Below are 56,861 nucleotides of genomic sequence, written 5' to 3'. Positions count from 1 at the left end.
AGCCGCAGAGCAGCCTCTTCAGCCGGCGCTGCGCGTGGCCGCCCGGCAGAAACAGAAAGTCAAATCGAACTATCGCCAGGTTTCATACCAGCGCCCGACAGCCAACCCGGCCAATACTGTGCGAAAGCGCCAGTTCGATGCCGCCTATCTGCCGCAGATGGTTTCTTATTCCGGCAACGAAAAACCCGGAACCATCGTCATCGATACAGGCAAGCGCTTTCTCTATCTTGTTCAATCCGGCGGCAAGGCCATGCGCTATGGGGTCGGCGTCGGTAAACAGGGTTTCAGCTGGAAAGGCTCGCAGCGCATCAGCCGCAAGGCCGAATGGCCGACCTGGACGCCACCGAAGACGATGATTGCCCGCGAGCGCAAAAAGGGCCGCATCCTGCCAGCGCGCATGGAAGGCGGCATCAATAATCCTCTTGGTGCGCGGGCGCTCTATCTGGGTTCGACGCTTTATCGCATCCATGGAACCAATCAGCCCTGGACCATCGGCAAGGCAATGTCATCCGGCTGTATTCGCATGCGCAATGAAGACGTCACCGATCTTTATGAGCGTGTTCCGATCGGTACGAAAGTCGTCGTTCGCTAAATCAAAACCATTTTTCAAGCTTTTGCGACCGCCTTTTCCCGAGGGCGGTCGTATTGTTTTCACAAATCTGAAAAGATCAAATTTTCTGCACAGAAAGAATGATCGCAGACACGCAAACATGATTGAAAGGGCTTTTCCTTTTCTGCCGAACACCCATATGCTGCCCATGGCAAAGTCCAATGAGAGATGAAAGAACTGCCGGATGGCGGTTCGTGCCGGAGAAGAAACCGGCATGCAGGTCAATAGCATTTTGGGCGCGTTGGGAATCTGCCCTGCGCCGAATGCTTCGGAGGGAAAGGATAAATCATGACCGTACCGACGGTTAAACTGAACGACGGCAATCACATTCCGCAGCTCGGTTACGGTGTCTGGCAAGTGGGTAACGACGAAGCGGTCGCCGCTGTCAGTGAAGCGTTGCAGACGGGATATCGCCATATCGATACGGCTGCCATTTATGGCAATGAAGAGGGCGTCGGCAAGGCGATCAGGAATTCCGGCATCAAGCGCGGCGACATATTTCTTACCACGAAATTGTGGAACAGCGAACAGGGCTATGAATCGACACTGAAAGCATTCGATACCAGCCTGAAAAAGCTTGGTACGGATTATGTGGATCTTTATCTCATCCACTGGCCGATCCCGTCGAAGGACCTGTTCATGGAAACCTGGCGCGCTTTTCTCAAACTGAAAGAAGAAGGCCGCGCCAAATCCATCGGCGTATCGAACTTCCGCACAGTCGATCTTGAGCGTGTCATCAACGAAAGCGGCGTCACACCGGTTCTCAACCAGATCGAACTCCACCCACAATTCCAGCAGGACGAGCTGCGTCTGTTCCACGGCAAGCATAACATAGCGACGGAAGCCTGGAGCCCGCTTGGTCAGGGTAAGATTCTGGAAGACCCGACGCTGAAGGCTATCGCGGAAAAGCATGGCAAGTCGGTTGCACAGATCATCCTGCGCTGGCACATCGAAACGGGCAATATTGTCATCCCGAAGTCCGTTACGCCCGCCCGCATCAAGGAAAATTTCGATATTTTCGATTTCCGTCTCAACGGAACCGATCATGATGCGATTACGAAACTGGACAAGGCCGATGGCCGCCTAGGCCCGAATCCGAGTATATTTTCGGCCGGTTGAACAGGCATCGAAGACAAACCGGGCAATTGCCCGGTTTGTCTATGCAGCAATTTGCGACAATCCTTGCGGCTTCGGTCCACCATAAGCCCAATCGATCAGTTCCACCGTGTGGACGATGGGCAGCTTGCTGCCGCTGGCGATCTGCGTCATGCAGCCGATATTGCCGGTTGCGATCAGATCGGCACCGGTCGCCTCGATATTCTTCACCTTGCGGTCGCGTAATCTGGTCGCGATCTCGGGCTGCATGATGTTGTAGGTACCTGCCGATCCACAGCACAGATGTCCTTCCAACGGCTCCTTCACCTTGAACCCTGCCTTTGCCAGCAGATCTTTCGGTTGGCGCACGATTTTCTGCCCATGCTGCATGGAGCAGGCGGAGTGGTAGGCAACAGTCAGGACTTTTGGCGCATCCGGCTCCGGCAGTTCAATACTGGCGAGATATTCGGTAACGTCCTTGGCAAGCGATGATACCCGTGCCGCCTTGTCCTTATAGGCAGGATCGAGGCGCAGCATGTAGCCATAATCCTTGATGGTCGTCCCGCAACCCGACGCCGTAACGATGATGGCATCGAGGCCGCCCGCTTCAATCTCGCGCGTCCAGACATCGACATTGTGCCGTGCCTGTTCGAGCGCCTGTTCTTCCCGGCCCATGTGATGGACCAGCGAACCGCAACAGCCCTCGCCTTTCGGTGTGACAACTTCAATGCCGAAGCGGTTCAGGAGGCGCAGCGTCGCAGCATTGATGCCGGGATTGAGCACAGGCTGCGCGCAGCCATTGAGGACTGCCACACGGCCACGCTTTTCGCCTTTGGCGGCGCTGACGGTTTCGATAGGGACAGCCGCTGGCAAATTCTGCGGCGCAAGATCGAGCATGGCTGCGATCGGACGCAAGGCCTGGCTGTTGCGGAAGAGCGATGCAAACGGCTTGCCAAATCTTGCAAGTTTCAACGCCGCACGGAAGCGGGCCGGATAAGGCAGAACCTGCGCCAGCACCCCGCGCAGAAAGCGGTTCATGAACGGGCGCTTGTAAGTCTTTTCGATATGCGCGCGCGCATGATCGACCAGATGCATGTAGTTGACGCCGGACGGGCAGGTCGTCATGCAGGAGAGGCACGACAGGCAGCGGTCGACATGGCGCACGATTTCCTCATCCGCCGGGCGCCCGTTTTCCAGCATGTCCTTGATGAGATAGATTCGCCCACGCGGGCTGTCGAGTTCATTGCCAAGCGTCACATAGGTTGGGCATGTGGCGGTGCAGAAGCCGCAATGCACGCATTTGCGCAGGATTTTTTCGGCTTCGTTGACGCCGGGAATGCGCAGTTGGTCAGGACTGAAATGAGTCTGCATGGTTTCAAGCTCCAGCTTGACGGGGATGCATACGCCCCGGATTGAGAATGTTTTCCGGATCGAACTGCTGCTTCAACCGTTGCGACAATGCCGCAAGCGGTGCCGGTTGCGGCTGGAATATCTCGACACCGGCACGAACATGTTCCGGAGCACGGACGAGTGTCGCATGACCGCCGCCATATTTCGCGATGAGCCTGCGCAAGACCTGCGCTTCCGGGTCGGCCTCCATCCGCATCCAGATCAACCCGCCCTGCCAGTCGTAATAGGCATCGACACCGGCATGCCTGCGGAATTCATCCACCATTTGCCAGCCCTGCATCGGCGTCATCGAAACGCGCCACACCACGCGATTATCGCCTGCATTGGCATAAGGCAGAACGTCGCGCACTTCACGCCAGAGCTGCGCTGACTGCATTCCGTCAAGCAGCTCCACGTCACCAGACTGACCAAGAAGCGCCTGCAATTGACGGCTGCGATGCTCGACCGAAGGTGCAAAACCCTCAAGCCGCAGCACGGTTGCCGCCTCCCAGCCGAGCTTGCCGCCCAGAAAGCGGTTGGCAACCGTCGGCGGCAGATGCGCTGCGGAAGCGACTTCCTCGCGCGATCCCATCGCCATGGCCATCACCCGCGCGGCCTGCTCGTCGGTCAAACCCCGCACGGCAAGCGTTGCTGCTGTTTCCGGCTTTGGAAGAACCTTGAACGTCACCTCGGTGGCAATGCCCAGCGTGCCCCAGGAATTGGCCATGCCCTTCGACAGATCGTAGCCCGTCACGTTCTTGACCACACGGCCACCGGACTTGAACACTTCGCCACGCCCGGACACCACGCGCACGCCCAGCACATGGTCGCGGGCAGCACCCGCCTTGAGACGGCGCGGACCCGACAGATTGGCGGCAAGCGCGCCGCCGATTGTGCCGCGCCCACTTTCGCTCGAAAGCAACGGACCGTAATCCATCGGTTCGAAATGGAAGCACTGATTATGCTCAGCCAGAAGCCTTTCGATCTCGGCCATCGGTGTTCCAGCCTTTGCGGAAAGCACCAGTTCGTCCGGCTCGTACAGAGTCACGCCCGATAGTCCCGATACGTCCAGCACACGGGCTGCATCGACGCGGTGCCCGATGCCCCGTTTCGAGCCGTGACCGATGATTTCCAGCGGCGTGGAATTTGCCAGCGCCTCTTGCACTGCATCCAGAACGCCCGCCTCGTCATGCGGCTTTAAAATATCTGCATCACTCATGATCAAAACCACAACTCAGAATCGGGGAATATCCGGGAAGGCCAGCGCGCCGCGATGCACATGCATGCGGCCAAGCTCGGCGCAGCGACGCAATTGCGGAAAGACCTTGCCGGGATTGAGCAGATGCTTGGCATCGAAAGCACATTTGACACGCATCTGCTGGTCGAGATCGATCTCGTTGAACATTTCCGGCATCAGATCGCGCTTTTCGATGCCCACCCCATGTTCACCGGTGAGCACGCCGCCAACCTTCACGCAAAGCCGCAAGATGTCGGCGCCAAAATCTTCCGCAGCTTCCAGTTCGCCCGGAATATTCGCATCATAGAGGATCAGCGGGTGCAGATTGCCGTCGCCCGCATGGAAAACATTGGCAACGCGCAACCCGTATTTCTCGGACAAATCGCGCATACCGGAGAGAACGCGCGGCAGCTCCTTGCGTGGAATGGTACCATCCATGCATAGATAGTCGGGCGAAATGCGTCCTACTGCCGGGAACGCTGCCTTGCGCCCTGCCCAGAAAGCCAGACGCTGCTCTTCGGACTGTGACAGGATGCAGGTCGTTGAACCGTTTTCAAGCGCCAGCGCCTCGACCCGGCCGATCAGATAATCCACCTCGACCGGCGGTCCATCCAGTTCGACGATCAAAAGCGCCTCGACATCAAGCGGATAGCCCACACGCACGAAATCTTCCGCGGCCTTGATGGCCGGCCTGTCCATCATTTCCATGCCGCCGGGAATGATGCCTGCGCCGATGATGTCGGCGACACACTGGCCCGCCTGTTCGCTGGATGGAAACCCCACCATGACGGCGCGCGCCGTTTCCGGCTTTTGCAGGATGCGCACGGTGATCTCCGTCACGACGCCGAGCAGCCCTTCCGAACCCGTCATCAGACCGAGAAGATCATATCCCTCGCTGTCGAGATGCTTGCCGCCGAGGCGGATAACCTCGCCGGTAATCAGCACCATCTCTATGCCGAGCACATTGTTGGCGGTCAGGCCATATTTGAGGCAATGCACACCGCCGGCATTTTCGGCAACATTGCCGCCAATGGAGCAGGCAATCTGCGACGACGGATCGGGGGCGTAATAAAAGCCCTCATGTTCAACGGCCTTGGTGATGCCGAGATTGGTCACGCCAGGCTGCACCACTGCGACGCGGTTGGGATAGTCAATCTCCAGAATGCGATTAAAGCGCGACAGGCCGAGCAGAACGGCATCCTGCAAGGGCATAGAGCCACCGGACAGCGACGTGCCTGCGCCGCGCGGCACGACGCGGATGTTGTTATCGTGACAATAGCGCAGAACCTGCGAAACCTGAGCAACCGTTTCCGGCAGCACAACGACCAGCGGCAGCGAGCGGTGTGCCGTCAAACCATCACTCTCGAAAACACGCATCGCATTGACTGCGTCAATGACGCCTTCGCCCGGAACGATGCCACGCAGATCGGCGACAATTTCCTCGCGTCGCTGCATGACAGACGCATCCGGCTCCGGCATAATCAGTCCGCTCATATTCTCCTCCACCACTCACGCGGCCAAAGTGCACCCCGCACTGATTTCGTCAAGTGGTAAATCATTTTTACCACTTTGGCGCCGGTTTAAACAGTTTTCACGCTGCGGCATAATTGCTTGCCTAGGATCATATCGCTCGGCTAGATGCTTTGAAACCCAACGCTTTGGCAAAGCAGGCAGGGAATGGGATAACCGAACATGATGAGCAGTCTGGCAGATATGGAAATCTTTGCCCGTGTTGTGGCAACGGGCAGCATGTCGGCGGCTGCGCGGGATCTTGGCCTTTCGCCTGCGGTGGTTTCCAAACGGCTCGGACGGCTGGAAGAACGGCTCGGGACCCGACTGCTTCAACGCACGACCCGCCAGATTGCGCTGACCGAAGCCGGTCAGGGCTATCATGAGCGGGTTCTGGCCATTCTCTCCAATATCGAAGAAGCGGAAGCCTTTGTCGCCCGTCGCTCTGCCGATGCGCGCGGCACGCTCAAGATTTCCGCTCCCACCACGTATGGACGCATGCATATCGCGCCTTATCTCGTGCCGTTCATGCGCGCCAACACCGATCTCACCGTCAATATGCAGCTCACCGATGACATGGTCGATATTGTGGGCGACGGATACGATCTTGCTATTCGCATCGCGGAACTGTCCGATTCCACCCTCGTCGCGCGCCGCCTCGCCCCTGTCCGCCGCATCCTCGTCGCCTCTCCGGGCTACATAGCAGAACGCGGCACACCACAGACGATCGAGGCCCTGCAAGATCACATCTGTCTGGCGCCGCACAATAATGACCCCTGGCGGCTGGAAGGGCCGAAAGGCCCCATCGTCATACGCCCGGTAGGCCCGCTGCAAACCAATTCCAGCGAAATGGTGCGTGAGGCAGTTCTGGCAGGCCTCGGCATCGCGCAACGCTCGACCTGGGATATCGGCCCGGAACTCGCGGCAGGCAAGCTGGTCCAGGTGCTGCCCGAATATGCCGCCTCGCGCAATGTTGCAATCCATGCCGTCTATCCGTCCAAACAGTTCCTTCCGGCAAAGGTCAGACTGTTCATCGACTATCTGGCCGACCTTTATGGGCCGGTTCCTTACTGGGAGACCGGCACATCTCCCTATGAAATGTCTAAAAAATAGACTGGATTCCATTGCCTGCAAAATGCTGAGTACTTCCTCGATCCGTTATTCAAGCGAATCGGATGATTTTCTTTTCTCTTGTCCCGATCTCCAGGAAAAATGATGAACACACCTGTACGCCTCATTCTTGCAATCATCGTTGCGGTTATCGTCGGTTGCGGTTTCATGTTTTATGACAAATCGCGCGGTGCCGAATGGGTTGTTTCCCCGCAGCAGATCGAACAGGCGAAAGCCGAGGGCAAGCCGGGCGTCGAGAGCCGTCCCGGCACTGTGACGGTGCTTCCAATCCGCAGCGAAACTGCTGACGCACTCCCCTTCAAATGGGCCATGTACGGCGTCGTTGCAGGTCTTTTCGTGCTTGTCGCAACACGCAAACGTAAAAAAGCCTGATCTTTTTTCGATCATAGACCTTGAGAGCCCGGCTGCACCATCGACCGGGCTCTCATTATCGATATATCCCGTTGCCGGGCATCTGGCTAAAGGCTACCTTGCCGCCATTATCGAGAGGGCTTCAGACGGCATGGCCGAAACGATTTTTTCCCGCATTCAGGCAAGTCGCACGGCAGACGACGTCGTGCACCAGATCGAAACGCTTATTCTCGAAGGTGTTCTGCGCGGCGGCGACCGCCTGCCCGGCGAACGGGAACTGGCACGTCAGTTCGATATTTCCCGCCCCATATTGCGCGACGCTCTGAAAAGGCTTGAAACAGCCGAACTCCTGATCTCCCGTCATGGTGGCGGCACATTTGTTGCCGATGTCATCGGACAGGTGTTCAGCGCTCCTGTGGTGAAGCTTTTTGCCGATCACCGCAAGGCGACCGCCGACTATCTCGAATATCGCCGTGAAATCGAAAGCATCGCTGCGGAATATGCCGCACTTCGGGCGACGCCTGCCGACAAGGCGCTTCTGACCGAGATCATGAATGCAATGGAAAAGGCGCATGGCGCCAGCGACTTCGACACCGAAGCACGCCTCGACGTGGAACTGCACAATGCCATTGGCGAAGCCGCCCATAACATCGTGCTGCTGCATACCTTGCGGTCCTGCTATCAATTGCTGAAGGATGGCGTCTTTTATAATCGTAGCCTTATCTACAGTTATCCCGGCGTCGCCGACATGTTCCTCGCGCAACATCGCGCCATTTACGATGCCGTCATGGCCGGCAATCCGCAGGCGGCCCGCGAAGCGGTTCAAAAGCACATTCGCTTCGTGGAACAGGCCACCCATGATCGTGAGCTTCATGAAGAACGGGAACGTGTTTCGCGCCTGCGCTACCGGCAGCGGGCCGGCGTGAAGACGGGCAAAGACGCGAAGGAAGATGGCGGCGCATGAAGAGCGTGGTTTTCAAGGATGCGAAAGGACCCCACGATATCCGCCTGTATGCCATCGGCGATGTACATGGCCGTCTCGACCTGTTGCAGGACATGCATGGGCTGATCCGCGCCGACCTCGACCAGCGCCCTGCGCATGACTGGCGCATCATTCATCTTGGCGACTACATAGATCGTGGTCCAAGCTCCCGGCAAGTGCTCGATTTCCTGATTGATGCGACAGATCGGGATGAACGCATCATTCCACTGCTTGGCAACCACGACGACGGCTTTCTCACCTATCTCGCAACGGGTGACGTCGCAGGCATATTCGCACTGCATGGCGGCGCGGATACCGCCCGCTCCTATGGCGTGAACATCGACTTTGCTGACGCGGGCTCAGCCCGTCACGGTCATGCCGCACTGGTGAAAATCGTCCCGCAGGGCCATATTGACTTCATTCGCGCCATGCCGCGTTCGGTCACTTTTGGCGACTTTTTCTTCTGCCACGCCGGCATCAACCCTTCAGTGCCGCTGGATGCGCAGGACCCTGAAGAACTGATCTGGATACGCACAGCCTTCCTGAAGTGGACCGCCCCTTTTGAGAAGGTCGTTGTCCACGGGCACACGCCGCAAAGCGCCATCGATATTCAACCCAACCGGGTCAACCTCGATACATATGCATGGAAAAGCGGCCAGCTTTCGGCCATCGTGATCGACGGCCGTGAAAAGCGTTTTATTGAAGCGCGATAATAGGCTTAATGTGCGCTGGAAATGCCGTAACCGTCGGTAGAGGCTACGCTGTTGCCCGCATCGACGGTGAATATGCCGACCGCCATGAACACAATCGCGGAAACCATCAGAACGGTAAGAAGAGCGGCATGCTTGGCAGTCATATTCGGAAACTCTTTCGACAGTGGCCGGACGAAATTCGTTGGACGAGCCGCCACTTGGGAGCCTGGCGATCAGCCCTGCCCATTCGTTTGCTGCCCGGGGAGACGGCGTTCAGTTACACCTGAAAAAAGTTACCCGCAACTGAACGGCTCCCGCCAGATCACCGCTTTTTTCCTCAAAAATCCTATTGGCTGCGGCCTGTGGCAAAGCCGCAACGCAAAACTTCGACTTAAGGTTAAGGCGCGGTTATGAAGCCTCCTGAACCGTTCCAGTCAGCGCGAGGTTACCGGTAACAGCAACGCGCGGATGGGGACTCCATTCGGATGATGCGCCGGATCAATTCACAACCGAAACGCTGACCGTTCGGCCTGCGACGAGGTGAACGCTATCTGGCACGTCTTCAAGTTTTATACGCACCGGCACACGCTGCGCCAGACGCACCCAGTTGAAAGTCGGCGAAATATTGGCGAGCAGGCTGGGGGAATCGCTGCGCTCACGATCCTCGATCCCTCCGGCAATACCTTCAACCTTTCCCTTGAGCTGGACTTTGCTGCCCATGATATCGACCACCACCGGATCGCCGATCTGGATACGCTCAAGCTTGTTTTCTTCAAAATAGCCGGAAACGTAGAATGAATCCGTATCCACCAGGGCAGTCACTGCGGAACCGGCGGAAACATAATCGCCCGGCTGAAGCGAGAAGTTGGTAATCACGCCGTTGACAGGTGCCCTTACCGATGATCGATCCAGATTGAGTGCCGCAAGATCGCGATCCAGTTGTGCCTGTCGATAGGAAGCCTCCGCCTGCTGGGCCGTTGTTTCGATCTGCTCCAGTTTCTGACGTGTCACCGTGGTGTCGTTGAGCTGGCGATAACGGACCAGATCACGATTGGCCATGTCGAGCGCCGCCTTGCTGCTATCCACCCTTGCTTCTGCTGTTTGCAGGGCGAGTTTGTACCGGGCCTGATCGATACGGAAAATCACATCGCCCTGATGGACAGTCTCATTATCGTGGACAAGGACTTCGCCAACGAGGCCGGAGACGTCCGGGGCAAGGCGCACGACATCCGCACGAATCTTGCCATCGCGTGTCCATGGCGCGTTCATGTAATAATCCCACAGATGCCCGCCAAGAAGCCCCGCCATCGTGACCATGACGACGGTTACAAAGACGCGGCCTGAATGTGCGAAGAGCTTTTTCATAGCGGTATTCCATTGAGAGTTACGGCCGCAATGCCGAGGATACAAAAATACATGGCTGCATCGAACAGGGGCCGATGCCACACGAAACGATAAAAGCGCACGCGCGCCAGAAGGCGCTGCATGACCGTGTTTGCAAAATAGGCGCCAAGCGCCAACACGCCGAGGGTCGGAATATAAATTCCGTAGATGTCGAGTTCAGGTTGCATCACAAATCACATTGTTTTCTTAAGCCGCTTGCGGGAGCTCCATCGGCGGACAGGGCGGCAGGACGAAAGGTGGGGCCTTCGGAAAAAGATTGAAGCGAAGCGCGACCAGCGCCATTCTGGTGCGCTTGGCGATTGCCGGCGAACCGCTCTCGATGATGGCGGTAATCGCAGCGTCGATGGCGGCGAGCAGGTTTTGGTCGACATCGCCGCCCCCCAGCTGCCCGTTGGCCAGAGCGCGGTAATGCGCGCCGACACCATCCAGAACCCCATCGACGGCCGACCGGCAGTTTTCCGGCAGTTTGGAGCGATATTGCTGGAGATCGATCGTGTTCATGCCGTTACGCAAATCACGCAACAGATCGACTTTCGCGATATCGCCCGCTGGAACAAGCGCCAGACGTGGCGTCATCATGCCGATGCGGTCTATCATGCGCAGCAAGAGGCGATTCATGTGCTGACGGCGATGGCGCCCCGGACGGCGTTCGGCGGCGAGCGCTATATCGTTCCAGCCTGCCCTTATCAGGCGGCGCACGCTCCATTCCGCGCCCACAGAACGCACGATCGATGTTACCGCCGCTGCTATGACGATGCCCATAACCGTACCAAGATTGGCATTGGCGAAACTGACGAAATCATGCGTCAAATGCCCCTGCAGCATGAGCATGTTGGGCAGGTTCACACACAAAACCATGCCCAGCAGGAACTGCGACGGGATTGCAAGGAGCAGCCCAGCCGGAATGAGGAAAAGGCCCAGCACCAGTACCAGCGGAAAGAAGCCATCCACAAGCGGCAGTAACGCGAATTCGAAAACGAAAGCGGCAGCGATCACAATCAGGAGCAGCCAGTTGAATTTCCGCATGACCGGCACCGGATCGTCCATGGTCGCGAAGATGCAGCAGAAGATGCCAGCCATCATGGCAGCGGCGCTTCCTTGCGTCCAACCGCTTGCGATCCAGAACGCCGTAGCGACACAGGTTGCCAGAAAGGCGGAAAAACCTGACAGGAGCGCCATGCCATAGTCGCGGTGCATGGGGCGGCCTTTCAGATGCGCATCATAGCGGCGCCAGCGCAAGGAATGTCTGGAGCCCGACACAATGTCCTGACGCAGCGTGATGCAATCGCTCCAAATCTGGACCAGATCGCGGACACGCGCCGCCACGTTGAACGGCAGCAGTTCGCCCCAGCTCCTCGCATCCTGTCCATGCCGGTCGATTTCTTCAATCAACCGCAACAGAACTGCACGGCGCTCCTCAGTCAGGTTTTCGCCACTTTCGATCCAGTTACAAGCCTCGTCCAAAAGCTTTTGTACAGCCGGGTGCCAGGACTTTTCATCCTCACCGGGTTTCAGTGCCAGCACATCGTGCAAGCTCGATATGATCGGAAGAACGGCCACCATGCGCTGCTGCAGCACCTGCAGCAATGTCCCGACATTCCTGATCGATGACGTGTCATAGGCGACATGCGTGGTCAGATTGCGCAATTCAAGCGCGTCGGCTGCAAGTCGCTGACGATCCCGAAGGAATTCGGGTGTAGCACCTTCCCCCCGCAAGCTTGCCAGTGCGAGTTTTGAGCCGTCACGCAACCAATTATCAATGCGGCTGACGAGCACCGGACCGCTGTGGCGCGGAAAAACAAGACGGTTGACAACAGCGGCGCAAATAATGCCGATCGCGATCTCTTCCACGCGACCGACTGCATAGTCGAACGTCGTTTCCGGTACGGAGACAACCGCGAAACTTGCGATTGCCACCGTATAACCGGCCAGCATGAAGAGATAGCTGCGCGGCGTGCCATCCAGCAGACTGATCGCCAGACATAACCCCATCCAGAGGCCAATCGCCAATGTCAGAATTTCAGGAGAATTGACCAGATGCGGCACGAACAGAATGGTCACAGCCCCGCCGATAATCGTACCGATCAGACGATAGAAGCCTTTTGAAGTCGTCGCGCCCGACAGCGGATGCGCAACGATATAGACCGCCGCAATCGACCAGTAGGGATTGGGCAGGTTGGCCATCAAACCAATCCACAGGGCAAGCATGGCCGCCGCGAAAGTCTTTAATGAAAAGACGACGTCCCAGAACTTCGGAGTGGTTTCGGCTGATTTCGTCATGGCTCATGGGGGTACTGGTTGAATGCATTGCATCTTTCCGGTCAGAAAGCCGATCAGAAAGACTGTGTTTGAAACTTCTCATTCAGCCTGCGCAATACATCCATGGCCATATCGACCGCATCGGAATCGAAATCGCCGAGAAAAACAGCACGAAGACGGGCGGCAGACTTTTCCACCTTGGCGGCAAGAGTGCGACCGTCCTCTGTCAGTTGAATGAGCTTGACGCGACGATCAGCATCATCGGCAACGCGCTGGATCAGGCCGTCCTTTTCCAGCTCGTCGACAACCCGGACAATGGTTGCCCCCTCAATGCCGACCCGCTCGGCCAGCACACCTTGGGGAACGCGATCTCCGTGCCGCAACAGGATCATGAGCGGTATGGCTTTCGCATCGGAAAGACCATGTTCCGCCATCGCTGCATCAAAAGCTTTCCGCCATCCTCTGGCCGTACTTGCAAGAAGCGGTGCGAACTCGACCCACGCTTGTTTCATCACATCAGTTCCAATCAAATAGATAGCTTCATATCTATATGGATACAATCTAGTTAAATGCAACTGCCATGATATTTCCCATCAATTGTTTGTGTAGCAATGCTAATCAATTGCTTCTTGATGCATTGCCAAACCGCTTGACCTCCGCCCCCACCCTCTGCCATCGATGCTGACATGCGCGCAAACTACAAAATGCAAAGACTTTACGTTGAAGACGATCTGGGCGGGAACCGAATAGAGCTCGCCTCGCAGGCCGCACATTACCTCACCCATGTCCTGCGCTTGAAGGATGGCGACGAAATTCTCGCCTTCAACGGACGCGACGGCGAATGGAAATCACGGCTGGAGCCGGAAGGTAAAAAGCGGCTTTTCATCACCCCCTTCGAACAGACCCGTCCGCAACCGCAACCCGGCGATCTTGTCTATTGCTTCGCCCCGCTGAAACAGGGACGGCTGGACTATATGGTCCAGAAAGCTGTCGAGATGGGGGCGGCCATTCTACAGCCGGTCATCACACAGCACACGCAGGTACAAAAAATTGGAACCGACCGCGTCAGGGCCAATGCAATAGAAGCCGCAGAACAGTGCGGCATTCTTTCGATCCCCGAATGCCGCGAGGCCATCCGCTTCGACCGCTTCATCGAACAGTGGGACCAATCTCGACACCTGATCTTTTGCGATGAAGGCCACGAATCGGACGATCCCCTGACCATCTTGACAACCATGACGCCTGGTCCTGCCGCATTGCTGATCGGGCCGGAAGGCGGCTTTTCAGAAGACGAACGACAAATGCTTCGAAATCTGCCCTTCGTGACGGCCATTCCGCTCGGTCCGCGCATCCTGCGTGCAGATACAGCTGCTGTCGCCGCGATGGCTCTGGTACAATCCGTACTCGGTGACTGGCGCAATGCGGGATGACGTTCTCGAAATCTGATGTTCAATGGAATTGACTTGCGTGATTTGACAAATTTGTCCAATCACGCTGAAAAAGTGAAATTTGACCAGGGATAGGCTGCATGGCGCGCGATACGACTGATGAAACGGCACTGACGGGCGTTGAACAACTGGCGGACTATCTGGCAGGTGGGTGCAAGCCGAAGGATGCATGGCGCATCGGCACCGAGCATGAGAAATTTCCGTTCTATACGGTCGATAACAGCCCCGTCCCCTATGAGGGGCTACGTGGCATCAAGGCCATACTGGAAGGCATGCAGGCGGCGCTCGGCTGGGAGCCGATTATCGATGAAGGCAATATCATCGGCCTGGTGGAACCAACCGGACAAGGAGCAATTTCGCTGGAGCCCGGCGGTCAGTTCGAGCTTTCCGGCGCACCGCTTTCCACGATTCACCAGACATGCCGTGAAGTGAATGCGCATCTGTCCCAGGTTCGCGAAATCGCAGAACCTCTGGGCATTCGTTTTCTGGGCGTCGGCGGCAGTCCCAAATGGACCCTGGCTGAAACACCTGTCATGCCGAAATCGCGCTACAAGATCATGACCAACTATATGCCCAAGGTCGGGCACGAAGGTCTGGACATGATGTACCGCACCTCGACCATTCAGGTTAATCTGGACTTCAGTTCAGAACGTGACATGCGCCGCAAGATGCAGGTTTCGATGAAACTGCAATCCGTGGCGACAGCACTTTTTGCAAGTTCCCCGTTTACCGAAGGCAAGCCGAACCGCCTTCTGTCGTGGCGCTCGAACATCTGGCGCGACACCGACAACCAGCGTTCGGGCGTCCTGCCGTTCATCTTCTCGGAAAACTTCGGTTTTGCCGATTATGTCGAATGGGCGCTCGACGTGCCGATGTATTTCATCCTGCGCGATGGTCATTATCACGACTGTACGCATGTCACCTTCCGCCAGTTTATGAACGGTGCGCTTAAAGGGGAAGTCAGCGATCCGGTTCCCAATATGGGCGACTGGACCAATCACCTTTCCACGCTTTTCCCCGAGGTACGGCTGAAGCGTTTCCTGGAGATGCGCGGCGCCGATGGCGGCCCGTGGCGCCGAATTTGCGCCCTTCCTGCCTATTGGGTCGGCCTGCTCTATGACGAAGAAGCCCTGACAGCCGCCGAGCTTCTGACCAAGGACTGGACCTATGAAGAAGTGCTTGCACTTCGCAATGACGTTCCCGCCAAGGCATTGAACACGACCTTCCGCGGCAAACCGCTGGAACAGATCGCCCGCGAGACTTTGAAAATATCCCGCCTGGGCCTTTTGAACCGCAACAAGCTCAACAGCGACGGTTATGACGAAACGCATTTCCTGGCGCCACTTGAGGAAATCGTCGCCGCAGGCGTGACTGATGCCGAGCGCATGCTGAAGGCGTATAATAGCGTCTGGGCAGGTTCTGTCGATCCAATTTTTCTGGAATATGCCTATTGAGCATTGAGCCGCAAACACATCCGTTAAAAGGGCGCGTAACTCGCGCCCTCAGCCTGCTGACAAACCTCCGGCACGGTCAAAATGGCCTCAGATTCACGGAACGTCACAGATTCAAAACGTGAACAGATCGGAATCAAAGCCCCTCGTTTTTGACAGCGGCCAAAAATCGAGGGGTTTGTCATCAATCTGAGGGCGCGTAACTCGCGCCCTTTTTATTTCGGTCAACTTGCGACCTGCTGCCCCTTCGTCGGATCGGGGATCACGACAATTGTGCTGCCATCGCGCACATTATTATAAAGATCAATGACGTCCTGATTGAGCATGCGGATGCATCCTGACGACACAGCCTTGCCGATGCTCCAGGCTTCCGGCGATCCATGGATGCGGTAGAGCGTATCGCGCCCATCCTTGTGGATATACATCGCTCTTGCGCCAAGCGGATTCTTCAGCCCCGGAGGCATCCCGCCATTGGCAATGCTGTAAGGCTCCAGCGATGGCTGGCGAGCGACCATTTCGTCCGGCGGCGTCCAGCGCGGCCATTGGCGCTTATAGGCAATCTTCGCGCGCCCGGCCCATGAAAAACCATCGCGCCCGACACCGATGCCATAGCGCATGGCGCGGCCATCGCCGAGCACATGATAAAGATATTTGTTCGGCGTATCGACAATGACGGTACCCTTGACCTCGCTTGTCGGATAATCGACCTCCTGCCGCCAGAATTTGGGATCGACCTTGCTCGTATCGACAGCCGGAATGGGGAACTGTTCTTCCGGCAAGGCCTGGTACATCAGCGGCACGGGCCGCGACGGTGCGGGCGGCGGCGACTTCCTGACGGGCTGAGGAGGCTGCGCTGTCGAAACACAGCCAGACAACGCAACCGCGCTGACGCCTATAAGAAAACCGCGCCGGCTGAAAGCAGCATTTGCAAAGCAGCTTGTGAGGTCGTCCTGGGATTTTTTACGCAACATCCTGAATCTCTAGCAATGACAGATGTGCGAGAGAAAGATGCCCAAACTTAAGCCAGCCTTAAGGCCAGTCAAACACGGCAGAAAGCGGGAAACACCATGACTGATTGTTGCTAAAATAACGATCCCTGATTGCCGGAGCCGGGGGACTTGACCTTCCTTGTTTGTGCGAGCTTTGCCGGCCCGCTCCCGTCTTCCTCATCCGCAACGACGGCCACGTCGCCATCGCGAAACCGGATAGACAGTGCGTCCCCGCCCGACACGGATGCGGCCTGCTTCACAGGCTTTCCCTCAGCATCGAAAACAACCGCGAAACCGCGATCGAGAACGCTTTCATAAGAAAGCGTGCGCATGAGACGTTCCAGCTCCTGGCCGCGCCTTTTTGCCCTTTCGATGAGAAGTCGCACGGCCTGGTCGCGACGGCGATCAAGCTGTTCTATCGCGGTCGCCGTAAGCTTCGTTCGCCGCAATAGGGGTTCGGCGGAAAGTCGATTTGCCCGATGAATCAAAACCGTCCGGCGTTCACGCAGGAACGATTCGAGCGCCCGAGGCAATCTTTGCCCAAGGACCGAAATTCCGCGCTCCAGCTCCGCAAACCGGCGCTGCAGAAGACGCGGCGATAGCTGTCGCGCATGACCTTCAAAGTGAACGCGCTTCTTTTGTGTATGGACAAACAGTGCCCGCGTCAGGCGCGAGGCCGCTTCATCGAAGCGCCGACGCGGCAGAGCCAGCAACTGGTCAGCCGACGGAAGCGCACGGGATGCCGAGCGATGTGCTTGCCGCTTCAGATCGATAAAGCGGGACATCGCCGACGCGAGCCGCGCGGACTGGCCCGCCAACGCTGCCAGCAGATCCGCCTTTACCGGCACCGCCATTTCCGCAGCACCTGTCGGCGTGGGAGCCCGGACATCGGCTGCGAGATCGATCAAGGTCCAGTCGGTTTCATGGCCAACGGCTGAAATCACCGGTATATGCGATGCAGAAACGGCGCGAACGACGATTTCGTCATTGAAGCCCCACAGGTCTTCCAGACTGCCGCCGCCGCGCGCCACGATCAACACATCCGGTCTCGGAATGGGCCCGTCTTCAGGCAAAGCGTTGAAACCATCCACGGCGGCCGCCACCTCAGCCCCGCTTGTCTCGCCCTGCACACGCACGGGCCACACGATGACATGCAGCGGGTAGCGGTCTGCGATCCGGTGAACAATATCGCGAATGACGGCCCCGGTTGGGGAGGTCACAACCCCGATCACTTGCGGCATAAAAGGCAGAAGCTGCTTGACGGCGGGATCGAACAGGCCTTCCGCGGCCAGCCGTCGCTTGCGCTCTTCCAGAAGCGCCATCAGTGCGCCCGCACCGGCAGGCTCCATCTGCTCGATGACGATCTGGTATTTCGACGAGCCCGGATAGGTCGTCAGTTTGCCGGTGGCAATAACCTCCATCCCCTCTTCGGGGCGAAAGCGCAGGCGGCTCATTGAGCCGCGCCAGATCACGGCCTCAAGACGTGCGCGATCATCTTTCAATGCGAAATACGCATGCCCCGACGAATGCGGACCACGATAGCCGGAAATTTCACCGCGCACGCGCACGTGCCCGAACGTATCCTCCACCGTGCGCTTCAACGCGCCGGAAATCTCGGAAACGCTGTACTCGGCGACGTTGGACGATGCGCCGGTAAAACTCGAATCGGAAGCCATGCTCATCCCATCATTGGCAACCAGGGAGCATGGCCGGTCAAGAAGCCATGCGGCGATTTTACTGTTTCATCACCAGCCTGGCAGCAATTCGTTGGCTCGCACTCTCCTCGTGCGAACTGCCGGAAACGGCGAAATTTCCGCCGAAGCCAGCCCACCTGCCTGCGGCAACGATATATTGTCCAGACTTTCGATAATATGCTGCGCAAGCGCATCCACGACGGCATTCTGTTTTGTGTGGCCGCGCATGATGCCAATGCCGAATTCCGGCAACATTCCAAACCCTTCGGCTTCGCCAAGAACACGCATCCCCGGACGGAGTGCACATTCCGGAAGCACGGAAACCGCAAGCCCCGATAGAACAGCCGCCGCAAGAACTGTCGCGGACCAGCTTGTGATTATAATGCGATAATCACGTCTGGCCGCCTCGAGCACATCAATAGCCACATGGCGCCAGATACAGGTCGGGCGCCCGACAGCAAGCGGCAGCACAGCCTCTTCGTGCACGGCATGGTTGGCGGATGTAACCCACAGCAATGGCTCTGTGCGAACGACCTCGGAGCGGCGTTTGTCATCGCATTGAGTGACCAGAGCAATATCCAGCGTGCCGCGACGGATCATTTCATCCAGATTGACGGTCGGCTCGCAGACAACCGACAATTCAACGCGCGGGTTTGACCGCGCAAACCGTGCCATGATTTCGGGCAGAAAGCGATCGGCATAATCGTCCGGTGTGCCGATGCGCACGTGACCTTCCAGTTGGGTGTCATCAAATGCAGCAATGGTCTCACCATTGAGCTGCATCATGCGGCGCGCATAAAGCAAAAGCCGCTCGCCCTCTTCCGTAAGACGATTGGTCCGCCCGTCGCGTTCAAACAAGGGCCTGCCGATACGCTCTTCCAGCCTGCGCATCTGCATGGAAACGGCAGATTGCGTCTTGAAAACTGCGTCCGCCGCCCGCGTAAAACTGCCCGTATCCGCTATGGCGATGAAGGTCTGCAACTGATCGAGATCCAGAGGCGTACCCATTGGCGTCATCCATCACTATTATTGAAGAATGACATTAAAAACATTCGTTGGAACAATCAATTCGATTATTGGATAAAGCCGCCATCGTAAAGGAAAAGGAGCCGCGACAGCGAATGACCCTGACGATAAGGATCACTTAGCCCCGCTAGATCAAAGGAGAGCGGACATGACAGCGACAAGCAAGATACCGATGACGCATTTACCGGCAACGAGTGGAGAATCCACGGCGTTCGCACAAAAGGTGATGGCTGCATTTTCGTTGATCATGCGTCGCTGGGCTTTCCGCAATGGTCGACGGCACGTGCGAAACCTGAGCGATTTCGACGATCACATGCTGCGCGATATCGGGCTTCGCCGGGAGGATATTTATACGGCCGTTCATTATCGCGGTACCGAGGACCCAACGAATATCCTGAGTGAAATCGCAGATGCGCGATTGCGGATCAAAGCCACGCGGCTGATCTGTTAGAAGGAGCGTTCTCCCCATTCCGCAAGGAGCCTTGCTCCGGGTACACTCGCAAACTGAACGTCTGGCAGGCGCCACCTTCACATGCCGGGTTCTCTCCCGGCCAGCCTGCCCTTTGCCCGGCCGCGCCTTCGCGGACCGGGCTTTTTTCATTCACCGGCATCTTGATGGCATCCACTTCCGCCACTTGATTTGCTACGTTGATACCGAGAAAAACCGGCAACTGCTGGATAACTGAAATCGCTTTGATTTTTTTCGAAGAAAAGTGTTGCGTTCGCTGTTTGAGTTCGCTAGATGGAGGCCGTCGCGAACGAGCTAACCGCTTCTTTCGCGCTTGCAAGCCTTCCAATTGGAGGCATCTGCAAATCCCTGCTGGGGGATAGTTTAAGGGTAGAACAGCGGACTCTGACTCCGTTAGTCTTGGTTCGAATCCAGGTCCCCCAGCCACTTTAAAATCAATGACTAGCTGTCATTTCCCCTCATTTTCATGTCGTGTAACCATGGAATTCGATGCAACATAACGCATCGATTTGTAACAGGTTGCGCTACGTTCAGGCAGCAGAGCGTGACATGAAATTTCGATTCTTACCCCGCCTACCGTCCTGGCAGGAGGGGCGCTCGGTCTCAAGCATATTCTAACCAGACCTTACACGCCAAAAACCAACGGCAAGGCCGAGCGCCGCATTCAGATCATATTACGGAAGTGGCCTAAGCACGCGCTTATCCATCGTCAGAGATTCGGAAAGCGCATCTGCCAAGCGGGACACACGTCTACAATTGGCATCGACCTCATGGCGGAAACTGGCAAACCCGGCGCGTGTGTGGATGCCCTCGGTTTAACAAGATTTTTTTGGCAGCGTCCACGAATGACGAAACCTATCGCCTTTTGCTCGCCCCCGCTGTCAAAAGTCATCTGAAGGCCGGGCTTCACCGCATCATGGTCATAGACATGCATCCTCCATCTGACCGCCCTGCCGCGCGATGTCCCCAAATACTCTAAAAGCCATCGTAAACACCGGAAAACTGTAGCTTAACAGCAAGGCAGACGTTAAACCATTCTGGTCAGATTGCGGTATGGGATTCATTCGAGCATTTTCAGAGGACGATTATGGAAGAACGCTTTTCAGGCAGCGTGCTGGCTTCCGGAGACCGGGAAGAAACCCTTCGCACCTTGGGTGAGATCGGTCTGAACAATTTTGCCCCCTATCTGATGAACCGGGTGATCGCACGTTACAACACCAGCCTCGCTGAAGCGCTCAGATCGAAGCAGATGACGACGCTGAAGCTGCGCACGCTCTCCATTCTCACCGTCACACCCTCGGCCACGATAAACGAACTGTCGGTCTTCGCCGTCACCGAACAATCGACCATGAGCCGCACGCTCGATTCCCTTGAACAGCTGGGCTATATCCGCCGGGAAGCGCGTCAGGACGACATGCGCGTGCGCGACGTCTCTATAACGGATGCGGGCCGCATGGCTTTCGATTCCGCCTGGCCGGTCATGTATGAAGCCTTGTTGCAGATGTTCACCGACATCAGCGAGGACGAACACCGCGCCTTTGTCGGCACGTTGCAGAAAATGCTGCGCAATATCCGCAAGCACGAAATCTGAACAGTGCCCTCGGGCAATTCCACATTCGGCGTCACTTCGACGCCGAATGTGGGATGAGCGCCGTGGCGCAGGCGGCCAGCGCTGCCACGATTGCGAAAATATAGAAATTCCACTGCGGCGCCACATTCATGCTCGCGATGAAGCCACCGAGGAGCGGACCGGACAAGGCGCCGATCCGCGAAAAGCTCAGCGCCCATCCGGTTCCCGCCGAGCGGATGGCCGGATCGAGCCGCTGCGCCAGATAGCCTGTCAGAATGAGCGAGGCGGAAATCGTTCCGAAGCCGGCGATGGCGACGAAGATATAGTTCATCAGAAGTGAGCCCTTGAAGGCGAGCGCCACGATGCCCAGCGCGCCGAACGCATAGGAGAGCGTCACGGTCCTGCGCACGCCGAAGCGGTCGGCCCATGTGCCAAGCAGGATGCCGCCGATTGCCGAACTCAGGCTGAAGACCGCGAGGAAAAGCAGGCTGTCGCCAAGATCGTAGCCACTCTTGCGCATGATCTGCGGCAGCCATTGGGCTATGCCGTAGACCAGCAGGAGGCCCATGAAGAGCGCAATCCAGAAACAGGCCGTTTCCTTGGCTTTTTCGGGTGCGAAAATCGCACGGAAGACCGCGCGCCAGCCGAGCGTTTCCTGTTTCCGCGTCGCAGCGGCCGATATATCGACCCCCATGCGCCGCGCGGTTCTGGCAGCCGCCTCCTGCTTGCCCCGGCGCACCAGCGACTCGACCGATTCCGGCAGGAACGCGAAGAGGACGGGAGTGAACAGAAGCGGCAGCGCGCCGAGAAGCACGATGAAGCGCCAGCCATGTTCGGCGAGAAAAGCGCGTCCGCAGAGAGCCGCCGCCAGCAGGCCCATCGAATAGCCGGAATACATCAGACCGTAATTGAAGCTCTTCTTCTGCGACGGCGAATATTCCACCGTCAGCGCGGCGGCGACCGGAATGATGCCGCCGAGGCCGATGCCTGAAACGAACCGGCTCAGTCCGAAGATGAAGGGCGTCGGCGCCGTGGCGCTGACGATCATGCAGAGCGAAAACAGCGTGATGCTCAGGATGAACAGCGGCTTGCGCCCGTAAATCTCGCTCAGCATGCCTGCGAGAATACCGCCGACCAGCATGCCGATCACCGTATAGCTGCCGATGGCGCCCAGTTCGATCGGCGTCAGCCGCCACACCGTATCGGTCGAAAGCGCGGGCAGGATCGCGCCGATCACCCCGACGTCATAGCCTTCCGCGAAAATGGCGAACCAGCAGAGCACCACCACAAGCAGGCTCTTGCCCGCGGAAATTTCCCGTCCGGTGAAGGACGGAACATCAATCGATTGCATTTGCGACATGGGTTCCCCTTTTTATTATCGGTCGCGATCGGTGTTCGTTCTAAAGAGTCGCGATTGTCTTCAACGCGCCTTCGAGCGCGATGCCCTGTTCGTCGAGAAGCGCCGCCTGCCGCAGGCGGCGCAGCCAGGCGGCGCCGTCCTCTCGGTGTTCCAGCATCGGCAAGGCGGACAACACGCGGTCGAATTTCGACAGGCCGCGCACATGGGTATCCGAATAGCCCTTCACCAGACGGCGGCAGCCCAATATCTCGACGGCGAGAGCGTAGTTCTTCGGCAGGACGTCGAGCGCTCTGGCAAGCCATGCTTCCCGGTGCTCCACCTCGCGGTGATGGCGCAGGCTGCCGCGCCGGAAGCGGCGCATGGCCGACACGACATAAAGCCCAGTGAACCAGAACAGCGTACCGGTATTGACCCGCCGCCCCTTGTTGACCCGCCGATCGAGCCAGGCGAACAGTTTCGGGCTGTTCTCGATCCACTCCCCGATGGATCTCGGCAGGGTGCCGCAGACTTCGTCCATGCGCGGATGCATATATTCGGTCGTATAGGTGATCTGATCATCCTTCACGCCGACTTCCTTACGCACCCGCTCGAAACGGGAGCCGCGCACTTTGATGTCCGCGACGCGGATCACGTCGTCATAGGCCATGGCGACAGCGACATATTTCGCGGCCTGCACCGCGAAAGCGAAATCCTGCGCCTCACCACCATGCTGGCGGTCCACAGCCGCAAGCGCGGCGCAGCGCGTCAGATATTCCCCCGCATAGGCCGGGTCCTGAAAGTCAGTGAGCTTGCGCACACCCGCATAGAGCATGGGATGCGCCTCGACCGGAAACTCGTTGCGGATGCGCGCGATCAGCCGGTCGAGCGCCGGATGGCCGGCCTTGTCCGGCAGCGGGTCGAGCCGCTTGGCGGGAGTGGCCGAAAGCCTGTCGTTCTCGCCTTTCAGGGCGCGCTGATAGGCGGCGTCGAAGGCCCTAAGGCTCGCCTCAATGCCCTTGCCGCCGGCCCGGATCGTCGCCTCGAAGGCTTCCCTGCCGAAAGGCAGCACCTTCGCTGCAGCCAATGCGCCGAACATGGCGGAGGAAATCACGCTGCCATTCCTGACGGCTAGCGTATCCATGTCGAAGGCGATGGTCTTGCGGGCCGCAAAGGCCGTGGCGTCTTCCACCACTATGGGATTCCCGATGCCGTCGCCCGGCTTTTCCTTCTCACCCACCGCATACGAGCGGTGGGTGGAGGCGATGAGCAGGGTCTTGTCCGGCGTCACCAGACCGCGCAGCACGGAGCGCCCGGCCTCCATCAATTCGGCCGCCATCACCACGTCGACATCGCCCGGCGTCGGCATCAGCGACAGGATCGGCGTCGCGCCCTCGCGTGGCTGTAGCAGTTCCAGATAATAGATGGTCGCGCCGGTGCGTTGCGCCACGCCGGGGACGGACGTGGTCTGGGCGACCCAGCCCTGACTTTCGGCCAGTGCGACGATCCAATCGGCCAGCACCCCGCCACCCTGCCCGCCCATCGCGAGAACGGCGATGGAAAGGGGCTTGTCCTGCGAAAGCTGCGCCGTCGATGCGGTTCTGAGCGTCTGCATGATGGTTTCCTCAATCGGCGAAGACGATGCGCGATGCCTGGCGGCGCTTCTGCAACCAGCCGATGACGGCCGAGCGGATGCGGTGGACGAACTTGTCCCAGCCGGTCGGATTGTAGATCACGTCGGCCCGGTAGAAAGACGGACACAGCACGGCGGCTTCCGAGACCTCGCCGCAATTGCCGCAGCCCACGCAGCTGTTGTCGATGGCCGCGACCGGATCGTCCTTCAGCGGATCGTCGGTATGCTTGACCGAAAGCGACGGGCAGCCGGACAGGCGGATGCATGCGTGATCGCCGGTGCACACATCTTCGTCGACGCCGAAGCGTTGCTTGACCATGCGCTTGCCGTCCTTTACCGCCTGGTTGAACTGCGGCTTCACACGGCGCTGCTTGTTGAGCATGCATTCGGACGAGGCGACGATGATCTTCGGGCCCTTTTCCTTGGTCGTCAGCGCCTCGCGCAACGTGTCGCGCATCTTGGCGACATCGTAGGTGCGGTCAATCTGGCGCACCCATGTCGCGCCGATGCCCTTGACTGCATCGACCACCGAATTGTTGGTCTTGCGGCGTGGATTGACGGCGCGGGACGACATGATGTCCTGTCCTCCCGTCGCAGACGAATAAAAATTGTCGACCAACAGGATCACGCCGTCCTGCTTGTTAAAGACGGCGTTGCCGACCGACGTGGTGAGCCCGTTGTGCCAGAAGCCGCCATCGCCCATTACCGAGATGGCGCGCTTGCCGGCCGGCACGTTGAAAGCGGAAGCCGATGCCGGTCCGAGGCCGTAGCCCATCGTCGTGCCGCCGATATTGAAGGGGGGCAGAATTGAAAAGAGATGGCAGCCAATATCGGCCGAGACGTGATGCGGTCCCAGTTCCTGCTCGACCAGCTTCATGGCGGCGAAAATCGGCCGTTCCGGGCAGCCGGTGCAGAAACCCGCAGGACGCGGCGGCACAACCTCGGCCAGCGCCTTCACCCGCGTATCGTCCAGCACCGGCGACGGATCGGGCACGGGCGGACGGTTGCCGAGCATCTGCGGCGCATTGGCCTCGAAGAAGGCGGCCATGCCCTTGACAAGCACCGGCGTCGTATATTCGCCGCCGAGCGGCAGCACGTCCTTGCCGGACACTTTCGTCTGGATATCGCGACGGCGCAGAAGCGTGTGCAGCGTGTGCTCGATATATTCCGGCGCTCCCTCCTCGACCATGAGGACGGCCTTCTTGTCGGCGACGAAATTCACCACCTCGTCGTCGATCATCGGATAAGAGACGTTCATGACATAGAGCGGCACTCGGCTCTCGCCATAGACGTCGGCAAGCCCGAGCTGTTGCAGCGCGCGCATGGCGCCGTTATAGATGCCGCCCTGTAGGATAATGCCGACCTCGCCCTCTTCCGGGCCGAAATATTCGTTGAGGCGATTGGCCTTGACGAATTCCACCGCCGCAGGCCAGCGCCGTTCCAGCTTTTCCTTCTCGTGCAGGAAGGTCGCCGGCGGCAAGACGATCCGGTTGAGATCGCGGTGCGGATTCTCCAGCGCCTCGGCCAGCGTGTGTTCGGGCCGCTTGTTGTCCTTGGCGACGAATTGCCCGTGCACATGGCAGCTGCGTATTCCGACCTGTAGCATCACCGGCGTGTTGGAGGCTTCCGATAATTCGAAGCCCTTTTCTACCGCGCCCACGATGGACGGCAGGTTGGGACGTGGGGTCAGAAGCCACATCTGCGACTTCATCGCATAGGCGTGGCTGCGCTCCTGCATGATAGAGGAGCCTTCACCGAAATCCTCGCCGATGATGACCAATGCGCCGCCGGTCACGCCGCCCGACGACAGGTTGGACAGCGCGTCGGAGGCGACATTGGTGCCGGCGGTGGATTTCCATGTCACCGCGCCGCGCACCGGATAGAGCGCCGAGGCCGACAGCATGGCCGCAGCCGCCGCTTCCGATGCGGAGGATTCGAAATGGACGCCCAGCTCCTCCATCACCTCCTTGGCATCGGACAGCACGTCCATCAGATGCGAAATCGGTGAGCCCTGATAGCCGCCGACATAGGATACGCCGGATTGAAGCAGCGCTTTCGTGATGGCCAGAATGCCTTCGCCGCGAAAGATTTCTCCTTCGCCGAGCTTCAGGTCCTCGACTTCACGCGCAAATGACCGCTCAGCCATTGTCATTCCCCTTTTTCCGTGATCCGGAATTTTCATTAATTTGCATCAGCATATTTTTCTCGACGCAATTCTGTCAATAAGAATGGATGATGGAAAAAATTAAAATGCAAATGCATATATCATGAGTGACCTACCCCGCGTAACGATCACACGGCGCCACATGCCGGGAATTGCGTTTTTGACTTGACGGCCTGCCGGTCAGGAATATATTTTAAACTTAAAATATTATGTCGCCCGATATGCCATATTGGAGGCGGCGCGATAAGAATGGGAGCAGACATGCGCATCGTATGCATTGGTGGCGGCCCGGCCGGGCTTTATTTCGCTCTTCTGATGAAGAAGCTCCACCCGGAGCACGACATCACCGTGGTGGAGCGTAACCGGCCCTATGACACGTTTGGCTGGGGGGTTGTCTTCTCCGATGCGACCATGGAGGCGATGAAGGTCTGGGATCCAGAAAGCGCTGCGGAAATCCAGGACGCCTTCAATCATTGGGACGATATCGAGGTTCTGTTCAAGGGCACGCGCCAACGCACCTCCGGCCACGGCTTTGTCGGCATCGGCCGGAAGCGACTTCTGAACATCCTGCAGAAGCGCTGCGAGGCACTCGGCGTGACGCTCCAGTTCGAAACCGAGGTGGAGAGCGACCTCGACTTCTCCGACGCCGATCTCGTCATCGCGTCCGACGGTCTCAATTCCAAAATCCGCAACCGTTATTCAGAAATATTCGAACCCGATCTGGTGGTGCGGCCGAACCGCTATATCTGGCTCGGCACCGACAAACTTTTCGACGCCTTCACCTTCGATTTCCGCAAGACGGAGCACGGCTGGTTTCAGGCGCATATCTACAAGTTCGACGACAAGACCTCGACCTTCATCGTGGAAACGACCGAGGAAGCCTATCTGGCGCACGGGCTCGACAGGCTGGACCAGCAGGCTTCCATCGACTTCTGCGAAAAAGTGTTCACCGAAGTGCTCGAAGGCAGCAAACTGATGACCAATGCGCGCCATCTGCGCGGCTCGGCGTGGCTGAATTTCAGCCGGCTGATCTGCGGCAAATGGAGCCATTTCAACGGCAAGTCTCATGTCGTGCTGATGGGCGATGCGGCGCATACCGCGCATTTCGCCATTGGGTCGGGCACCAAGCTCGCCATTGACGACGCCATCGAACTCACCAATCAGTTCCAGAAGCTCGGCCACGACAGGGAGAGCATTCCCAGCGTGCTGGCGGCCTATGAGGACATTCGCCGCGTCGATGTCGCCCGCATCCAGAATGCCGCACGCAACGCGATGGAATGGTTCGAGGTGGTGGGCCGCCGCTATGCCGACACGCTGGAGCCGGAACAGTTCATGTATTCAATGCTGACGCGCTCGCAGCGCATCAGCCACGAAAACCTGCGCCTGCGCGACAGGACGTGGCTGGAAGGCTTCGAGCGCTGGTTCGCCCGCAAGCAGGGTTTGAACGTGACGGACGGCGAGCGCTGCCTGCCACCGATGTTCACGCCCTACAGGCTGCGCGATGTCACCCTGCCGAACCGCATCGTGGTTTCGCCGATGGCAATGTATTCGGCTACCGACGGGCTGATCGGCGATTTCCACCTGGTCCATCTCGGCAGCCGTGCCATGGGCGGCGCGGGCCTCGTCTTCGCCGAGATGACCTGCGTGTCGCCCGATGCGCGCATCACGCCCGGCTGCCTCGGCATCTGGAACGACGAACAGATGCAGGGCTGGAAGCGCCTCGTCGATTTCATCCACGGCAACAGCGACGCCAAGGTCGGAATGCAGATCGGCCATGCGGGCCGCAAGGGTTCGACCAGACTGGCCTGGGAAGGTATCGACCAGCCGCTCGAAGAGGGCGGATGGCCGCTCATCTCCGCCTCCGCCATGCCCTATATGGAACACAGCCAGACGCCGAAGGCAATGGATCGCGCCGATATGGACCGTGTGAAGGCGGATTTCGTCGCTGCCACGAAGCGTGCGGCGGAAGCTGGCGTCGACTGGCTGGAACTGCACTGCGCGCACGGCTATCTCCTGTCCAGCTTCCTCTCGCCGCTAACCAACCGCCGCGACGACGAATATGGCGGCAGCCACGAGAACCGCGCCCGCTATCCGCTAGAAGTCTTCCACGCGGTGCGCGCCGTGTGGCCCGAAAACAAGCCGATCTCCATCCGCCTCTCCTGCCATGACTGGTTCGAGGGCGGCAACACGCCGGATGATGCGGCGATCTTCTCCGATATGTTCAAGGCGGCCGGCGCCGACCTGATCGACTGTTCGTCGGGGCAGGTATGGAAGGACGAGAAGCCGGTCTATGGCCGCCTGTTCCAGACGCCGTTCTCCGACAAGATTCGCAATGAAATCCATATACCGACCATCGCGGTCGGCGCGATTTCGGAAGCCGACCACGCCAATTCGATCATTTCGGCCGGGCGCGCGGATCTCTGCGCCATCGCGCGGCCGCATCTGGCCGATCCGCACTGGTCGCTGCACGAGGCAGCAAAGATCGGACTGACCGGCATTGCATGGCCGAAGCAGTACCGCTCCGCCAAATATCAGTATGAAGCCAATCTTGCCCGCACGGCAGCCGCCCCGCAGCAGCCGACGAAGCAGGAGGCGTCATGATGGAGCATGTACTTTCCGGTCGCCATGCGCTCGTGACGGGTGCCGGCGGAGGCATCGGCGCGGCGATCGCGGCGCGGCTGGCCCACGCCGGCGCGCGCGTCACGCTGGCCGGCAGGCGGCGCGAGCCGCTGGAGGCCCTCGCGGCCACGCTCGGCACGGCGCAGACCTGCATCGTCTCCGGTTTCGACGTCACCGACCCCGCGACCATCGAGAAAGGACTGAAAGCGGCACAGGCCGCCTTTGGCCCGGTCGCCATACTGGTCAACAATGCTGGTGAGGCCCCAAGCGCCCCGTTCGACAAGACCACGCCGGATATGTGGAACCATGTAATCGCCGTCGATCTCGGCGGCGTCTTCAATGTCACCCAGGCCGTTCTGCCGGACCTCAAGGCCGGTGGCGAAGGCGGGCGCATCATCAATGTCGCGTCCACGGCTGGCCTGACGGGCTATGCCTATGTGTCGGCCTATTGCGCGGCAAAGCACGGCGTCGTGGGTCTCACACGCGCGCTGGCGCTGGAACTGGCGAAGAAGGGCATCACCGTCAATGCGGTGTGCCCCGGCTTCACCGACACGCCGATCATCGCCCGGTCCATCGACGAAATCGTGCAGAAAACAGGGCGCACGCCTGGGGAAGCTCTGGGTGAATTCGTGAAAGCCAATCCACAGGGGCGACTGGTCCGGCCGGAGGAAGTGGCCGACACCGTCTTCTGGCTGGCGACGCCCGGCGCACAATCGATCAACGGACAGGCGATTGCGGTCGCCGGTGGGGAGGTTCTGGCAGGATGAGTGACAAGATGAACGACGGGCGCGTTTCGATGGCTTCAAACCTAAAGCCATACAGGGATTATCGGGCGAAGCATTTTCTCTGGGAAACCAGCGAGGATGGTCGCGTCGCCACGCTGACGCTCAACCGTCCCGACCGCAAAAACCCCCTCACCTTCGAGAGCTATGCCGAACTGCGCGACCTGTTCCGCGCGCTGGTTTATGCCTCCGACGTGCGCGCCGTGGTGATCACCGGCGCGGGTGGCAATTTCTCCTCCGGCGGCGATGTGTTCGAGATCATCGAGCCACTGACCCATATGAGCATGCCCGACCTTCTGGCTTTCACCCGCATGACAGGCGACGTAGTCAAAGCCATGCGCAAATGCCCGCAGCAGATCGTTTCGGCGGTGGACGGCATTTGCGCCGGCGCGGGCGCGATCCTCGCCATGGCGTCGGACCTGCGACTTGCGACGCCGGAAGCCAAAACCGCCTTCCTGTTCACCCGCGTCGGGCTGGCAGGCGCGGATATGGGCGCTTGCGGCATCCTGCCGAGGCTCATCGGTCAGGGCCGCGCGGCGGAACTGCTCTATACAGGCCGCATCATGAGCGCGGATGAAGGCGAGCGCTGGGGCTTTTTCAATGCGCTGCACCCACAGGCCGAACTGATCGGCAAGGCTGAGGCGCTGGCGCGTTCCATCGCCGACGGCCCATGGTTCGCGCATGGCATGACCAAGACCATGCTCAATCAGGAATGGGCGATGGGGATCGACGAACTGGTGGAATCCGAGGCGCAGGCGCAGGCAATCTGCATGGCCACGCAGGATTTCCGCCGCGCCTTCGAAGCTTTCGCCGCCAAGCGCAAGCCAGCCTTCGAGGGGAACTGAGCCGATGAGCGACACAACGCCGACGCCCGCTCTGACGCGCGATCATCTCGACTGGCCATTTTTTGATGCCGCACATGGCGAATGGGCAGCAAAGCTCGATGCCTTTGCCGCAAGCCCGGCACTTGCCGCCGTCGATCATGCCGAAACGGATGCCACCTGCCGCGCGCTGGTGCGCGCGCTGGGTAAGGCCGGGCTGCTGGATGCCGCCGTCAGCCTTGCAGGCGGCGAAGGCATCGATTCCCGCCGGCTTTGCATCGCACGCGAAACGCTTGCCTATCATGACGGGCTGGCGGACTTCGCCTTCGCCATGCAGGGGCTGGGCACCGGCGCGATCAGCCTGACCGGCTCGCAGGCACTGAAGGAGGCCGTGCTACCGAAGGTGGCGCGCGGCGAATGGATTTCGGCCTTCGCGCTCTCTGAAAAGCTGGCCGGCTCCGACGTCGCTGCCATGCGCTGCGCCGCCCGGCTGGAAGACGACCATTACGTGCTCGACGGCGAAAAGACATGGATTTCCAACGGCGGCATCGCTGATGTCTACACGGTTTTTGCGCGCACCGGCGAAGCGCCAGGTACGCGCGGCATTTCAGCCTTCGTGGTCTATGCCGACGATCCGGGCTTTTCCATCGCCGAGCGCATCGATGTGATCGCGCCGCATCCGCTGGCAACGATCCGCTTTGACAAGTGCCGCATTCCCGCGGGCCGCCGCCTGGGTGCTGCGGGCGAAGGCTTCAAGATCGCCATGCGCACGCTCGATATTTTCCGCGCGTCGGTCGCCGCCGCCGCCCTCGGCTTTGCGCGGCGCGCGGCAGCGGAAGCGCTCGCCCATGCACGCAGCCGCCCGATGTTCGGCGGCACACTCAGTGACCTGCAACTGACGCAGGCCACCCTCGGCGACATGGCGACCGAGATCGATGCCGCAGCCCTTCTCACCTATCGCGCCGCCTGGCGCCGCGACGTGCAGAAGCTGAACACCACCAAGGAGGCCGCCATGGCCAAGATGGTGGCCACGGAAAACGCACAAGGCGTCATCGACCGCGCCGTGCAGATGTTCGGCGGGCGCGGCGTGAAGAGCGGCGAAATCACCGAGCGGCTTTACCGCGAAATCCGTGCGCTGCGCATCTATGAAGGCGCGACAGAGGTCCAGAAGCTCATCATCGCGCGCGAACTCATGAAAGCGGGCTGACCCGCCCGTTTCGTCCAAGATTTCCCTGGAGACCACGACATGCACAAAACTCTTCAGCCGCAGGGCTGGGCCCGCCCGATAGGTTATGCCAACGGCGTCGAGGCGCGCGGGCGTCTGATCTTCATCGGCGGACAGATCGGCTGGAACGGACAGCAGCAGTTCGAAACCGACGATTTCGTGGAACAGACCGGCCAGACGCTACAGAACATCGTGGATGTGCTGGCGGAAGCCGGCGGCAGGCCGGAACATATCACCTCGATGACGTGGTATTTCACCGACAAGGCCGAATACAACGCCAATCTCAAAGGTATCGGCCGCGTCTATCGCGACATCATCGGCAAGCATTTCCCGGCCATGGCGGCAGTGCAGGTCGTTGCACTGGTCGAGGACCGCGCCAAGATCGAAATCCAGGCTCATGCCGTCATCCCCGATTGAGGCTCGTATGACCGCTTTTTCCGATACCGTGCGCGGTAGCGTGGCCGATGGCGTGCTGATCGTGACGATCGACAACCCCCCGGTTAACGCCACATCGGCCGATGTACGGGCCGGGCTGCTCGCCGCGCTTCGACATGCGCAGACGGCCAGCGCCATCCGCGCCATGGTGATCACCGGCGCGGGAAAGACCTTCATCGGCGGCGCGGATATCCGTGAATTCGGGAAGCCGGCGATCGAGCCGACATTGCCTTCCGTCGTCGCGGCGATCGAGGCCGCCGACAAGCCGGTTGTTACGGCGCTCAATGGCGCGGCGCTGGGCGGCGGGCTGGAAGTGGCGCTGGCGGCGCATGGCCGCATCGCGGCCGCAAAGGCCAGTCTCGCCTTGCCGGAGGTCAGGCTCGGCATCGTGCCGGGCGCCGGCGGCACGCAACGTCTGCCGCGTCTCGTCGGCGCGCCGGCCGCGCTCCACATGGTGGCGACGGGCCGCGCCATGACGGCGGCGGAAGCACAGGAAGCCGGCCTGATCGACCGCGTCAGTGACGATCTCATGACGGAGGCCATCGCCTTCGCCCTTTCGCTCGTGGACGAGCCGCTCCGCCGCACCTCGGCGCTTCCGGTCCCGGGCTTCGATGACGTCACCTTCGAACAGGCAAAGCGGCAGATCGTTAGAAAGGCGCGCGGCGCCACCGCGCCGCAGGAAGCCGCGCGACTGGTCGCGCTTTCCGCCACCGCCGCCTTCGATGACGGTGTGGCCGAGGAACGCGCCACTTTCCTGCGCCTGCGCGACAGTGCGGAAGCGGCTGCGCTGCGCCATCTGTTCTTCGCCGAGCGCGCCGCCGGCAAGGTTGAGGGCCTGACCGCGGAACCCCGCGCGCTTGCGACCATCGGCATTGCCGGAACCGGCCTGATGGGTGCCGGCATTGCCGCCGCCTGCCTTGCCGCTGGCTATCGCGTCATCGGCTACGAACAGAACCAACAAGCCGCCGAGGCGGGACGCGCCCGCATCGCCGGGCTGATCGACAAGGCGGTCGCAGTCGGAAAGCTGACGCAGGACGCTGCCGGGACGCAAAAGGCCCGACTCGTCACCACCGCCGATCCGGCCGAGCTTGCGGCTGCGGAACTGGTCATCGAAGCGGTGTTCGACGATTTCGATGTGAAGGTCGCCCTGTTTCGCACGCTGGACAGCCTATTGCCGTCGGAGACGATCCTCGCCACCAATACGAGCTATCTCAACCCCGATGCGCTAGCAACCGTCACGGGCCGCGCCGACCGCGTGCTCGGCCTGCATTTCTTCTCGCCGGCCAACGTGATGCGCCTCGCCGAAGTGGTGCGCTGCGCCGCGACCTCCGATGAAACGCTCGCCACCGGCATCGCTTTCGTGCGTAGACTCCGGAAGCTGCCCATCGTTACCGGCGTCGCCGAAGGCTTCGTCGGCAACCGCATCTTTTCCGCTTATCGCACGGAAGCGGAAGCCATGTTGGCCGAAGGCGCCTATCCCGAAGACATTGACCGCGCCATGGAAAATTACGGCTTTCCCATGGGCCTCTTCGCTGTCAACGACATGACCGGGCTGGAAATCGCCTGGGCGCGACGCAAGCGCCTTGCCGCCAGCCGCGATCCAAACGTGCCTTATTTCGACGTTGCCGACAGGCTTTGCGAGGCGGGCCGGTTCGGACGCAAGACCGGGCGTGGCTGGTACATCTACCGCGACGGCGAGAAAGTCAGCGATCCAGAAGTCCATGCCTTGATCGATGGCTGGCGCGCGCAGAACGGCGTCACGCCAGCGAACTATGCCGAGGCGGCCATCATGCGCCGGCTGCTCGGCGCCATGGCACGCGAGGGACAAGCCCTGCTCGACGCCGGCATTGCCCGCCATCCCGACGATATCGACCTTGTGCTCGTCAACGGCTACGGATTTCCGTCCGTCAAAGGCGGGCCGATGTTCGCCGCACGCCAGACCGGTTCAACGTGATTGAGCTGAACGAAGCCTTTGCCAGCCAATGCCTCGCGACGCAGCGGGACGCGGCATCGCCATCGCGCTCGAAAGGGCGTGAAGGCCGGCCGTCAGCAGAGCCTTTGCAGGAGCTTCTGCGTGGTCTCGATATCCTGCACCATCAGCGCGCCCGCCTTCTGCGCCTCACCGGCGCGGATCGCGTCCAGCATCTGGTAGTGATAAGCCGAATAGGGATGGATGATCCCGTCATCCACCTGCTGCCTTACGTGGTTGGACAGGAGGCGCATGTAAGGCCCAAGCCTCAACCAAAGCGTCTCGATCATCCGAGGCAGGATTTCCGATCCCGACAGCTCGTAGATCGTGAAATGAAATTCCTGATTCTTGCGCAACATCTCGTAGACCCTGCCTTCCTGCCCCAGCGCCTCGTGCTCCTGCGCCAGCGTCAGGCAGCGCTCGACATCGGCCGCGCTCATGCGCGGCGTCGCCAGTTCGGTGGCGAGACCTTCCAGCGAAATGCGTACCCGGCAGATATCGTCGAGCCGCGCCCGTGAGATGTCCGGCACACGCGCCGATCCGTTGCGCGCGATTTCCAGTCCGTTTTCCGCCGCAAGCCGCCGCAATGCCTCGCGCACCGGCATGTGGCTGGTGCCGAATTCGGAGGCGAGCGCCGCGATGGTCACCACCTGCGACGGCTCGAACGATCCCCACATCAGGGCGTGGCGCAACTGCTCGTAGACGCCGTCCTGCACGGTCACGCGTGAAGATACTTTCGACAAGCGGTTTTCACCGATCATAAGCTTCCACTTCTCCTCATACCGCCGCCAGTCTGTCCAGCGCGTCGCAGAGCGCTTCGGTCTCCGCAAGCGACGTTACGGCTCCGGGCGAAAAGCGCAAGGTCCGGCTGCGGCAATCGCAATAAAAGCCTTCGGCCTTCAGCGCCGCCATGATCGCAGCTGCGGCCTCACCGGAAGCCGCCTGCACCATCACGCTGCCGCCCCGCTCCCCGGCAGCGGCCGGCGAGGCCAGCCTCAGTCTGGGATTAGCCGCAACGCGCTCCGCGATCAAGCCGGTGAGCCGGCCATTGTGCGGGGAAAGCGCGTCAACGCCTGTCTCCATCACGAAATCGAGGCCCGGCTGCGAGGCGATGGCCGCCAGCACGGCGGGCGTGCCATGGTCAAAGCGGCGTGCGTCGCCAGCATAGTCGAAAGCGTCGAGATCCCATGAGAACGGGTTGGGCTGGCTGAACCAGCCGCGCAGTTCCGGCCGGCACCCGGCCATGAGATCGGGCCGGACATAGAGCATGCCCGCGCCCGAACTGCCGCACAGCCATTTGAGCGACGAGCCGACCACGACATCGATCCCGCCGACCGCGAAGGGTCGTATGCCGACACCCTGCGTGATATCCGCGACCACGATGGTGTCGTGCTTCTGCGCATGCGTGGCGATCAGATCGAGATCGGCAAGTTTCGATGTGGTGGAGGAAACCCATGTAACCAGCGCCAGCGCCACGTCGCTGCCCCAGGCATCGATAAAATCCTCGTCGCGCACATAGGCCTCGCCCTGACGCACGGGCACGGTTTTGAGCGTGAATCCGAAGCGCGCCTGTAGGCCTGCCAGCAGGAAATGCAGGCTTGGGAAGCAGTCGGCGGCGGTCAGGATGCACCGGCCACGCAGCCGCTCTTCCGGCAGGGCGCCGATCAGGCTGTAGAGCGCCAGCGTCACGTTTTCCACCGTGGTCATGGAGCCGGCCGGCGCGCCGATCAGCCGTTCCCAGCTCTGGATGAAATGTGCCCGTTCGGCCAGCATCGCTGGCCATTGCGCGTCGTTTTCCGCCGACCAGATGGCCGCATAACGATCGAGCGCCGTTTTCACCTTTTCCGCCTTGCCGGGAAAGGTGCCGATGGAATGATAGAGAAAGTAGCCGCTCATGCGCTGCCTGCCGGATTGCTGGTGATGGTGTGGCCCCGATGACTGATGGTTTCGTCTACCGGGTCTTTTCCTTGCGGAAGCGCGCTTCGAGAAGCCCAACGAGGCGCACGAGCGGCAGCAGCAAAATGAGATAGACCACCGCCGCACCGATCAGCGGCGTCGGATTGGCATAGAGCGCCTGTGCGTCCTGCGCCTCCTTCAGAAGCTCGGGCAGCGCCACGGTGGAAGCGAGCGCGGTGTCCTTGAACATGGAGACGCAGTTGCTGGTGGTCGGCGGGATGATGATGCGGATCGCCTGCGGCAAGACCACCTTCCACAGGGTCACGGGGAAGGAAATGCCCAACGCCGACGCCGCCTCGAACTGGCCGCGCGGCACGCTTTCGATGCCGGACCGGAACACTTCCGCCGAATAGGCCGCCATGACCATGGAAAAAGACATGATCGCCGAGGTCCACGCGGAAAAGCGGATGCCGATGAAGGGCAGCGCATAATAGATGAGGATCAGCACCACCAGAACCGGCATGGCGCGGAACACGTCGATATAGGCGATGGCGAGAAAGCGCAGCAGCTTCGGGGCATAGAGCCGGACGATGCTGATCAATAGGCCGAAAAGCACGCCGAAGAAGATGCTGGCCATGCCGATGAGAAAGGTGTTGAGCAGGCCGCGGCCGAGCGCCGGCAGGCTTGAAGCAAGGACATCGGCGTTCAAAAAGGTTTCGACGAATGTCATGTTGGCATCCTTCGCAGGCAGCTGCCGAAGATGGGCCGATCCCGCGCCTCGGCCCGTCGGTCACTGAAAATGTCAAGGCTTGGGGATCGGCGCGACCGTCACCGTGGAGGAGCCGGCCACCGGATCGGTGCCGAACCACTTCTTGTGGATCGCCGTCGTGGTGCCGTCCTGTTTCATCGCCGTGATGGCGTCGTTGAGCTTGCCGAGCAGCGGATGGTCCTTGGCCATCATCAGCCCGTACTGCTCGCCGGTCTGGATACGGTCCTTGACGGCGAAGCCTTTCATCTTGAGGAAGAGATGCTCCATGCCGGGAACATCGGAAATCACCGCATCGATGCGACCGGCGCCCAGATCAAGGAACAGGTCCTGCTGCGAATTATAGCCCTTGATGTCGGCGAAGCCCTTGGCGTCCTTGTTGTGCCTCACCCATTTCTCGCCGGTAGAACCGGACAGCGCGCCGACCGTCTTGCCCTTGAGATCGTCCAGCCCCTTGACCGGGCTATCGGCCTTGGTGGCAACGCCGATGTCGGAATCGTAATAGGGCTGTGTGAAGGACTGCGATTTCAACCGCTCCGGCGTGATCGTGATGGAAGATACCGCCACATCGATGCGGCGCGAGGTGGTGGCGGCGAACAGTGCCTGAAAGCCGTAATCGGCCACTTCCGGCGTCAGCCCGGCGCGCTTGGCCGCCTCCGAGGCGATATCGATCTCGAAGCCCTCGAATGTGCCGTCGGCCTTTTTCAGTTCGAAGGGCGGATTGTTGGGATAGGCGCCGATGGCCAGCATATCGGCGGCGAGCGAAGCCGATGTTACGGCAAGAACACCGGCAAGGCCCGCCATGGCCAGAAAAGCGCCGCGTTGTATCGTCATCATATTGGTCCCTCTCTGAATGGTTGCGGCCGCTTCTATTGGCGGAGCTTCCCGGCTTCCGTTAGTCCCGACGGCCTGTTTTGATTATTTGATCATAGAGAATTTTAAGTTTCAACTAAAATCGCTCGACGCTCTCACCGGGCGATCAGGGCGTGTCGCGATCCGTCGCCGGTCACAAACTGCGATTTTATGGCCGATACAGATGATTGACGCCAGCCGGCAGCCCTGCCGTCAGGGTTCCTTTCCGGCCAGGAAAAGTCGTAGGGGGATGGCTTGCGGCGTGTCATGCGCACGCCGCGCGGTCATGACAGCCAGCCTCGTGCCCTATTCCTCGCCGCTGCCGGAAAGGTGGTTGCCGACCGAATTCTTGATCTTTTTCATGTCGGCCAGCAGGGCGCCAATCGTATCATGATCGACATCGGCCATCAGATCGCGCAGCCAGCCCTCATGCACCCGCGCCATGCGAGCGAAGGTGGTCTGCCCCGCTTCCGTCAGCCGCGCGACCGTGACGCGGCGGTCGTCGCCGGGCGTCTCGCGGCGCACCAGACCGTCCGCCTCCAACCGCTCGACAAGGCCGGTAATGTTGCCGTTGGTCACCATGGTGCGGCGCGACAGTTCGCCGAGCCGCAGGCCGTTCGGCTCGCGGTCGAGCTGGGCGAGAATGTCGAACTGCGGCAGCGTCGCGCCGAATTCGTTGCGCAGGCGGCGGCGGATTTCCTGCGAGATGAGCCGCGTCGTCGCCAGCATGCGCAACCAGAGGCGGAGTTCCTGCTTTTCGCCCTCGTCCACTTCCCCGACTATAATTTCAAGATCCACCGGCATCGCCCACCTCATTTACCCGCCGCATAGCCTCGCATGGCGGCAGAACGACAATTGCGTCAGGACGCCGATATTTCAAGCCTAAATGGAAAGCTCGCCGCGATTGCAAGGTGCGTTATACCTGAATGCATATGTTTTCCACATCGGGCCGACCTGCCACGCCCATGAAGTAAAATTCTTCGCTCGCGAATTCCCGATCATGAGGGTTTCTCGGCGCAAACAGCCTTCTTGATCAAATGATTTTTTATACCAGAGATGCTTGCAAGAACATATTTTCTCTCATAGGCTTTCCACAACGCCTGACAAGACCGGTTCAACAAGACCGCACATATGCCGGCGCCGGCTCAGGGCGAAATGGGGGAATTCATGAGCAATACATCCGTTCTTTCCGGCCTTGCGTCGGGCCTGCTGTCGGGTGCCGTCAGCGTCGTCGACATCACCGCGCCGCTCGGACCCGACACGCCGGTCCTCTATCTGCCGCCGCAGTTCGGCAGGAACACTCCCAACGTCAAGGTCCACACCATCAGCCAGTACGATCAGGACGGCCCGTTCTGGGCATGGAACTGGATCGAACTCGGTGAGCACACCGGCACACATTTTGACGCGCCGTGTCACTGGGTCACCGGCAAGGACCACGAAAACAACACCACCGATACCATCCCACCGCAGAATTTCGTGGCGCCGGCCAATGTGATCGACCGCTCCGCCGAAGCCGCCGCCGACCCGGACTATCTGCTGACAGCGGAAAGCATCAAAGAATGGGAAGCCGAACACGGCGAGATCGAGGCCGGCTCCTGGGTGCTGATGCGCACCGACTGGTACAAGCGCAACGGCTCGACTGAGGCATTCCTCAATGCCGACGAGAACGGCCCGCATTCGCCCGGCCCGACGCCAGACGCCATCGAATATCTGCTGTCGAAGGGCATCATCGGCTGGGGTCAGGAGACGGTCGGCACCGATGCCGGCGCCGCTGGCGGCATGAACCCGCCCTTCCCTGCACACAATCTGATGCACAAGGCCAACAGATACGGCCTCGCCAGCCTCAGCAATCTCGACCAGTTGCCGCCCAAGGGCGCGATCCTGATCGCCGCGCCGCTTAAATTCGTCAAGGGCACCGGCTCGCCGGTCCGCGCTCTGGCGCTGATCGCCTGACAATCCGCGCGGGGCGCACAGGCTCCCCGCCGCTCCATATCCAAATGCAGAACCCCGCGCCGGAAGAGTACGGCGCGGGGTTCTGCATTCTGATCGTCCATTTGAGATCGGTTTTCAGGGCATGATGGCCAGAACCCGCAGCGGACTGCCCGATCCGTTGAGTATCTTGAGCGGCGCAGTGATCAGGATCGCCCCGGTCGGTGGAAGTTGGTCGAGATTGGTGAGACATTGCAGGCCGTAGCGACCGTTGCCGTGCAGGAAGTGATGCGCTGGGTGCGGCGGCTCGAAATGGCTGGCCTGCCCGGCATCGGTGCCTATGGTTTCGGTCCCGAAACCTAAAATGCCGCGCTCCTTCACCAGCCATTCCATGACATCCGCGTCCGGCCCCGGCGTGTGCGGGCCGTCCTCCAGCAGGTTGGCATAGTCGCGATGCGACCGTTTCGACCAGTCGGTGCGCATCAGTACCCAGTGTCCGGGGGAGATGCGCCCGTGCTCCTTTTCCCACGCCTCAACGAAGGGGCGCGTCAGCAGGAAATCCGCATCCGCCGCAGCATCCGCCGCGCAGTCGATCACGCAGGCGGCGGCGACCAGATTTTGCAGCGGCAGCGTGTCCACCGAATTATTGGGCAGGTCCTTACCCGTAAACCAGTGGATCGGCGCGTCGAAATGCGTACCCGTATGCTCGCCGACGGTGATGTTGTTCCAGTACCAGCCGGGGCCGCGCTCGTCATAGCGCGAGATTTCCTGAATGCGCACCGGCGAGGATTGCCCGAATTCGGGCGGTAGCGCGATCACCGGGAAATCGGGCGTCAGTGTGATTGTGAGATCGACCACGCGCAGCGCGCCGCCGGCAATCGCGGCGGCAATATCGAGAGGCTTGATGTCGGTCATGGTTTCACCTGCTATTGGTTGAGTTCCCGCTCGGCCGCCTTGGGATTGGCGGCGAGCCTGCGCCGCACATCTTCGGCCACGTCGCCGACGAACGTGTCCTCGACGCCTTTTTCCAGCGCGTTCACGATGGCCTTCGCGACCAGTTTGGGCGCGACCTTCGGTGGTGGCACGGTCTGGAACCATTCCGTGTCGAGCGGCCCGGTGAAGACGTTGAGCACGCGCACACCGCCGGCGCGCAATTCGCCGCGCAGGCAGTGCGACAGCGACAGGCAGGCGGCTTCCATGGCGCTGTAGGTGCCGTAGGGCGCCCAGTTCGCCAGCGCGTGGACAGACAGGAGATTGACCCATGCGGCCGCACTGTTGACGCCGTCCGCGCCGCGTCCGCGCATGGCAGGGCCGAAGGCCTGCGCCAGATGCACCATGCCGAGATAAAGCTGCTCGATCTCGACCTTGATGTCGTTGACGCCGTGGCGGTCGAGAAGCCCTCCCGGACGGATATATTCCGCCGTGTTGACCAGAATATCCACCTTGCCGCCGATGTCCCGGGCAAGGTTCTGCACCGAGCGTTCGTCCGCCACATCGAGCGGAACGATCTTGTATTGCGCAAGCGCGTCCTCGCCCGCAAAAGGTTTCCACGGATCGGCCAGCCCGACAGAGACCGTCGCGCCCGCCTCGGCCAGAGCCGCCGCCACCGCCTGCCCCACGGGCGTGCGCCCGTTGGTAACCAGCGCACGGCGGAATTTGGGTGTCGCCGTCATTTCACGCCACTGCCTGTCATCAGCCCAGTTCTCCGATTTTTCGACCGGCATCGCGAAGCAGGCGACCTGCCCGGCCTTGTCGAGTTGCAGGGACATTTTTGCCCGTTCGCCCATTTCGCAGCCGTCATGCAGATGGGCAACCATGGTTGGGCCGCAATCGAGCTTGACCAGGCCGATGCGCCACGGCGCGCGCTCACGGAAATAGACGTCCGCCGGCACGCGGATCGTCGTTTCCGACAGGACCGTTCCGTCATCGGGCGCGTCCTTCAACGGCAGTTCCGACGACAGGCAATTCGGGCAGGCGTCATGCGCCGGATAGCAATATTGCCCGCATTCGGCGCAGCACTGCATGGCGAAACGCCCTTGCGCCGCCGCCTGCGTCAGCAACTGGCCAGCGCGGCTGCGCACCTGCGGCAGCGGCGCCTGCTGGCTGGTCTTTTTGAGCGGGTTCTTGCGGCCCGGCCGCTTCAACGGTGCAATCATCGCTCCTCTCCCGCCAGTATCACCGCGCCGGACGACAGGCCGCGCTCGTAATTGATCATGCCGAAGCCTGACGCCAGCCCCACCTTCGCCTTCACCACCTGCGTCGGCCCGGCCGTGCCCAGCACCTGCCGCAGCGCCTCCGTGACACCGAGATATGCACCGGCCGCTCCCGCCTGCCCGACCGAAAGCTGGCCGCCCGACGTGTTATGCGGGAAATTGCCGCCGATGGTCAGGTCGTGCTGTCGCACGAATTCCGCGCCCTCGCCCTTCTTGCAGAAGCCCAGATCCTCAAGCTGCATCATCACGATGACCGGATAATCGTCATAGGTCTGCACGAAATCGAGTTGGCCCGGCGTGACCCCGGCCATAGCGTAGAGATCGTCTATGTCGGCCACCCATCCGCCATGGTTCTGCACATCGTCGCCGATGCGGGCATTGTGACGCTCGATGGAACCCAGAATCTTCGCGCCCTTCAGCCCCTGCGCCGCCGCCGTCTCCTCGCGCATGACGAGAAAGGCCTCGCCCCCTGCGCAGGGCATGACGCAGTCGAACAGATGGATCGGATCGGAGATCGGCCGCGCTGCCATATATTGCTCCAGCGTCAGCGGGGTCTTCATCAGCGCGTTGGGATTGCGCATCGCATTGGAGCGCTGCGCCACCGCGATGCGGCCGAGGTCCTCGCGCGTCACGCCGAAGCGCTCCATATAATGACGCGCGATCAGCGCGAAACTGGCATTGGCCCCACCCGCCCCGTAAGGGTAAACCGCGTCCTGCGAGAAACGGGAGAAATTCTCAAGCGTGCGACGGAACGAGTCGACATGGTTGGTATCGCCCGCCACGCAGGCCACCACGTCGCAGTCGCCCGCCTGAACCGCGCGCGCCGCCCGGCGGATCGCCGCGATGGCGCTCGCACCGCCGAGCGGAATATGGTCGAGCCAGCGCGGGCTGAGACCGAAATGCTGCGTCAGCCCGATCGCCGTATCCGGGCCGACGGTGAAGCTCGACAGGCAGAATCCGTCGAAATCACGCGCGCGGATACCCGATGCATCGACCAGCGCCCGCAGCGCGCGGCCGATCCACCAATGCGCGCTTTCGATAGAGTAGCGCGTATAGGGCACCGTCACCGGCGAGGTGACGACGACGCCGTCATAGGGTTGTCTTCTGGAAACGGATCTGGCCATTCAAATACGCTATGCTTCGAGAATCGTCAGGACGACGTCGATATTGTCCCTGGTCGCCCGTGAAAACGGGCAACGCTGGTGCGCGCCGGCCACCAGCTCCCGTGCCGTTTCGGCGGGAATGCCCGGCATGGAGATCAGCAGTTCGGCGGTGAACATATAGCCGACATCGACAGCGCCGACACCGATTTTCGCCGTCACGGTCGCCGCATCGGGAATAGCTACCTTGCCGAGGCGGCCCATCAGCTTGATGGCGCTAAGGAAGCAGGCCGAATAACCGGCGGCGAAGAGCTGCTCGGGATTGGTTCCCTCGCCGCCCGGCCCGCCGAATTCCTTCGGCACGGTCAGCTTCACCTTGAGATGCCCGTCCGCGCTCGCCGCGCTGCCGTCCCGGCCGCCGGTTGCCGTCGCCTCGGTGCTGTAGATGATCTTTTCAGGCGTCATGTGCTTTTTCCCCTGTGTTTTTTAAAACTGTGAATTTCTGTTGCGGGCGAGCGATTGCCGGAAGTCCGCCTTGGCGCGCGGGCTGGCCAGCGCGAAGGATGGACCGCGGCTCGGCTCCAGCCCGCCGATGGCGCGAAGCTGCACCCACATCTCGGCCGATTTCAGCGCCACCGCCGCACAGTTCACCACCGGCGCATGGCCGACGCAGAACCCCGGCACGCCGCCGATCAGAAGCCCCGGCAGCACGCCGGCGGGAATGATCACGTCGGCGCCCGCCGCGACCAGCGGCGCCGCGCAGGCCGTGAAATCGTCGAGCAGGCGCTGGCGCACCGATTCGTCGCCGGCGAAACAGGCGTCGAAATCGGCCGGATGGCATCCCATGCCGATCACGCCCGCGACGCGCCCGCCCAACCCATAGAGATCGGCCTGCTCATAATGCCAGACCTCGAAGGCGGGATCGAGCGTGACGAGGCCAAGGCGGCGGCCGAGCTGGGCCGCGGCATGAAACGTCGCCTCGCCCGCGCCGATCACCGGAATGCGTAGCGCCGAGCGCAGCTCATAGAGGCCGGGGTCCTGAAAATGACCCATGACATAGGCGTCAAAGCCGTCCTCCTCCGCGCCGATCCCGTTGTCGACGGCCTGCACAGCACAGCGAAACTCAGCGAGACGACCGAAATCGCGGTCGGGTGGAGCGATGCCGTGCACCTCCACTTCCGTCCCCGGCGCGGCGATCGCATTCAGATAGGTCCGCAGCCGCGCCAGATAGGAGGCGCCGAGCTTCGCATCGACAAAACTCTGCCAATAAATGCGCATCGTACCGTTCCCCGGATCATTGTTCCTGATGCCGTTCCGCAAGCGCCCGGCAGCGCTCGCAAATTATCTTACATATAAAATAATTTCTCGACACTTCAAGCTTAAAGCATTATCATCCATTCGAATTCAGATCGAAACCGGATTTAACCGCAGGTTTAACAGCCTGATAAATATAACGAATTCTGGAATTTCGAATTAGCTGGAGGCGTGCAGGCAGGCGGAACCGAAAAATGGAGGAGTCCCACCGCGCAGTCGCGGACGGTATTTCAGTTCAGGTATGAAGTAATTTCCCGCACGGCGTTTCGGCAACGAACTTCCGCCGGGATTTCAAACAGACCAGCAATTGACGGCATCGGCGCAGCATAACCTGACAACAAGAAGAAAGACGGGCCATGCGGCCGGGTTTTGCCGGTAACGAAAAGAAAAAAGGGGAATTCAATGCGTAATCTATTGCTTGCCGCAACATTTCTGGGAGGCATGATCGCCGCCCCCCTCGCCCATGCCGAGATCAAGGTCGGCTTCGTAACATCGCTGAGCGGAAACGGTGCCTCCATCGGCATTCCGTACGGCCTCGGCATCAAGGCCGCGCAGGAATACAAGAGCGAGGTCGACGGCGAAAAGATCACCGTCGTCGAACTGGACGACGGCTCCGATCCCTCGGCTGCGACCCGCAATGCGCGCAAGCTGATCGAGGAGTACAATGTCGACATCCTGATCGGCACCGCGACCGCGCCCTCCACCATCGCGATGATGGAAGTGTCGAAGGAACTGAAAGTGCCGATGATCGCGATTTCGCCGGTCAACGTGTCGCCGGGCGACGGCGCGGACCAGTGGGGCGTAACCGTGCCACAGCCGCCTTCGCTTATGGCCAGCGTCATCGCCGACCGCATCAAGCGCGACAACGAAACCAATGTCGGCTACATTGGTTTCTCCGACGCTTGGGGAGATTTCGTCTATGACGGTGCGAAGAAGGCGGAAGCCGACGGCAAGATCAAGGTCCTGACCGACGAGCGCTATACCCGCACCGACACCTCGGTCACGGCGCAGGTGCTGAAGATTCTCGCCACCAAGCCCGATTCCGTGCTGATCGGCGGCTCGGCCACGCAGGCCGCCTTCCCGCCGCTGGAACTCGCCAATCGCGGCTTCAAGGGTGGACTCTACGGCCTGGCGCCGCTGGTCAATGCCGACTTCGTACGCGTCGGCGGCAAGGCCGTCGAGGGCGTCAAGGTCTCCATTGGCCCGGTCGTCGTCGCAGAGCAGCTTCCCGACGACCATTTCTCGAAAAAGCTGTCGCTCGCTTTCCGCGATGCCTACAAGAAGGCCAACAACGCCGAGACCAGGGACGCCTTCTCGGCCTACAGCTTCGACGCCTGGATGGTGATGCTCGATTCCGCCGGGCGCGCGCTCAAGACCGCCAAGCCCGGCACGGCCGAGTTCCGCGAGGCCCTTAAGGAAGAAATCTTCAAGACCAACGAGCTGGCCGGCGTGCACGGCATCTACAATTTCCGCAAGGGCTCCAATTACGGCATCGACGAGCGCTCGCTCGTGGTCGTCAAGCTCGAAGACGGCCAGTGGAAATATGAGCCGTGATGCGCTCCTGATCCGCTCCCTGCCGCGCCTTCGTCCCATGGACCGGACGCGGCGGGTTCGACCTGTTTCCAAGCCCCGCAATTGCAGCTGACGTCCTGCCCGCTCAGGAACGCCGTTGCCCGGAGACTTTCCCATGAATCTCGATATCGGTCTGATACTGGCCACCGATGGTCTGGCATCGGGCGCGGTCTATGTCCTGATTGCAATCGGCACCGTTCTCATCTTCACTGTCACGCGGGTGGTTTTCATCCCGTTCGGCGACATCGCGGCCTTCACCGCCCTGACGCTCGCCGCGCTCGAAACGCAGAAAGTCCCCGGCACGGTGGGGCTGGTCGTCATTCTGGCGGCCATCGCCTCGCTCATGGAAACGGCCTCGCTCCTGAGACAGAAGCGCGCCTATGCCATTCCACGCGCGCTCGTCTTCTATCTGGTCATACCGCTGGCCATGGCCTGCATCGTCTGGCTGGCCGCGCCGCTCTACGGCTCCGGCATCGCCATCCGCATCCTGTTCTCGCTGATGCTGATCGTACCTGTCGCTCCGCTTCTGGACCGAATCGTCTACCGGCCCATCGCCGATGCGTCGGTGCTGCTGCTCCTCATCGTTTCGATGGCGTTGCACTTCGCGCTGATCGGCGTCGGCCTCCTGTTCTTCGGCCCCGAGGGCGTGCGCACCGAGCCGCTGACCAGCGAGGTCTTCCAGCTCGGACCGCTGCTCCTGTCCGGCCAGGCGATCATCATCATGCTGGCGGCAATCATCTTCAGCGCGCTGCTCTACTTCTTCTTCGACTACACGCTGACAGGCAAATCGCTGCGCGCCACCGCCGTCAACCGGACCGGTGCGCGACTGATGGGCATCCGCCCGGAACGTTCCGGCGCCATCGCCTATATCATAGGCTCGCTGATGGCCGGCGTGTCGGGCATCCTCATCGCGCCGGTCAACACCATCTTCTACGACAGCGGCTTTCTGCTCGGTCTCAGGGCCTTCATCGGCGCGATCATCGGCGGCATGATCAGTTATCCCGGCACGGTGATCGGCTCACTTTTCGTCGGCGTCCTCGAAAGCTTCGCCGCCTTCCAGAGCAGCGCTTTCAAGGACGTTATCGTCTTCTCCTTCCTGATACCCATCCTGATCTGGCGATCGATTGTCTCCATCCATCATGAGGAGCACGACGAAGAATGAGCCGCAACAGTCTTTACATCGTGATCGGCCTCGCACTTCTGGCACTCCTGCTTGCGCCGCAGTTTCTCAGTGCATTCAACATCACGCTTCTGAACTATATCGGCATCTACGCCCTCGTCGCCATCGGCCTCGCGCTACTGACGGGCGTGGGCGGCATCCTCTCCTTCGGCCAGGCCGCCTTCGTCGGCATCTCAGCCTATTCGACCGCATGGCTCACCACCGCCTATGGCGCTTCGCCTTGGCTGGGGCTGTTGCTTGGCGTTGCGCTCACCTGTGGCAGCGCGCTCGTCATCGGCGGCATCACGCTGCGCCTTCAGGGCCACTACCTTTCGCTCAGCACCATCGCATGGGGACTGGCCATCGGCTTCCTGTTCGGCAACATGGAAAGCCTCGGCAAGCACAATGGCTTGTCCGGTGTGCCGCCGATCTCCATCGGCTCGGTCGCACTCGTGCAGAGCTGGCAAATCTTCTACCTGATCTGGGCCATCGTCTGCGTCGCGATCGTGCTGGTCTACAACCTGCTCGATTCCCGGCCAGGACGCGTCATGCGCACGCTGCGTGGCGGCAACACGCTGGTGGAAAGCCTTGGCGTCAACGTCTTCCACGTCAAGGTGGCCTGCTTCGTCATTGCCGCCTTCCTCGCAGCCCTGTCCGGCTGGCTCTACGCACATCTGAGCCGCTTTGTCAGCCCCACTCCGTTCGAGCCGCTGATGGGCATCGAATATCTGATGATGACCATGGTGGGCGGCGCAGGCAGTCCCATCGGCGGCGTCATCGGAGCTGCACTGGTCACGCTCCTGAAGAACACAATTCAGGATTATCTGCCCTATATCGTCAGCGGTGCGGGACAGCTCGAAACCGTCGCCTTCGGCTGCTTGTTCATCCTGTTCCTGCAATATGCGCGGCAGGGCATCGCCCCATGGGTCAAGCAGTTCCTGCCGGAAATCCGTCGCGCGCGCCCGGGCGCGGCCGATCCGCTGCCGCTGCGCGAGAAGCCGCAACCCGGCACGCCGCTCCTGCAGGTCGATCAGGTCGAGCGGCGCTTCGGCGGCCTCATCGCCGTCAACAAGGTCAGCTTCAGCGTCAATGCTGGTGAGATTATGGGGCTGATCGGCCCCAACGGCGCAGGTAAGAGCACGATGTTCAACCTCCTGACCGGCGCGCTGCACGCCAACAGCGGCAGCATCACCTTCGCCGGCAGCGACATTACCCGCAGCCCCCAATTCGCGATCGCTCGTTCCGGCATCGCCCGCACCTTCCAGCACGTGAAGCTGCGGCCGAAGATGACGCTTCTCGACAATGTCATGCTCGGCGCCTATCCGCGCACGCACACCGGCTTGCTTCGCGGCGCGTTCCGCCTCGACCGCACCGAGGAAGCCTCTACCCGCTACGACGCGCTGAAGCAGCTCGAACGGGTCGGCCTCGGCGACAAGCCGTATGAACTGGCCGGCAATCTGTCGCTCGGCGAGCAGCGCATTCTGGAAATCGCCCGCGCGCTGGCCGCCGATCCGGTACTCCTCGTGCTGGACGAACCGGCGGCGGGCCTGCGCCGTCAGGAAAAGCTGAAGCTCGCCCAGTTGCTGCGCTCACTGCGCGACGACGACCGGCTCACCATACTTCTGGTCGAGCATGACATGGAGTTCGTCATGGGGATCGTCAACCGGATCGTGGTGATGGATTTCGGCGAGAAGCTCTGCGAGGGCCAGCCGGCTGAAGTCCGTGCCAATCCGCGCGTGCAGGAAGCCTATCTCGGAGGAACCGCCTGATGCCTCTTCTGACCATCGAGAATGTTTCCGTCTCCTACGGCAAGGTCGAGGCCGTGCGCGAGGTGTCGATCAAGGTCGAGAAAGGCCAGATCGCCACAATCATCGGCCCCAACGGCGCGGGCAAGACCACGCTGATGACGGCGGTGATCGGTCTTCTGCCATCCACCGGCAGGATCACCTTTCAGGGGCAGGACCTCAGCCGCATGACGGTGGAGGATCGCATCGAGATGGGCCTCTGCCTCGTGCCGGAAAAGCGTGAGCTTTTTTCCGAGATGAGCGTCCGGGACAACCTGCTTCTTGGGGCCTACAGCCGCTATGACCGGTCGAGTTTCCAATCGGAGCTTGAAGCCGTCTACGACCGCTTTCCGCGCCTCAAACAGCGCCAGACACAGGCCGCCGGCACGCTTTCGGGCGGCGAGCGGCAGATGCTGGCGCTTGGCCGCGCGCTGATGGCGAAGCCCACGCTCCTCATTCTGGACGAGCCGAGCCTCGGCCTCGCGCCGCTGATCGTGCGGGAAATCTTCCAGACCATCGCTTCACTGCGCGAGCTGGGCGTTTCTGTGCTGTTGGTTGAGCAGAACGCGCGTGCCGCGCTCGAAACCGCCGATGTCGGCTATGTGCTGGAAACCGGCGAAATCGTCCAGTCCGGCCCCTCTGAAGGCCTGATCCACGACCCGCGCCTCATCGCCGCCTATCTCGGCAGCGCGTGAGGGCGAAGCCTGTAGCGGCACCAACATTCGGAGGAAAGGTTGACGCCAGTTTTCGACACCGACGCACCGGAACCGGACGAACTGACGACGCCAGCTTCGCATCATCAGGACGTGATCCGCATGTGGCTGCGGATGCTCGCCTGCACCACGCTGGTGGAGACCGAATTGCGGCGCCAGTTCCGCCAGAAATTCAACTTTACCTTGCCGCGCTTTGACGTCCTGGCGCAGCTCGACCGGCGGCCCGAGGGCATGGTGATCGGCGAACTGTCCAAGCGGCTGATGGTCTCGGCTGGCAATGTGACGCCGATGATCGACCGGCTCATCACGGACGGGCTGGTCACGCGCACGCCGTCCGAGATTGACCGGCGTGTGCAGATCGTCAGCATCACCCCGGAAGGCCGCCGCCGCTTCCGCCGCATGGCGAAGTGGAACGGCCAACTTCTGGCGAGCATCTTTGGACAGGTATCGCCCGACCATATCGCGATGCTGAACAGGCTTCTGAAGGAAGTGAAGGACACGGTCGTCGTTTCCAGCCCGGCCGGTGGGCCGACTGGCGGAACAGCGGAAGAGGCCCCGCCCACGCACAAGCCCCGCAAGGCAGGCGGAGAAAGCCACAGCCTGCCGTATGGCGGCGCGTGAATGATGATTGAGGAGAACAGACGGATGCATGCGAATGTCCATAAGGGCCGGGTACCCGAAGACGGCGACCGCTACACGCAGGTCGCGGCCGCCTTTCCGCCCGTGGAAAGAACGCTGCCCGCGATCCTGCAGCGCCAGAGCAAGCGCTATGGTGGGCGCATTCTCTTCCGGTTCGGCACGACCGAATGGAGCTATGCGGACGTGGAGCGGATCGCCCGTAACGCCGCCTGGCATCTGGCGCAGGCGGGCATCGTCCATGGCGACCGCGTCGCCATCCTGTCGGCCAACCGGCCGGAATTTCTCAAGGTCTATCTCGGCTGCGCCTGGCTCGGCGCCATCGCGACACCCATCAACACCGCCTTTCGCGGCGCGCAGCTGGCGCATGTGCTCACCAATTCCGCGCCGAAGATCCTCGCCGTCGAGGAAGGACTGAAGGCCGCGCTCGAAACGCTGCCGGACGGCGTCGCCCTGCCGGACATGATCTGGACCATCGCCGACGCCGGGCTCGATCTCGACGCCGACGCGCCCGCCGGCTGGGCGCCGCCCAAGCCCGTGCGCCCCAGCGATACGGTCGCCATCCTCTACACATCCGGCACCACGGGGCCGTCCAAGGGCGTGTGCTGCCCGCAGGCACAGCTTTTCTGGTGGGGTATCTATTCCGCCCGCGCGCTTGGCATCGTGGAGGGCGACGTGTTGCTCACCACTCTGCCGATCTTCCACACCAATGCGCTCAACGCCTTCTATCAGGCGGTGCTGAACGGCTGCACTTATGTGCTGGAGCCGAAATTCTCCGCTTCCGGCTTCTGGACGAGCGTGCTGAAGAACAAGGCCACCGTGACGTATCTTCTGGGAGCGATGGCCGCCATCCTGCTGTCGCGCGAGACGAGCCCGGAAGAACGCGACCATTGCGTGCGCGTCGCGCTCGGCGGCGGCGTGCCGGATCGGTTCCATGCCATCTTCCGCGAGCGCTTCGGCGTGCCACTGGTCGACGGCTATGCCTCGACGGAAACCAATTTCGCCTTCGCCAGCCCCATTCCGTCCGATCATCCGGGCAGCATGGGCTATCTGATGCCGGGCTTCGAAGCCTGCATCGTCGATCCCGATGACATGCCGCTCGGCGACGGCGAAGCGGGCGAGCTTCTGCTGCGCCCCATCGAGCCGTTTTCCTTCGCCACCGGCTATTTCCACATGCCGGAAAAGACCGTGGAAGCATGGCAGAACCTGTGGTTCCACACCGGGGACCGTGTGGTGCGTGAGGCGGACGGGCATTACCGCTTCATCGACCGCGTCAAGGACGCTATCCGGCGGCGCGGCGAAAACGTCTCGTCATGGGAGGTGGAGCAGGTACTGATGGCCCATCCCTCGGTCGCCGCCTGCGCGGTCTATGCCGTGCCGTCGGAAATGGGGGAGGACGAGGTGGCCGCAGCCATCGAGGCCAAGCCGGGCATGACGCTCGACACCATCGAGCTGACGCAGTTCTGCGAAACCCGCCTCGCCTATTTCGCCGTGCCCCGCTATCTGCGCTTCCTCGACCGGCTGCCGCTGACCGAAAACGGCAAGATCAAGAAGGTGACGTTGCGCGAAGAGGCCATCACCGGCGACATGTGGGACCGCGAAGCGTCGGGCTACAGGCTGAAACGCTGAAATTCCATGCGATTGCAAATAATCAGGTTCGAGGACGCGCCGCGTCCCCGTCCAGAAAGGCGCATATCGCATCGGCGAAGACCTGCGGCATCTGGTCCGGGAACGGCACCATCGCGCCCGGAATGTCCTGCACGACAGCCCCGGCAATCGCCGCCGCCAGCCTCGGCGCAGACGGGTAGGCATGGGGGTCTTCCATTGGCGCGAGAATCAGCGTCGGGCAGCGGACGAGGCCGACCGTGTCTTCCATCCGGTAGCGGTTGACGGCGCGGTGTCCCTCGACCGCCAACGACCCCGCCTTCAGCGCATCGCGCATGAAGCGGGTGAGAAGCTCCGCGTTTCCATCGGCGGGATAATGCGGGCGGCGGCGCTGCCACAACTCGGCCAGATGCTCCCCGTCGGCCCGTTCCGCGACTTCGTCGATGACGCGGTGCCCCTGATGGCGCGCCCGCCTTTCCGCATCGATGAAGGAGGTTGCGGAGAGGATCAGGCGATTGATATAATTCGGATAACGCGCCGCCACGTCGAGCGCGATCACCCCGCCCGTATGATGGCCGGCGATGGCGAAATTCGTCAGGCCCAGTGCATCGGCGAGGTCGATTGCTGCATCCGCCCAGCCCTCGATGGAGACGCAGCCGTCGGGAAGTGGTTCGGAATCGCCGAAGCCGCGCGTATCCATGGCGATGGCCCTGTAGCGCCGGCCGATCAACGGCAGGGCGTCGCGGAACTCGTCCCAGGAGCGCGGTGTCTGGTGCAGGAGCAGGACCGGCGCGCCGCTGCCCGCTTCCGCTACATGCACCGTGCCGGAGCGCGTCTCGACGAAACGGCGTTTCACTGAACTGCTCATTCGTTTTCCCTCCCGGAAAGCCCCGCCGGACGAGCTGTGGCGCGCGGTGCATCTCCATCAAAATACCATAGCGATAGTATTATGTATTTGCATATTTTCATCAATAAATTATGCTCTCGAATTAAATCCCGAGCCCGTTCGCCGACGGCTTCGCGGAGACAAAAGGGGTATGCCGGCGATTGAGATAATGGGAGGATGTCCACATGCGCATTACGGTTATCGGCGGTGGCAACGGTTCGCTTGCGGGCGCGGCTGATTTTGCTCTGGCCGGGCATGAAGTCACGCTGTGGCGGCGCAATGCCGACGACATCGGGCGGCATCGGGAGATTGGCAACATCATCACCGTCCGGGACGCTAAAGGCACCCAAGCGGCGCAACTGGCGCGCACGACGAGCGACATCGCCGAGGCGCTGGAGGATGCCGAATTCATCCTCTGCCCCCTGCCGGCGACCACGCATGAGGATGTGTCGAAGCTCGTCGCCCCGCATCTCAAATCCGGTCAAGTCATCTATTTTCCGCCCGGCACGCTCGGTTCGCTGGTCTTCGCGCGCGCAGCCCATGCTGCGGACACGCATCGCGGCGTCGCCTTTGCCGAAACCGGCACCCTGCCCTGGCTGGTGCGCAAGCATGGCTTCGCCGAGGTGGTGATTTCGGGCCGCGCCACGCGGTTGCCGACCGGTATATTCCCGCTCTCGCTGGAAAAGCACGCGCTCGAAGTGCTGGACAAGGCCTTTCCCGGTGTGATCGAGCCATGCGGCGACGTGCTTTCGGCAGCACTGATGAATGCCGGACCAATCATCCATCCGCCGCTCATCACCATGAATGCCGGGCCGCTGGAGCATTTCGAGGCATGGGACATCCACAATGAAGGCACGCAGGCGTCGGTGCGCCGCGTCACCGATGCGCTCGATGCCGAGCGCATCCGCATCCGCGAGGCCTTCGGCTACGGCGCGCCGCATTTTCCGCTCGCCGACCACTACCGCGAGGATGGCGACGAATGGATGTATGGCCGCAAGTCGCATGACAGTCTGACCGATTCCGGCGACTGGCGCGAAAAGATCGTGCTGACGCAGCATCGCTACATGCTGGAGGACGTGGCGCTCGGCCTGTCGCTTCTGGTGTCGGCAGCGGAGCTGGCGAGCGTCGAGGCGCCGCTGTCTCGCGCCTTCCTCGCCATCGGCAGTGCGGTATGCGGCGACGACTTCGCCCGCACCGGCCGGCCGCTGGCCAAGGTCGGCCTTGACGGCATGGACGGAGCCGGGCGCGAATGCTTCCTGCGCGAAGGTTTCCGATCATGACGCCGCTCGACATCGTCGCGCTCGGCGCGGGCCGCATGGGGCGCGGCATCGCGCTCGTCTTCGCCTATGCCGGCCACAAGGTCTCGCTTCTGGACTTCAAGGAGCGTCCCACCGCCGATTTCGACCAGCTGGCAGACGGCGCGACAAACGAGATCACCGACACGCTCACCATGCTGGCGGAACTGGGCCTGTTCGAGGGTGGCGACGCCATCCGCTGCATCGCCGACCGAATAACGGTGGAGCCGAAGGCCAACGCCGCCGCCGTTCTCGGCAAGGCGGACATATTATTCGAGGGCGTGCCGGAAGTGCTCGCCATGAAGCACGAGGCGCTGGGCGAGGCGTCGAAGCTCTGCGCACCCGGCACCATCATCGCCTCCACGACATCGACCATTCTGGTCGACGACATCTCGCCGGCCATCGAAGGACCGGAGCGTTTCCTCAACGCGCACTGGCTCAACCCGGCCTTCATCGTGCCGCTGGTGGAACTGTCGCCGGGCGAAAAGACCAGCCCAGAAGTGGTGGAGAGGCTGAAGCAGGTGCTGGAAAGCGTCGGCAAGGTGCCGGTCGTCTGCGCGGCGCGTCCCGGCTATATCGTGCCGCGACTACAGACCGTCGCCATGAACGAGGCGGCGCGACTGGTGGAGGAAAACGTCGCCAGCGTCGAGGATATCGAAAAGGCCGTCCGATATGGCTTCGGCTTGCGCTTTTCCGTGCTGGGCCTGCTCGAATTCATCGACTGGGGCGGCGGCGACATTCTCTATTATGCCAGCCGCTATCTTTCCGGCGCGTTCGACCATCCGCGCTACGAAGCGCCTTCGATCATTGAAACCAACATGGCCGACGGCCGGATCGGCCTCAAGACGCAGCGCGGCTTTCTCGATTACGAGGGCGTTGATGTCCCCGCCTATCGCAAGGAACGGCTCGGCGCCTTCGTGCACCGCCTGCGCGCGCTCGACCTCGCCCGACCGCCCGTGCTGTAGGGATGTTCCGGCACGGACGGAAACCAGTCGCGTGTTCGCAGATGCGTAAAAACAAGGAGCGCGCTCACGACAGTTCCGTCTTCACCGGGATCGCCCGGTCGGTCGCGGATCGCCCGATACCGGATTGCTTGACATCAGAAAGCTAATACATAAAAATATGAAAATTCATATTTTTGGGAGGAGCCAGACTATGAATGCGGATTGCGCCATGGGCGTGCAGATGATGGGCGTGCAGATGATGGGTGTGCAGACTGCCGCGCGCAATGAAAGCGTCTTTTCCCGTTTCGACGCCATGGCGAAGGCGCGCAGCGGTGCGCCCTTTCTCGACGTGCTTCCCGAAACCGCCACCGCCTACGGCATCGCGGCCGAAACCGTTTCCTATGGCGAAATGGCGCACCGCATCCGGCGCTGGCAGGCCGCGTTTCGCGAAGCCGGCTATGGCGAGGGGTTGCGGGTCGGCCTGCTTCTGGAAAACCGTCCGGTCTTTCTGGAAATCTGGTTCGCGCTGAACGGGCTCGGCGTCTCGGTCGTGCCGATCAATCCGGACCTGCGCGCCAGCGAGCTGGAATATATCGTCGCTCATTCCGAAATGACCGCCGCGGTGGTCATCGCCAGCCGCAAGGCAGAGATCGAAGCGGCAGCGAAAGCCGCTTCGCGCGCCATTCCGGTGATGACGCCGGAGGACACCGTGGCGGCGCCCTTCGACGGTGCGCGCGCGGCGGTTGCGGGCACGCCCGACACCGAATGCGCGCTTCTCTATACATCCGGCACCACGGGACGCCCCAAGGGCTGCGTCCTGACCAACGAATATTTCCTCTATTCCGGCGAGTGGTATCGCGATGTCGGCGGTCTGATCTCGCTCAAAAGCGAGGGCGAACGGATGCTGACGCCCCTTCCCGTCTTCCACATGAATGCCATGGCCGTCTCTGTGATGGCAATGGTGACGGTCGGTGGCTGCCTCATCATGCTCGACCGTTTCCATCCGCGTAGCTGGTGGGATCAGGTGCGGGAAAGTCGCGCCACCTGCCTGCATTATCTGGGCGTAATGCCGTCCATCCTGATCGCCGCGCCCGCTTCGGAGCGCGACCGCGACCACCATGTCCGCTTCGGCTTCGGCGCGGGCGTGGACCGGCGCCTCCATGCCGCCTTCGAGGAGCGCTTCGGCTTTCCGCTTCTGGAAGCATGGGCGATGACCGAGACCGGCAGCGGCGCGACCATCTGCGCCAATGTCGAGCCGCGCAAGATCGGCACAAGCTGCTTCGGCCGTGCGCCGGAATCGGTGGAGATCAGGATCGCCGGCGATGACGGCACCGAGTGCTGCGACGATACACCGGGCGAGCTGCTGGTGCGCCATGCCGGCGCCAATCCGCGGCTCGGCTTCTTCCGCGAATATCTGAAGGACTCCGCCGCCACTGCCGAGGCCTGGCAGGACGGCTGGTTCCACACTGGCGATATCGTGTCGCGCGACGCCGACGGCGATTTGCATTTCGTCGACCGCAAGAAGAACGTCATCCGCCGCTCCGGCGAGAACATTGCCGCCGTCGAGGTGGAAAGCGTGCTCAACCGCCATCCGCTGATCCGGCAGGCCGGCGTCGCCGCCGTCGCCGATCCGATCCGTGGCGAGGAAGTCGCGGCGCTGATCGTCGCCGTCGACGCCGATGCGGGGCAGGATGCGGCGGAGATGATCGTAAGCTGGGCGCTGGAACAGATGGCTTATTACAAGGTGCCGGGCTGGATCGCTTTTGTGGAGCGGATTCCGCTGACAGCGACGGAAAAGATTCAGCGCGCCGGCCTCAAGGCGATGGCGACGGAAAGGCTGGATGCGGGCGGGTTTCTGGATTTCAGGCACAGGAAGAAGCGGCAGGTTTAGCCAGCTGATCTATCGA

Annotated in this window: 51 protein-coding genes, 1 tRNA gene and 1 pseudogene (1 of these 53 only partly in view); 28 read left to right on the top strand and 25 right to left on the bottom strand. The window is 61.0% G+C overall.

Annotation, left to right across the window (positions count from 1 at the left end):
• A protein-coding gene (locus tag AVM02_RS01545) for a L,D-transpeptidase (RefSeq protein WP_411505254.1) crosses the window boundary here: on the top strand, window positions 1-592 show its 3' portion. 176 nt of this gene lie to the left of the window's left edge; the window shows 592 of its 768 coding nt (coding positions 177-768); the start codon falls outside the window, past its left edge; its stop codon occupies window positions 590-592.
• A 306-nt stretch (window positions 593-898) separates the two neighbouring features.
• On the top strand, window positions 899-1,729 hold the full coding sequence (locus AVM02_RS01540) for an aldo/keto reductase (protein ID WP_411505253.1): 831 nt from the start codon (window positions 899-901) through the stop codon (window positions 1,727-1,729).
• A gap of 39 nt (window positions 1,730-1,768) precedes the next feature.
• Here the strand turns inward: AVM02_RS01540 and glcF are convergent, their stop codons facing one another.
• The 3 genes from glcF to AVM02_RS01525 are packed head-to-tail and all read right to left on the bottom strand — an operon-like array spanning window position 1,769 to window position 5,825.
• Window positions 1,769-3,076 carry a glycolate oxidase subunit GlcF gene (gene glcF, locus AVM02_RS01535; protein WP_411505252.1) on the bottom strand — a complete coding sequence of 436 codons (1,308 nt, stop codon included), beginning with the start codon at window positions 3,074-3,076 and terminating at the stop codon, window positions 1,769-1,771.
• A gap of 4 nt (window positions 3,077-3,080) precedes the next feature.
• The gene (glcE, locus tag AVM02_RS01530; RefSeq protein WP_411505251.1) at window positions 3,081-4,313 is read right to left on the bottom strand and encodes a glycolate oxidase subunit GlcE; all 1,233 of its coding nucleotides are present in this window, start codon (window positions 4,311-4,313) and stop codon (window positions 3,081-3,083) included.
• Between the two features lie 15 nt (window positions 4,314-4,328).
• Complete coding sequence (locus AVM02_RS01525; protein WP_411505250.1) at window positions 4,329-5,825, bottom strand: FAD-linked oxidase C-terminal domain-containing protein; 1,497 nt, start codon at window positions 5,823-5,825, stop codon at window positions 4,329-4,331.
• A 198-nt stretch (window positions 5,826-6,023) separates the two neighbouring features.
• On the opposite strand from AVM02_RS01525, the gene AVM02_RS01520 reads away from it, so the two are divergent.
• The 4 genes from AVM02_RS01520 to AVM02_RS01505 all read left to right on the top strand — a co-directional run bounded on the left by AVM02_RS01520 (window position 6,024) and on the right by AVM02_RS01505 (window position 9,017).
• Window positions 6,024-6,953, top strand: coding sequence for a LysR family transcriptional regulator (locus AVM02_RS01520; RefSeq protein ID WP_411505249.1), 930 nt, complete (start codon window positions 6,024-6,026; stop codon window positions 6,951-6,953).
• Between the two features lie 102 nt (window positions 6,954-7,055).
• A complete protein-coding gene (locus AVM02_RS01515) occupies window positions 7,056-7,343 on the top strand; it encodes a hypothetical protein (RefSeq protein WP_411505248.1) in 288 nt (95 codons plus the stop codon).
• Window positions 7,344-7,473: 130 nt separating this feature from the next.
• Window positions 7,474-8,286 (top strand): FCD domain-containing protein, encoded by an 813-nt coding sequence (locus AVM02_RS01510; protein ID WP_411505247.1) that lies wholly within the window; start codon window positions 7,474-7,476, stop codon window positions 8,284-8,286.
• Window positions 8,283-9,017, top strand: a complete 735-nt coding sequence (locus AVM02_RS01505; RefSeq protein WP_411505246.1) for a metallophosphoesterase — start codon at window positions 8,283-8,285, stop codon at window positions 9,015-9,017. Before AVM02_RS01510 ends, AVM02_RS01505 begins: the two co-directional genes overlap by 4 nt.
• 5 nt (window positions 9,018-9,022) lie before the next feature.
• Here AVM02_RS01505 and AVM02_RS01500 read toward each other — a convergent pair whose 3' ends face one another.
• The 5 genes from AVM02_RS01500 to AVM02_RS01480 form a co-directional block, all read right to left on the bottom strand.
• A complete protein-coding gene (locus AVM02_RS01500) occupies window positions 9,023-9,160 on the bottom strand; it encodes a hypothetical protein (protein WP_411505245.1) in 138 nt (45 codons plus the stop codon).
• A 334-nt stretch (window positions 9,161-9,494) separates the two neighbouring features.
• Window positions 9,495-10,361, bottom strand: coding sequence for an efflux RND transporter periplasmic adaptor subunit (locus tag AVM02_RS01495; RefSeq protein WP_411505244.1), 867 nt, complete (start codon window positions 10,359-10,361; stop codon window positions 9,495-9,497).
• Window positions 10,358-10,567 carry a DUF1656 domain-containing protein gene (locus AVM02_RS01490; protein ID WP_411505243.1) on the bottom strand — a complete coding sequence of 70 codons (210 nt, stop codon included), beginning with the start codon at window positions 10,565-10,567 and terminating at the stop codon, window positions 10,358-10,360. Before AVM02_RS01490 ends, AVM02_RS01495 begins: the two co-directional genes overlap by 4 nt.
• 19 nt (window positions 10,568-10,586) lie before the next feature.
• Window positions 10,587-12,680, bottom strand: a complete 2,094-nt coding sequence (locus AVM02_RS01485; RefSeq protein WP_411505242.1) for an FUSC family protein — start codon at window positions 12,678-12,680, stop codon at window positions 10,587-10,589.
• Between the two features lie 53 nt (window positions 12,681-12,733).
• On the bottom strand, window positions 12,734-13,171 hold the full coding sequence (locus AVM02_RS01480; RefSeq protein ID WP_411505241.1) for a MarR family winged helix-turn-helix transcriptional regulator: 438 nt from the start codon (window positions 13,169-13,171) through the stop codon (window positions 12,734-12,736).
• 174 nt (window positions 13,172-13,345) lie between these two features.
• On the opposite strand from AVM02_RS01480, the gene AVM02_RS01475 reads away from it, so the two are divergent.
• Both AVM02_RS01475 and AVM02_RS01470 read left to right on the top strand, forming a co-directional pair.
• On the top strand, window positions 13,346-14,089 hold the full coding sequence (locus AVM02_RS01475; RefSeq protein ID WP_411505240.1) for a 16S rRNA (uracil(1498)-N(3))-methyltransferase: 744 nt from the start codon (window positions 13,346-13,348) through the stop codon (window positions 14,087-14,089).
• Between the two features lie 98 nt (window positions 14,090-14,187).
• Window positions 14,188-15,561 carry a glutamate--cysteine ligase gene (locus AVM02_RS01470; RefSeq protein WP_411505239.1) on the top strand — a complete coding sequence of 458 codons (1,374 nt, stop codon included), beginning with the start codon at window positions 14,188-14,190 and terminating at the stop codon, window positions 15,559-15,561.
• Window positions 15,562-15,782: 221 nt separating this feature from the next.
• On the opposite strand, the gene AVM02_RS01465 is transcribed toward AVM02_RS01470, so the two are convergent.
• The 3 genes from AVM02_RS01465 to AVM02_RS01455 all read right to left on the bottom strand — a co-directional run bounded on the left by AVM02_RS01465 (window position 15,783) and on the right by AVM02_RS01455 (window position 19,249).
• Window positions 15,783-16,529: a L,D-transpeptidase gene (locus AVM02_RS01465; protein WP_411505238.1), complete on the bottom strand. Its 747-nt coding sequence runs from the start codon at window positions 16,527-16,529 to the stop codon at window positions 15,783-15,785.
• Between the two features lie 110 nt (window positions 16,530-16,639).
• Entirely contained in the window at window positions 16,640-18,223 is a 1,584-nt protein-coding gene (xseA, locus tag AVM02_RS01460; protein WP_411505237.1) for an exodeoxyribonuclease VII large subunit, read from the bottom strand.
• 69 nt (window positions 18,224-18,292) lie between these two features.
• Window positions 18,293-19,249 (bottom strand): LysR substrate-binding domain-containing protein, encoded by a 957-nt coding sequence (locus tag AVM02_RS01455; protein ID WP_411505236.1) that lies wholly within the window; start codon window positions 19,247-19,249, stop codon window positions 18,293-18,295.
• A 166-nt stretch (window positions 19,250-19,415) separates the two neighbouring features.
• On the opposite strand from AVM02_RS01455, the gene AVM02_RS01450 reads away from it, so the two are divergent.
• The 4 genes and pseudogenes from AVM02_RS01450 to AVM02_RS01435 all read left to right on the top strand — a co-directional run bounded on the left by AVM02_RS01450 (window position 19,416) and on the right by AVM02_RS01435 (window position 21,327).
• Complete coding sequence (locus AVM02_RS01450) at window positions 19,416-19,718, top strand: DUF1127 domain-containing protein (RefSeq protein WP_411505235.1); 303 nt, start codon at window positions 19,416-19,418, stop codon at window positions 19,716-19,718.
• 370 nt (window positions 19,719-20,088) lie between these two features.
• Window positions 20,089-20,162 (top strand) — tRNA-Gln (locus AVM02_RS01445).
• Between the two features lie 167 nt (window positions 20,163-20,329).
• Window positions 20,330-20,511: pseudogene (locus tag AVM02_RS01440) on the top strand (integrase core domain-containing protein); the annotation flags it as partial.
• 312 nt (window positions 20,512-20,823) lie between these two features.
• Window positions 20,824-21,327: a MarR family winged helix-turn-helix transcriptional regulator gene (locus AVM02_RS01435; RefSeq protein ID WP_411505234.1), complete on the top strand. Its 504-nt coding sequence runs from the start codon at window positions 20,824-20,826 to the stop codon at window positions 21,325-21,327.
• Window positions 21,328-21,358: 31 nt separating this feature from the next.
• Here AVM02_RS01435 and AVM02_RS01430 read toward each other — a convergent pair whose 3' ends face one another.
• The 3 genes from AVM02_RS01430 to AVM02_RS01420 are packed head-to-tail and all read right to left on the bottom strand — an operon-like array spanning window position 21,359 to window position 26,421.
• A complete protein-coding gene (locus tag AVM02_RS01430; RefSeq protein ID WP_411505233.1) occupies window positions 21,359-22,666 on the bottom strand; it encodes an MFS transporter in 1,308 nt (435 codons plus the stop codon).
• Window positions 22,667-22,706: 40 nt separating this feature from the next.
• Window positions 22,707-24,257 carry an indolepyruvate oxidoreductase subunit beta family protein gene (locus tag AVM02_RS01425; protein ID WP_411505232.1) on the bottom strand — a complete coding sequence of 517 codons (1,551 nt, stop codon included), beginning with the start codon at window positions 24,255-24,257 and terminating at the stop codon, window positions 22,707-22,709.
• A 10-nt stretch (window positions 24,258-24,267) separates the two neighbouring features.
• Entirely contained in the window at window positions 24,268-26,421 is a 2,154-nt protein-coding gene (locus tag AVM02_RS01420) for a thiamine pyrophosphate-dependent enzyme (protein ID WP_411505231.1), read from the bottom strand.
• A 279-nt stretch (window positions 26,422-26,700) separates the two neighbouring features.
• On the opposite strand from AVM02_RS01420, the gene AVM02_RS01415 reads away from it, so the two are divergent.
• The 6 genes from AVM02_RS01415 to AVM02_RS01390 are packed head-to-tail and all read left to right on the top strand — an operon-like array spanning window position 26,701 to window position 34,275.
• On the top strand, window positions 26,701-29,040 hold the full coding sequence (locus AVM02_RS01415) for a bifunctional salicylyl-CoA 5-hydroxylase/oxidoreductase (RefSeq protein WP_411505230.1): 2,340 nt from the start codon (window positions 26,701-26,703) through the stop codon (window positions 29,038-29,040).
• Window positions 29,037-29,825: an SDR family NAD(P)-dependent oxidoreductase gene (locus AVM02_RS01410; protein WP_411505229.1), complete on the top strand. Its 789-nt coding sequence runs from the start codon at window positions 29,037-29,039 to the stop codon at window positions 29,823-29,825. Before AVM02_RS01415 ends, AVM02_RS01410 begins: the two co-directional genes overlap by 4 nt.
• An 8-nt stretch (window positions 29,826-29,833) precedes the next feature.
• On the top strand, window positions 29,834-30,685 hold the full coding sequence (locus AVM02_RS01405) for an enoyl-CoA hydratase family protein (protein ID WP_411505301.1): 852 nt from the start codon (window positions 29,834-29,836) through the stop codon (window positions 30,683-30,685).
• Between the two features lie 4 nt (window positions 30,686-30,689).
• Window positions 30,690-31,868 (top strand): acyl-CoA dehydrogenase family protein, encoded by a 1,179-nt coding sequence (locus AVM02_RS01400; RefSeq protein ID WP_411505228.1) that lies wholly within the window; start codon window positions 30,690-30,692, stop codon window positions 31,866-31,868.
• A 39-nt stretch (window positions 31,869-31,907) separates the two neighbouring features.
• On the top strand, window positions 31,908-32,303 hold the full coding sequence (locus tag AVM02_RS01395; protein ID WP_411505227.1) for a RidA family protein: 396 nt from the start codon (window positions 31,908-31,910) through the stop codon (window positions 32,301-32,303).
• A 7-nt stretch (window positions 32,304-32,310) separates the two neighbouring features.
• Complete coding sequence (locus tag AVM02_RS01390; RefSeq protein ID WP_411505226.1) at window positions 32,311-34,275, top strand: 3-hydroxyacyl-CoA dehydrogenase NAD-binding domain-containing protein; 1,965 nt, start codon at window positions 32,311-32,313, stop codon at window positions 34,273-34,275.
• Window positions 34,276-34,367: 92 nt separating this feature from the next.
• Here AVM02_RS01390 and AVM02_RS01385 read toward each other — a convergent pair whose 3' ends face one another.
• The 5 genes from AVM02_RS01385 to AVM02_RS01365 form a co-directional block, all read right to left on the bottom strand.
• Window positions 34,368-35,051, bottom strand: coding sequence for a GntR family transcriptional regulator (locus AVM02_RS01385; RefSeq protein WP_411505225.1), 684 nt, complete (start codon window positions 35,049-35,051; stop codon window positions 34,368-34,370).
• 16 nt (window positions 35,052-35,067) lie between these two features.
• Window positions 35,068-36,186, bottom strand: coding sequence for an aminotransferase class V-fold PLP-dependent enzyme (locus AVM02_RS01380; RefSeq protein WP_411505224.1), 1,119 nt, complete (start codon window positions 36,184-36,186; stop codon window positions 35,068-35,070).
• Window positions 36,187-36,241: 55 nt separating this feature from the next.
• Window positions 36,242-36,916, bottom strand: coding sequence for an amino acid ABC transporter permease (locus AVM02_RS01375; RefSeq protein WP_411505223.1), 675 nt, complete (start codon window positions 36,914-36,916; stop codon window positions 36,242-36,244).
• A gap of 72 nt (window positions 36,917-36,988) precedes the next feature.
• Complete coding sequence (locus AVM02_RS01370) at window positions 36,989-37,786, bottom strand: ABC transporter substrate-binding protein (RefSeq protein ID WP_411505300.1); 798 nt, start codon at window positions 37,784-37,786, stop codon at window positions 36,989-36,991.
• A gap of 324 nt (window positions 37,787-38,110) precedes the next feature.
• Complete coding sequence (locus AVM02_RS01365; protein WP_411505222.1) at window positions 38,111-38,608, bottom strand: MarR family winged helix-turn-helix transcriptional regulator; 498 nt, start codon at window positions 38,606-38,608, stop codon at window positions 38,111-38,113.
• A gap of 363 nt (window positions 38,609-38,971) precedes the next feature.
• On the opposite strand from AVM02_RS01365, the gene AVM02_RS01360 reads away from it, so the two are divergent.
• Window positions 38,972-39,757 (top strand): cyclase family protein, encoded by a 786-nt coding sequence (locus AVM02_RS01360; protein WP_411505221.1) that lies wholly within the window; start codon window positions 38,972-38,974, stop codon window positions 39,755-39,757.
• 114 nt (window positions 39,758-39,871) lie between these two features.
• Here the strand turns inward: AVM02_RS01360 and AVM02_RS01355 are convergent, their stop codons facing one another.
• Genes AVM02_RS01355 through AVM02_RS01335 form a run of 5 tightly spaced genes read right to left on the bottom strand, consistent with a single transcriptional unit; the run spans window position 39,872 to window position 44,324 of the window.
• Window positions 39,872-40,648 (bottom strand): cyclase family protein, encoded by a 777-nt coding sequence (locus tag AVM02_RS01355; protein ID WP_411505220.1) that lies wholly within the window; start codon window positions 40,646-40,648, stop codon window positions 39,872-39,874.
• An 11-nt stretch (window positions 40,649-40,659) separates the two neighbouring features.
• Window positions 40,660-41,889, bottom strand: coding sequence for an SDR family NAD(P)-dependent oxidoreductase (locus AVM02_RS01350; RefSeq protein WP_411505219.1), 1,230 nt, complete (start codon window positions 41,887-41,889; stop codon window positions 40,660-40,662).
• Window positions 41,886-43,070, bottom strand: a complete 1,185-nt coding sequence (locus AVM02_RS01345; RefSeq protein WP_411505218.1) for a thiolase family protein — start codon at window positions 43,068-43,070, stop codon at window positions 41,886-41,888. Before AVM02_RS01345 ends, AVM02_RS01350 begins: the two co-directional genes overlap by 4 nt.
• Window positions 43,071-43,079: 9 nt before the next feature.
• Complete coding sequence (locus tag AVM02_RS01340) at window positions 43,080-43,511, bottom strand: organic hydroperoxide resistance protein (protein ID WP_411505217.1); 432 nt, start codon at window positions 43,509-43,511, stop codon at window positions 43,080-43,082.
• A 21-nt stretch (window positions 43,512-43,532) separates the two neighbouring features.
• On the bottom strand, window positions 43,533-44,324 hold the full coding sequence (locus tag AVM02_RS01335; RefSeq protein ID WP_411505216.1) for an aspartate/glutamate racemase family protein: 792 nt from the start codon (window positions 44,322-44,324) through the stop codon (window positions 43,533-43,535).
• Window positions 44,325-44,762: 438 nt separating this feature from the next.
• Between AVM02_RS01335 and AVM02_RS01330 the strand changes: the two genes are divergently transcribed.
• The 6 genes from AVM02_RS01330 (at window position 44,763) to AVM02_RS01305 (ending at window position 51,853) form a co-directional block, all read left to right on the top strand.
• Complete coding sequence (locus tag AVM02_RS01330; RefSeq protein WP_411505215.1) at window positions 44,763-45,914, top strand: ABC transporter substrate-binding protein; 1,152 nt, start codon at window positions 44,763-44,765, stop codon at window positions 45,912-45,914.
• A gap of 133 nt (window positions 45,915-46,047) precedes the next feature.
• A complete protein-coding gene (locus AVM02_RS01325; RefSeq protein WP_411505214.1) occupies window positions 46,048-47,094 on the top strand; it encodes a branched-chain amino acid ABC transporter permease in 1,047 nt (348 codons plus the stop codon).
• Window positions 47,091-48,860 carry an ABC transporter permease subunit gene (locus AVM02_RS01320; RefSeq protein ID WP_411505213.1) on the top strand — a complete coding sequence of 590 codons (1,770 nt, stop codon included), beginning with the start codon at window positions 47,091-47,093 and terminating at the stop codon, window positions 48,858-48,860. The genes AVM02_RS01325 and AVM02_RS01320 overlap by 4 nt, the downstream gene beginning before the upstream one ends.
• Window positions 48,860-49,570, top strand: a complete 711-nt coding sequence (locus tag AVM02_RS01315) for an ABC transporter ATP-binding protein (protein WP_411505212.1) — start codon at window positions 48,860-48,862, stop codon at window positions 49,568-49,570. Before AVM02_RS01320 ends, AVM02_RS01315 begins: the two co-directional genes overlap by 1 nt.
• Window positions 49,571-49,609: 39 nt before the next feature.
• The gene (locus AVM02_RS01310) at window positions 49,610-50,209 is read left to right on the top strand and encodes a MarR family winged helix-turn-helix transcriptional regulator (protein WP_411505211.1); all 600 of its coding nucleotides are present in this window, start codon (window positions 49,610-49,612) and stop codon (window positions 50,207-50,209) included.
• A 24-nt stretch (window positions 50,210-50,233) separates the two neighbouring features.
• The gene (locus AVM02_RS01305) at window positions 50,234-51,853 is read left to right on the top strand and encodes an ATP-dependent acyl-CoA ligase (RefSeq protein ID WP_411505210.1); all 1,620 of its coding nucleotides are present in this window, start codon (window positions 50,234-50,236) and stop codon (window positions 51,851-51,853) included.
• Between the two features lie 22 nt (window positions 51,854-51,875).
• Here AVM02_RS01305 and AVM02_RS01300 read toward each other — a convergent pair whose 3' ends face one another.
• Entirely contained in the window at window positions 51,876-52,697 is an 822-nt protein-coding gene (locus tag AVM02_RS01300; RefSeq protein WP_411505209.1) for an alpha/beta fold hydrolase, read from the bottom strand.
• 203 nt (window positions 52,698-52,900) lie between these two features.
• Between AVM02_RS01300 and AVM02_RS01295 the strand changes: the two genes are divergently transcribed.
• From AVM02_RS01295 to AVM02_RS01285, 3 genes are all read left to right on the top strand, one after another.
• Entirely contained in the window at window positions 52,901-53,995 is a 1,095-nt protein-coding gene (locus AVM02_RS01295) for an NAD/NADP octopine/nopaline dehydrogenase family protein (protein WP_411505208.1), read from the top strand.
• Window positions 53,992-54,975 carry a 3-hydroxybutyryl-CoA dehydrogenase gene (locus AVM02_RS01290; RefSeq protein ID WP_411505207.1) on the top strand — a complete coding sequence of 328 codons (984 nt, stop codon included), beginning with the start codon at window positions 53,992-53,994 and terminating at the stop codon, window positions 54,973-54,975. The genes AVM02_RS01295 and AVM02_RS01290 overlap by 4 nt, the downstream gene beginning before the upstream one ends.
• 292 nt (window positions 54,976-55,267) lie before the next feature.
• Window positions 55,268-56,845, top strand: a complete 1,578-nt coding sequence (locus AVM02_RS01285; protein WP_411505299.1) for an AMP-binding protein — start codon at window positions 55,268-55,270, stop codon at window positions 56,843-56,845.
• Window positions 56,846-56,861 lie beyond the last annotated feature (16 nt).

The organism is Brucella anthropi, from assembly GCF_046630315.1.
GTDB classification, from domain to species: Bacteria; Pseudomonadota; Alphaproteobacteria; order Rhizobiales; family Rhizobiaceae; genus Brucella; species Brucella anthropi_A.
Note: the sequence above shows the minus strand (reverse complement) of the source record. Positions and strands in the feature narration are given on the sequence as shown.

Bases quoted from the DNA above. Each gene is read 5' to 3' on its own strand.
- AVM02_RS01540 (WP_411505253.1), top strand. From the start codon at position 899: ATGACCGTACCGACGGTTAAACTGAACGACGGCAATCACATTCCGCAG.
- glcF (WP_411505252.1), bottom strand. From the start codon at position 3,076: ATGCAGACTCATTTCAGTCCTGACCAACTGCGCATTCCCGGCGTCAAC.
- glcE (WP_411505251.1), bottom strand. From the start codon at position 4,313: ATGAGTGATGCAGATATTTTAAAGCCGCATGACGAGGCGGGCGTTCTG.
- AVM02_RS01525 (WP_411505250.1), bottom strand. From the start codon at position 5,825: ATGAGCGGACTGATTATGCCGGAGCCGGATGCGTCTGTCATGCAGCGA.
- AVM02_RS01520 (WP_411505249.1), top strand. From the start codon at position 6,024: ATGATGAGCAGTCTGGCAGATATGGAAATCTTTGCCCGTGTTGTGGCA.
- AVM02_RS01515 (WP_411505248.1), top strand. From the start codon at position 7,056: ATGAACACACCTGTACGCCTCATTCTTGCAATCATCGTTGCGGTTATC.
- AVM02_RS01510 (WP_411505247.1), top strand. From the start codon at position 7,474: ATGGCCGAAACGATTTTTTCCCGCATTCAGGCAAGTCGCACGGCAGAC.
- AVM02_RS01505 (WP_411505246.1), top strand. From the start codon at position 8,283: ATGAAGAGCGTGGTTTTCAAGGATGCGAAAGGACCCCACGATATCCGC.
- AVM02_RS01500 (WP_411505245.1), bottom strand. From the start codon at position 9,160: ATGACTGCCAAGCATGCCGCTCTTCTTACCGTTCTGATGGTTTCCGCG.
- AVM02_RS01495 (WP_411505244.1), bottom strand. From the start codon at position 10,361: ATGAAAAAGCTCTTCGCACATTCAGGCCGCGTCTTTGTAACCGTCGTC.
- AVM02_RS01490 (WP_411505243.1), bottom strand. From the start codon at position 10,567: ATGCAACCTGAACTCGACATCTACGGAATTTATATTCCGACCCTCGGC.
- AVM02_RS01485 (WP_411505242.1), bottom strand. From the start codon at position 12,680: ATGACGAAATCAGCCGAAACCACTCCGAAGTTCTGGGACGTCGTCTTT.
- AVM02_RS01480 (WP_411505241.1), bottom strand. From the start codon at position 13,171: ATGAAACAAGCGTGGGTCGAGTTCGCACCGCTTCTTGCAAGTACGGCC.
- AVM02_RS01475 (WP_411505240.1), top strand. From the start codon at position 13,346: ATGCGCGCAAACTACAAAATGCAAAGACTTTACGTTGAAGACGATCTG.
- AVM02_RS01470 (WP_411505239.1), top strand. From the start codon at position 14,188: ATGGCGCGCGATACGACTGATGAAACGGCACTGACGGGCGTTGAACAA.
- AVM02_RS01465 (WP_411505238.1), bottom strand. From the start codon at position 16,529: ATGTTGCGTAAAAAATCCCAGGACGACCTCACAAGCTGCTTTGCAAAT.
- xseA (WP_411505237.1), bottom strand. From the start codon at position 18,223: ATGGCTTCCGATTCGAGTTTTACCGGCGCATCGTCCAACGTCGCCGAG.
- AVM02_RS01455 (WP_411505236.1), bottom strand. From the start codon at position 19,249: ATGGGTACGCCTCTGGATCTCGATCAGTTGCAGACCTTCATCGCCATA.
- AVM02_RS01450 (WP_411505235.1), top strand. From the start codon at position 19,416: ATGACAGCGACAAGCAAGATACCGATGACGCATTTACCGGCAACGAGT.
- AVM02_RS01435 (WP_411505234.1), top strand. From the start codon at position 20,824: ATGGAAGAACGCTTTTCAGGCAGCGTGCTGGCTTCCGGAGACCGGGAA.
- AVM02_RS01430 (WP_411505233.1), bottom strand. From the start codon at position 22,666: ATGTCGCAAATGCAATCGATTGATGTTCCGTCCTTCACCGGACGGGAA.
- AVM02_RS01425 (WP_411505232.1), bottom strand. From the start codon at position 24,257: ATGCAGACGCTCAGAACCGCATCGACGGCGCAGCTTTCGCAGGACAAG.
- AVM02_RS01420 (WP_411505231.1), bottom strand. From the start codon at position 26,421: ATGGCTGAGCGGTCATTTGCGCGTGAAGTCGAGGACCTGAAGCTCGGC.
- AVM02_RS01415 (WP_411505230.1), top strand. From the start codon at position 26,701: ATGCGCATCGTATGCATTGGTGGCGGCCCGGCCGGGCTTTATTTCGCT.
- AVM02_RS01410 (WP_411505229.1), top strand. From the start codon at position 29,037: ATGATGGAGCATGTACTTTCCGGTCGCCATGCGCTCGTGACGGGTGCC.
- AVM02_RS01405 (WP_411505301.1), top strand. From the start codon at position 29,834: ATGAACGACGGGCGCGTTTCGATGGCTTCAAACCTAAAGCCATACAGG.
- AVM02_RS01400 (WP_411505228.1), top strand. From the start codon at position 30,690: ATGAGCGACACAACGCCGACGCCCGCTCTGACGCGCGATCATCTCGAC.
- AVM02_RS01395 (WP_411505227.1), top strand. From the start codon at position 31,908: ATGCACAAAACTCTTCAGCCGCAGGGCTGGGCCCGCCCGATAGGTTAT.
- AVM02_RS01390 (WP_411505226.1), top strand. From the start codon at position 32,311: ATGACCGCTTTTTCCGATACCGTGCGCGGTAGCGTGGCCGATGGCGTG.
- AVM02_RS01385 (WP_411505225.1), bottom strand. From the start codon at position 35,051: ATGATCGGTGAAAACCGCTTGTCGAAAGTATCTTCACGCGTGACCGTG.
- AVM02_RS01380 (WP_411505224.1), bottom strand. From the start codon at position 36,186: ATGAGCGGCTACTTTCTCTATCATTCCATCGGCACCTTTCCCGGCAAG.
- AVM02_RS01375 (WP_411505223.1), bottom strand. From the start codon at position 36,916: ATGACATTCGTCGAAACCTTTTTGAACGCCGATGTCCTTGCTTCAAGC.
- AVM02_RS01370 (WP_411505300.1), bottom strand. From the start codon at position 37,786: ATGACGATACAACGCGGCGCTTTTCTGGCCATGGCGGGCCTTGCCGGT.
- AVM02_RS01365 (WP_411505222.1), bottom strand. From the start codon at position 38,608: ATGCCGGTGGATCTTGAAATTATAGTCGGGGAAGTGGACGAGGGCGAA.
- AVM02_RS01360 (WP_411505221.1), top strand. From the start codon at position 38,972: ATGAGCAATACATCCGTTCTTTCCGGCCTTGCGTCGGGCCTGCTGTCG.
- AVM02_RS01355 (WP_411505220.1), bottom strand. From the start codon at position 40,648: ATGACCGACATCAAGCCTCTCGATATTGCCGCCGCGATTGCCGGCGGC.
- AVM02_RS01350 (WP_411505219.1), bottom strand. From the start codon at position 41,889: ATGATTGCACCGTTGAAGCGGCCGGGCCGCAAGAACCCGCTCAAAAAG.
- AVM02_RS01345 (WP_411505218.1), bottom strand. From the start codon at position 43,070: ATGGCCAGATCCGTTTCCAGAAGACAACCCTATGACGGCGTCGTCGTC.
- AVM02_RS01340 (WP_411505217.1), bottom strand. From the start codon at position 43,511: ATGACGCCTGAAAAGATCATCTACAGCACCGAGGCGACGGCAACCGGC.
- AVM02_RS01335 (WP_411505216.1), bottom strand. From the start codon at position 44,324: ATGCGCATTTATTGGCAGAGTTTTGTCGATGCGAAGCTCGGCGCCTCC.
- AVM02_RS01330 (WP_411505215.1), top strand. From the start codon at position 44,763: ATGCGTAATCTATTGCTTGCCGCAACATTTCTGGGAGGCATGATCGCC.
- AVM02_RS01325 (WP_411505214.1), top strand. From the start codon at position 46,048: ATGAATCTCGATATCGGTCTGATACTGGCCACCGATGGTCTGGCATCG.
- AVM02_RS01320 (WP_411505213.1), top strand. From the start codon at position 47,091: ATGAGCCGCAACAGTCTTTACATCGTGATCGGCCTCGCACTTCTGGCA.
- AVM02_RS01315 (WP_411505212.1), top strand. From the start codon at position 48,860: ATGCCTCTTCTGACCATCGAGAATGTTTCCGTCTCCTACGGCAAGGTC.
- AVM02_RS01305 (WP_411505210.1), top strand. From the start codon at position 50,234: ATGCATGCGAATGTCCATAAGGGCCGGGTACCCGAAGACGGCGACCGC.
- AVM02_RS01300 (WP_411505209.1), bottom strand. From the start codon at position 52,697: ATGAGCAGTTCAGTGAAACGCCGTTTCGTCGAGACGCGCTCCGGCACG.
- AVM02_RS01295 (WP_411505208.1), top strand. From the start codon at position 52,901: ATGCGCATTACGGTTATCGGCGGTGGCAACGGTTCGCTTGCGGGCGCG.
- AVM02_RS01290 (WP_411505207.1), top strand. From the start codon at position 53,992: ATGACGCCGCTCGACATCGTCGCGCTCGGCGCGGGCCGCATGGGGCGC.
- AVM02_RS01285 (WP_411505299.1), top strand. From the start codon at position 55,268: ATGGCGAAGGCGCGCAGCGGTGCGCCCTTTCTCGACGTGCTTCCCGAA.